At 67.7% G+C, this 55,786-nt stretch carries 53 protein-coding genes and 4 pseudogenes (2 of these 57 only partly in view); 28 read left to right on the top strand and 29 right to left on the bottom strand.

From position 1 onward, the window contains the following. Positions 1-674 (top strand): IS5 family transposase gene (locus OHA58_RS00510; RefSeq protein ID WP_405475107.1). Its coding sequence is split into 2 segments (ribosomal slippage): positions 1-205 and positions 205-674, totalling 810 coding nucleotides; it begins 135 nt to the left of the window's first position; the frame shifts between segments, so codons are not numbered across the junction. A 118-nt stretch (positions 675-792) separates the two neighbouring features. Here OHA58_RS00510 and OHA58_RS00505 read toward each other — a convergent pair. From OHA58_RS00505 to OHA58_RS00490, 4 genes and pseudogenes are all read right to left on the bottom strand, one after another. Next, a pseudogene (locus tag OHA58_RS00505) lies at positions 793-916 on the bottom strand (transposase); the annotation flags it as partial. A 131-nt stretch (positions 917-1,047) separates the two neighbouring features. Further along, positions 1,048-1,839: an ABC transporter permease gene (locus tag OHA58_RS00500; RefSeq protein WP_405475104.1), complete on the bottom strand. Its 792-nt coding sequence runs from the start codon at positions 1,837-1,839 to the stop codon at positions 1,048-1,050. Continuing rightward, on the bottom strand, positions 1,836-2,807 hold the full coding sequence (locus OHA58_RS00495; RefSeq protein ID WP_405475101.1) for an ATP-binding cassette domain-containing protein: 972 nt from the start codon (positions 2,805-2,807) through the stop codon (positions 1,836-1,838). The genes OHA58_RS00500 and OHA58_RS00495 overlap by 4 nt, the downstream gene beginning before the upstream one ends. Before the next feature lie 31 nt (positions 2,808-2,838). Further along, positions 2,839-3,510, bottom strand: coding sequence for a DUF4097 family beta strand repeat-containing protein (locus OHA58_RS00490; RefSeq protein WP_405475099.1), 672 nt, complete (start codon positions 3,508-3,510; stop codon positions 2,839-2,841). Between the two features lie 286 nt (positions 3,511-3,796). Here OHA58_RS00490 and OHA58_RS00485 point away from each other — a divergent pair, with 286 nt between their 5' ends. Continuing rightward, positions 3,797-4,537, top strand: coding sequence for a helix-turn-helix domain-containing protein (locus OHA58_RS00485; protein WP_405475097.1), 741 nt, complete (start codon positions 3,797-3,799; stop codon positions 4,535-4,537). Between the two features lie 397 nt (positions 4,538-4,934). Here the strand turns inward: OHA58_RS00485 and OHA58_RS00480 are convergent, their stop codons facing one another. Both OHA58_RS00480 and OHA58_RS00475 read right to left on the bottom strand, forming a co-directional pair. Next, entirely contained in the window at positions 4,935-5,273 is a 339-nt protein-coding gene (locus OHA58_RS00480; protein ID WP_405475094.1) for a thioredoxin family protein, read from the bottom strand. A gap of 554 nt (positions 5,274-5,827) precedes the next feature. Then, complete coding sequence (locus OHA58_RS00475; protein ID WP_405475092.1) at positions 5,828-6,967, bottom strand: PucR family transcriptional regulator; 1,140 nt, start codon at positions 6,965-6,967, stop codon at positions 5,828-5,830. An 86-nt stretch (positions 6,968-7,053) separates the two neighbouring features. Here OHA58_RS00475 and OHA58_RS00470 point away from each other — a divergent pair, with 86 nt between their 5' ends. Together OHA58_RS00470 and OHA58_RS00465 are read left to right on the top strand one after the other, a co-directional pair. Next, positions 7,054-8,109, top strand: a complete 1,056-nt coding sequence (locus tag OHA58_RS00470) for a ferredoxin reductase (RefSeq protein ID WP_405475090.1) — start codon at positions 7,054-7,056, stop codon at positions 8,107-8,109. 7 nt (positions 8,110-8,116) lie between these two features. Then, positions 8,117-9,235, top strand: a complete 1,119-nt coding sequence (locus tag OHA58_RS00465) for a fatty acid desaturase family protein (protein WP_405475088.1) — start codon at positions 8,117-8,119, stop codon at positions 9,233-9,235. 607 nt (positions 9,236-9,842) lie between these two features. Here OHA58_RS00465 and OHA58_RS00460 read toward each other — a convergent pair. After that, positions 9,843-10,463 (bottom strand): aldo/keto reductase, encoded by a 621-nt coding sequence (locus OHA58_RS00460; protein ID WP_405475086.1) that lies wholly within the window; start codon positions 10,461-10,463, stop codon positions 9,843-9,845. Positions 10,464-10,578: 115 nt separating this feature from the next. On the opposite strand from OHA58_RS00460, the pseudogene OHA58_RS00455 reads away from it, so the two are divergent. After that, positions 10,579-10,809: pseudogene (locus tag OHA58_RS00455) on the top strand (DNA helicase); the annotation flags it as partial. A gap of 735 nt (positions 10,810-11,544) precedes the next feature. Here OHA58_RS00455 and OHA58_RS00450 read toward each other — a convergent pair. After that, positions 11,545-11,661, bottom strand: a complete 117-nt coding sequence (locus tag OHA58_RS00450) for a hypothetical protein (protein ID WP_405475083.1) — start codon at positions 11,659-11,661, stop codon at positions 11,545-11,547. Between OHA58_RS00450 and OHA58_RS00445 the strand changes: the two genes are divergently transcribed. Then, positions 11,638-12,876, top strand: coding sequence for a hypothetical protein (locus OHA58_RS00445; RefSeq protein ID WP_405475081.1), 1,239 nt, complete (start codon positions 11,638-11,640; stop codon positions 12,874-12,876). The genes OHA58_RS00450 and OHA58_RS00445 overlap by 24 nt on opposite strands. 79 nt (positions 12,877-12,955) lie before the next feature. Here OHA58_RS00445 and OHA58_RS00440 read toward each other — a convergent pair whose 3' ends face one another. Beyond that, positions 12,956-13,873: an NADP-dependent oxidoreductase gene (locus tag OHA58_RS00440; RefSeq protein WP_405475079.1), complete on the bottom strand. Its 918-nt coding sequence runs from the start codon at positions 13,871-13,873 to the stop codon at positions 12,956-12,958. Positions 13,874-14,033: 160 nt separating this feature from the next. Between OHA58_RS00440 and OHA58_RS00435 the strand changes: the two genes are divergently transcribed. Both OHA58_RS00435 and OHA58_RS00430 read left to right on the top strand, forming a co-directional pair. Continuing rightward, entirely contained in the window at positions 14,034-14,171 is a 138-nt protein-coding gene (locus tag OHA58_RS00435; protein WP_405485411.1) for a hypothetical protein, read from the top strand. Positions 14,172-14,370: 199 nt separating this feature from the next. Further along, positions 14,371-15,300, top strand: a complete 930-nt coding sequence (locus OHA58_RS00430) for an ADP-ribosylglycohydrolase family protein (RefSeq protein ID WP_405475077.1) — start codon at positions 14,371-14,373, stop codon at positions 15,298-15,300. A 297-nt stretch (positions 15,301-15,597) separates the two neighbouring features. Here OHA58_RS00430 and OHA58_RS00425 read toward each other — a convergent pair whose 3' ends face one another. The 8 genes from OHA58_RS00425 to OHA58_RS00390 form a co-directional block, all read right to left on the bottom strand. Beyond that, positions 15,598-16,065, bottom strand: coding sequence for a hypothetical protein (locus OHA58_RS00425; protein ID WP_405475074.1), 468 nt, complete (start codon positions 16,063-16,065; stop codon positions 15,598-15,600). 275 nt (positions 16,066-16,340) lie between these two features. Next, a complete protein-coding gene (locus tag OHA58_RS00420; protein ID WP_405475072.1) occupies positions 16,341-17,075 on the bottom strand; it encodes an NADPH-dependent F420 reductase in 735 nt (244 codons plus the stop codon). Positions 17,076-17,173: 98 nt separating this feature from the next. Further along, entirely contained in the window at positions 17,174-17,767 is a 594-nt protein-coding gene (locus tag OHA58_RS00415; protein ID WP_405475069.1) for a TetR/AcrR family transcriptional regulator, read from the bottom strand. Positions 17,768-17,989: 222 nt separating this feature from the next. Beyond that, positions 17,990-18,301, bottom strand: coding sequence for a hypothetical protein (locus OHA58_RS00410; RefSeq protein WP_405475067.1), 312 nt, complete (start codon positions 18,299-18,301; stop codon positions 17,990-17,992). Between the two features lie 56 nt (positions 18,302-18,357). Next, positions 18,358-19,224, bottom strand: coding sequence for an alpha/beta fold hydrolase (locus tag OHA58_RS00405; protein ID WP_405475065.1), 867 nt, complete (start codon positions 19,222-19,224; stop codon positions 18,358-18,360). 174 nt (positions 19,225-19,398) lie between these two features. Next, positions 19,399-20,403, bottom strand: a complete 1,005-nt coding sequence (locus OHA58_RS00400; protein WP_405475062.1) for an NADP-dependent oxidoreductase — start codon at positions 20,401-20,403, stop codon at positions 19,399-19,401. Positions 20,404-20,539: 136 nt separating this feature from the next. Next, positions 20,540-21,595, bottom strand: coding sequence for an aldo/keto reductase (locus OHA58_RS00395; protein WP_405475060.1), 1,056 nt, complete (start codon positions 21,593-21,595; stop codon positions 20,540-20,542). 56 nt (positions 21,596-21,651) lie between these two features. Next, positions 21,652-22,344, bottom strand: coding sequence for an SDR family oxidoreductase (locus tag OHA58_RS00390; protein WP_405475058.1), 693 nt, complete (start codon positions 22,342-22,344; stop codon positions 21,652-21,654). Between the two features lie 117 nt (positions 22,345-22,461). Here OHA58_RS00390 and OHA58_RS00385 point away from each other — a divergent pair, with 117 nt between their 5' ends. Together OHA58_RS00385 and OHA58_RS00380 are read left to right on the top strand one after the other, a co-directional pair. Further along, the gene (locus tag OHA58_RS00385) at positions 22,462-23,031 is read left to right on the top strand and encodes a TetR/AcrR family transcriptional regulator (protein ID WP_405475055.1); all 570 of its coding nucleotides are present in this window, start codon (positions 22,462-22,464) and stop codon (positions 23,029-23,031) included. Between the two features lie 78 nt (positions 23,032-23,109). Further along, positions 23,110-23,505 carry a hypothetical protein gene (locus OHA58_RS00380; RefSeq protein ID WP_405475052.1) on the top strand — a complete coding sequence of 132 codons (396 nt, stop codon included), beginning with the start codon at positions 23,110-23,112 and terminating at the stop codon, positions 23,503-23,505. Between the two features lie 152 nt (positions 23,506-23,657). On the opposite strand, the gene OHA58_RS00375 is transcribed toward OHA58_RS00380, so the two are convergent. The 4 genes and pseudogenes from OHA58_RS00375 to OHA58_RS00360 all read right to left on the bottom strand — a co-directional run bounded on the left by OHA58_RS00375 (position 23,658) and on the right by OHA58_RS00360 (position 27,472). Continuing rightward, a complete protein-coding gene (locus OHA58_RS00375) occupies positions 23,658-23,981 on the bottom strand; it encodes a transposase (RefSeq protein WP_405475050.1) in 324 nt (107 codons plus the stop codon). A gap of 10 nt (positions 23,982-23,991) precedes the next feature. Continuing rightward, positions 23,992-25,365 carry an IS30 family transposase gene (locus OHA58_RS00370; protein ID WP_405475047.1) on the bottom strand — a complete coding sequence of 458 codons (1,374 nt, stop codon included), beginning with the start codon at positions 25,363-25,365 and terminating at the stop codon, positions 23,992-23,994. Between the two features lie 48 nt (positions 25,366-25,413). Beyond that, positions 25,414-26,318: pseudogene (locus tag OHA58_RS00365) on the bottom strand (IS3 family transposase); the annotation flags it as partial. Positions 26,319-26,776: 458 nt separating this feature from the next. Continuing rightward, the gene (locus OHA58_RS00360; RefSeq protein WP_405475045.1) at positions 26,777-27,472 is read right to left on the bottom strand and encodes a TetR/AcrR family transcriptional regulator; all 696 of its coding nucleotides are present in this window, start codon (positions 27,470-27,472) and stop codon (positions 26,777-26,779) included. A gap of 261 nt (positions 27,473-27,733) precedes the next feature. Here OHA58_RS00360 and OHA58_RS00355 point away from each other — a divergent pair, with 261 nt between their 5' ends. Both OHA58_RS00355 and OHA58_RS00350 read left to right on the top strand, forming a co-directional pair. Then, on the top strand, positions 27,734-28,162 hold the full coding sequence (locus tag OHA58_RS00355) for a hypothetical protein (protein ID WP_405475042.1): 429 nt from the start codon (positions 27,734-27,736) through the stop codon (positions 28,160-28,162). A 22-nt stretch (positions 28,163-28,184) separates the two neighbouring features. After that, positions 28,185-28,427 (top strand): annotated as a pseudogene (locus OHA58_RS00350) (transcriptional regulator); the annotation flags it as partial. A 103-nt stretch (positions 28,428-28,530) separates the two neighbouring features. Here the strand turns inward: OHA58_RS00350 and OHA58_RS00345 are convergent. Further along, positions 28,531-29,097: a dihydrofolate reductase family protein gene (locus tag OHA58_RS00345; protein ID WP_405475040.1), complete on the bottom strand. Its 567-nt coding sequence runs from the start codon at positions 29,095-29,097 to the stop codon at positions 28,531-28,533. Positions 29,098-29,484: 387 nt separating this feature from the next. Beyond that, on the bottom strand, positions 29,485-29,841 hold the full coding sequence (locus OHA58_RS00340) for a hypothetical protein (RefSeq protein ID WP_405475037.1): 357 nt from the start codon (positions 29,839-29,841) through the stop codon (positions 29,485-29,487). Between the two features lie 73 nt (positions 29,842-29,914). On the opposite strand from OHA58_RS00340, the gene OHA58_RS00335 reads away from it, so the two are divergent. Further along, entirely contained in the window at positions 29,915-30,310 is a 396-nt protein-coding gene (locus tag OHA58_RS00335) for a hypothetical protein (RefSeq protein WP_405475035.1), read from the top strand. A gap of 253 nt (positions 30,311-30,563) precedes the next feature. On the opposite strand, the gene OHA58_RS00330 is transcribed toward OHA58_RS00335, so the two are convergent. Further along, a complete protein-coding gene (locus OHA58_RS00330; RefSeq protein WP_405475034.1) occupies positions 30,564-31,562 on the bottom strand; it encodes an RNA-binding protein in 999 nt (332 codons plus the stop codon). A gap of 178 nt (positions 31,563-31,740) precedes the next feature. Next, positions 31,741-32,193, bottom strand: a complete 453-nt coding sequence (locus tag OHA58_RS00325; protein ID WP_405475033.1) for a winged helix-turn-helix transcriptional regulator — start codon at positions 32,191-32,193, stop codon at positions 31,741-31,743. A 92-nt stretch (positions 32,194-32,285) separates the two neighbouring features. Between OHA58_RS00325 and OHA58_RS00320 the strand changes: the two genes are divergently transcribed. Together OHA58_RS00320 and OHA58_RS00315 are read left to right on the top strand one after the other, a co-directional pair. Then, positions 32,286-33,125 (top strand): SDR family oxidoreductase, encoded by an 840-nt coding sequence (locus OHA58_RS00320; RefSeq protein ID WP_405475030.1) that lies wholly within the window; start codon positions 32,286-32,288, stop codon positions 33,123-33,125. An 875-nt stretch (positions 33,126-34,000) separates the two neighbouring features. Further along, on the top strand, positions 34,001-34,894 hold the full coding sequence (locus tag OHA58_RS00315; RefSeq protein WP_405475027.1) for a helix-turn-helix transcriptional regulator: 894 nt from the start codon (positions 34,001-34,003) through the stop codon (positions 34,892-34,894). A 371-nt stretch (positions 34,895-35,265) separates the two neighbouring features. Here OHA58_RS00315 and OHA58_RS00310 read toward each other — a convergent pair whose 3' ends face one another. Next, positions 35,266-35,997, bottom strand: coding sequence for a transposase (locus OHA58_RS00310; RefSeq protein ID WP_405475024.1), 732 nt, complete (start codon positions 35,995-35,997; stop codon positions 35,266-35,268). A 574-nt stretch (positions 35,998-36,571) separates the two neighbouring features. On the opposite strand from OHA58_RS00310, the gene OHA58_RS00305 reads away from it, so the two are divergent. The 7 genes from OHA58_RS00305 to OHA58_RS00275 all read left to right on the top strand — a co-directional run bounded on the left by OHA58_RS00305 (position 36,572) and on the right by OHA58_RS00275 (position 43,963). Next, on the top strand, positions 36,572-37,234 hold the full coding sequence (locus OHA58_RS00305) for a ScbR family autoregulator-binding transcription factor (protein WP_405475021.1): 663 nt from the start codon (positions 36,572-36,574) through the stop codon (positions 37,232-37,234). A gap of 361 nt (positions 37,235-37,595) precedes the next feature. Next, complete coding sequence (locus OHA58_RS00300; RefSeq protein ID WP_405475018.1) at positions 37,596-39,053, top strand: MFS transporter; 1,458 nt, start codon at positions 37,596-37,598, stop codon at positions 39,051-39,053. A 260-nt stretch (positions 39,054-39,313) separates the two neighbouring features. After that, the gene (locus tag OHA58_RS00295; protein WP_405475015.1) at positions 39,314-40,447 is read left to right on the top strand and encodes an acyltransferase family protein; all 1,134 of its coding nucleotides are present in this window, start codon (positions 39,314-39,316) and stop codon (positions 40,445-40,447) included. A 39-nt stretch (positions 40,448-40,486) separates the two neighbouring features. Further along, positions 40,487-40,906 carry a nuclear transport factor 2 family protein gene (locus OHA58_RS00290; RefSeq protein ID WP_405475012.1) on the top strand — a complete coding sequence of 140 codons (420 nt, stop codon included), beginning with the start codon at positions 40,487-40,489 and terminating at the stop codon, positions 40,904-40,906. Between the two features lie 26 nt (positions 40,907-40,932). Beyond that, the gene (locus tag OHA58_RS00285) at positions 40,933-41,370 is read left to right on the top strand and encodes a nuclear transport factor 2 family protein (RefSeq protein WP_405475009.1); all 438 of its coding nucleotides are present in this window, start codon (positions 40,933-40,935) and stop codon (positions 41,368-41,370) included. Between the two features lie 10 nt (positions 41,371-41,380). Continuing rightward, the gene (locus OHA58_RS00280; RefSeq protein WP_405475007.1) at positions 41,381-42,322 is read left to right on the top strand and encodes an NADP-dependent oxidoreductase; all 942 of its coding nucleotides are present in this window, start codon (positions 41,381-41,383) and stop codon (positions 42,320-42,322) included. A gap of 378 nt (positions 42,323-42,700) precedes the next feature. Beyond that, entirely contained in the window at positions 42,701-43,963 is a 1,263-nt protein-coding gene (locus OHA58_RS00275; protein WP_405475004.1) for a metallophosphoesterase, read from the top strand. A 772-nt stretch (positions 43,964-44,735) separates the two neighbouring features. Here OHA58_RS00275 and OHA58_RS00270 read toward each other — a convergent pair. Genes OHA58_RS00270 through OHA58_RS00260 form a run of 3 tightly spaced genes read right to left on the bottom strand, consistent with a single transcriptional unit; the run spans position 44,736 to position 49,820 of the window. Beyond that, on the bottom strand, positions 44,736-46,127 hold the full coding sequence (locus OHA58_RS00270) for a maltokinase N-terminal cap-like domain-containing protein (protein WP_405475001.1): 1,392 nt from the start codon (positions 46,125-46,127) through the stop codon (positions 44,736-44,738). Continuing rightward, a complete protein-coding gene (gene treS / locus OHA58_RS00265) occupies positions 46,124-47,854 on the bottom strand; it encodes a maltose alpha-D-glucosyltransferase (protein WP_405474998.1) in 1,731 nt (576 codons plus the stop codon). The genes OHA58_RS00270 and treS overlap by 4 nt, the downstream gene beginning before the upstream one ends. 4 nt (positions 47,855-47,858) lie before the next feature. After that, positions 47,859-49,820 (bottom strand): alpha-1,4-glucan--maltose-1-phosphate maltosyltransferase, encoded by a 1,962-nt coding sequence (locus OHA58_RS00260; RefSeq protein ID WP_405474996.1) that lies wholly within the window; start codon positions 49,818-49,820, stop codon positions 47,859-47,861. Between the two features lie 403 nt (positions 49,821-50,223). Between OHA58_RS00260 and OHA58_RS00255 the strand changes: the two genes are divergently transcribed. The 6 genes from OHA58_RS00255 to OHA58_RS00230 all read left to right on the top strand — a co-directional run. Then, complete coding sequence (locus tag OHA58_RS00255; RefSeq protein ID WP_405474994.1) at positions 50,224-51,051, top strand: type 1 glutamine amidotransferase domain-containing protein; 828 nt, start codon at positions 50,224-50,226, stop codon at positions 51,049-51,051. Positions 51,052-51,096: 45 nt separating this feature from the next. After that, on the top strand, positions 51,097-52,689 hold the full coding sequence (locus OHA58_RS00250; RefSeq protein WP_405474992.1) for a thiamine pyrophosphate-binding protein: 1,593 nt from the start codon (positions 51,097-51,099) through the stop codon (positions 52,687-52,689). 32 nt (positions 52,690-52,721) lie between these two features. Then, positions 52,722-53,150 carry a hypothetical protein gene (locus OHA58_RS00245; RefSeq protein ID WP_405474991.1) on the top strand — a complete coding sequence of 143 codons (429 nt, stop codon included), beginning with the start codon at positions 52,722-52,724 and terminating at the stop codon, positions 53,148-53,150. A gap of 86 nt (positions 53,151-53,236) precedes the next feature. Then, positions 53,237-53,848, top strand: coding sequence for a DJ-1/PfpI family protein (locus OHA58_RS00240; RefSeq protein ID WP_405474989.1), 612 nt, complete (start codon positions 53,237-53,239; stop codon positions 53,846-53,848). Between the two features lie 33 nt (positions 53,849-53,881). Continuing rightward, a complete protein-coding gene (locus tag OHA58_RS00235) occupies positions 53,882-55,693 on the top strand; it encodes an AGE family epimerase/isomerase (RefSeq protein ID WP_405474986.1) in 1,812 nt (603 codons plus the stop codon). Positions 55,694-55,698: 5 nt separating this feature from the next. Continuing rightward, positions 55,699-55,786: the 5' portion of a glycogen debranching protein gene (locus OHA58_RS00230; RefSeq protein ID WP_405474983.1), read on the top strand. Its footprint extends 1,970 nt past the window's final position; 88 of the gene's 2,058 nt are visible here — the first part of the coding sequence; it begins with the start codon at positions 55,699-55,701; its stop codon lies beyond the right edge, outside the window.

Raw genomic sequence — 55,786 nt, 5'->3', positions numbered from 1 at the left:
GTGCTGTGCAAGGGCGTGAGCTGGCGGGACGTTCCCGCGGAGCAGGTCGGCTGCAGCGGGGTGACGGCCTGGCGGCGTCTGCGGGACTGGACCGAGGCGGGTGTCTGGCCCCGGCTGCACGAGGTGCTGCTGGCCGAGTTACGGGCTGCCGGGTTGCTCGAGATGGACGACGCGGCGATCGACGGATCGCACGTGCGTGCCCTCAAAGGGGGGCTCACACCGGACCTTCGCCGGTCGACCGGGCCCGGCCCGGAAGCAAGCACCACCTGATCGTCGACCGGCAGGGCACCCCGCTCGCCGTCTCTTTGACCAGTGGAAACCGTCACGATGTCACCCAGCTCATGCCGCTGCTGGACGCCGTACCCCGCATCCGTGGCCTACGTGGCCGACCCCGCCACCGGCCCCGGCGGCTCTTCGCCGACCGCGGCTACGACTACGACAAGTACCGGCGTCTCGTCCGCGCCCGTGGGATCACACCCAAGATCGCCCGCCGCGGAGTCCCGCACGGTTCCGGCCTGGGCAAGACCCGCTGGGTCGTCGAGCGCACCTTTGCCTGGCTCCACCAGTTCAAGCGGCTTCGGATTCGCTACGAGATACGTGCCGACCTCCACCTGGGCCTGCTTCAGTTCGCCTGCAGCATCATCTGCTTGAGACGACTCCGAACCTCATTCTGAAACCATCAGTTAGTGACTGTTTGAGAGCCTGGTCGTAGGGCGTATGCGGCTGGACTATGGAGTTCGTGGTATCTGGCGGGGTGGCTCGGCGGCAGCGGTCTTCTGTTCGGGGCGGCGCCTGCTGCAGGTTCTGCTCGTTGCCGTCCGGCAGTCGCTCTGCCATCGGTTGGATCGACTTACGCCGCCCGTCCAGCATCAGTCCCCGCAGATAGGCAGTCACCCTTCGCCCGCTGATCCTTGCGCGTACGGGTGTGGCGGCGTACTCCGACGTGGTGTCGGGGTGCGCCGCCACGAGGTGGTGCGGTAGGGGTTGTGTTGCCGTCACGGGGTGGTGCGTGCGGGTTTTGCGTGGTGGTCCGCCTGGTCATACGGGCTACTTCGGGTCGTCGTTGAACTTCGCCTTGGACCAGTAGTAGCCGAGGACGGTTAGGCCGAGGCTCCAGGCGATGGTGAGCCAGCCGTTGTTGCCGATCTCGCTGCCGAGGAGGAGACCGCGCAGGGTTTCGATGGCGGGGGTGAAGGGCTGGTATTGGGCGATGGGCTGGAACCAGCCGGGCATGGTGTCGGTGGGGATGAAGGCGCTGGACAGGAGGGGCAGCAGGATCAGGGGCATGGCGTTGTTGCTGGCAGCCTCGGCGTTCGGGCTGATCAACCCCATACCGACCGCGATCCAGGTGAGCGCTGTTGCGAACAGCACGAGAAGCCCGAACGCAGCCAGCCATTCAAGGGCGGTGGCGTCCGTGGACCGGAACCCGATCGCCACGGCGACGGCCCCGACTAGCACCACGCTCGTGATGCATTGCAGGACGCTGCCGATGACGTGTCCGATGAGGACGGAGCCGCGGTGGATGGCCATGGTGCGGAAGCGGGCGATGATGCCCTCGGTCATGTCGTTGGAGACGGAGACGGCGGTTCCGATGGTGGTGGAGCCGATCGTCATCAGGAGCAGGCCGGGGACGATGTAGGCGATGTAGACGGAGCGGTCGGCGCCGTGGCCGCCGATGCCGGCGCTCATGACATCGCCGAAGATGTAGACGAACAGCAACAGCAGCATGATCGGCGTGAGCAGCAGGTTCAGGGTGAGCGACGGATAGCGGCGGGCGTGCAGGAGGTTGCGGCGCAGCATCGTGGAAGAGTCGCGCACGGCGAGGGACAGGGAGCTCATCGGGCTTCCTCCTTGGGCTGGTTGGGCTGGTTGGGGACGGTGGCGCTGCCGGTGAGGGCGAAGAACACGTCGTCGAGGTCGGGGGTGTGCACGGTCAGCTCGTCCGCCTCGATGCCGACCGAGTCCAGCCAGTCGAGGATGGAGCGCAGCTCGCGCTGGCTGCCGTCGCTGGGGATCTGCAGCGCGAGCGCCTCGTCGTCGCGGTGGGCCTCGCGCAGTGAGAGGGCGGCGGACCGGTAGGCGTCCGGGTCGGTGAACCGGAGCCGGATGTGTCCGCCGGGGATGAGCCGCTTGAGTTCCTCGGCGGTGCCCTCGGCGGCGATCCTGCCGTCGTTGAGCACGGCGATACGGTCGGCGAGTTCGTCGGCCTCGTCGAGGTACTGCGTGGTGAGGAAGACGGTGACACCGTCGGAGACCAGCTCGCGGATGATGCCCCACATGTTGTGCCGGGCGCGGGGGTCGAGGCCGGTGGTCGGCTCGTCGAGGAAGATGATCCGCGGGTTGCCGACCAGCGTCATGGCGATGTCGAGGCGGCGCTTCATACCGCCGGAGTAGGTGGAGGCGGGCTTCTTCGCTGCGTCGGTGAGGTCGAAGCGCGCGAGGAGTTCGGCGGCGACGCGCCGCCCCTCGGACTTGGGGAGGTGGTGCAGGTCGGCCATGAGGAGCATGTTCTCCTCGCCGGTGATCAGGCCGTCGACGGCGGAGAACTGCCCGGTGACACCGATCGCAGCCCGCACCGCCTGCGCCTTGGTCGCGAGGTCGTGCCCGCCGACGCGGATCTCGCCAGAGGCGGGATCGGGGGAGAGGAGGGTGGAAAGGATCTTGACCGCGGTGGTCTTGCCGGCGCCGTTCGGCCCGAGCAGGGAGAACACCGTTCCCTCAGGGACGGCCAGGTCGATGCCGTCAAGGACGGTCTTGTCGCCGTAGGACTTGCGCAGCCCGTTCGCCGCGATGGCCAAAGTACTCATGAAAGGCGCTCCTTCGAGACCTGTGGGTGGCTTAGAGGCTGCGGGCGGTGATGTCGCCGTGGGCGGTGGTGGCGTGGATGGTGAGTGCGGCGGTGGCGCCGTCGGTGTTCTTGAGGGTGTTGTGGATGCGGCCGTAGGTGGTGCCGGCGTCCAGAGCGGCAGACACGCCGCGGGCGGCGCCGATGGTGATGTCACCGAACTCGGTGCGCAGTTCGACCGTCCCGCTCGTGGCCTCGGCGATGTTCAGGTCGCCCTTTTGCGTGCTGATCTGCGCGGGGCCGTTCAGGCGGCCGACCAGGATGTCTCCGGCCTGGAGGGTGAGGCGGGCGCCGGTGGTCTCGTCGAGCTTGACCGTGCCCTGCGCGCCCTCGAAGGTGACGTCGCCGAGACGTCCCACACCGCGCAGTTCGGCGGCGGCAGTCTTCGCCTCGACGCGGGAGCCGGCGGGCAGCTGGACGGTCACTTCGACGGAACCGGAGTTGCCCAGGATCCGGTTCTTCGAAGCTGCCGCCTCGATGCGCAGAACACCGTCGGCGTAGGTGACCGTGGTCTGTTCGGCGGCCTTGAGGTCGCGGCTCTTGGACTTGTCGGCGGGCAGGATCTCGACGCATGTGTCGGCGCGGTCGGCGGCGATGAACCGGATGCGGCCCGCGGGGATGTCCAGGACGGCGGTGACGGGGGAGGGGGTGTCGAACTTCTGCATGGTGTGCTCCTTGAATCCGTTGTTTCTGATGGGCGAAACGCTACGTTGCATTCAAGGATCGAGCAACAGTCTTGTTGCGCAAGAACCCTATAACTGCAGGTAGTTGCAGGGATTTCATTGCAATGGTCTGGGCTCTAATGCAACAGGTCCACTGCCCGTCGTTGCAATGAAATGAGAGTGAACGCTATAGTCGGCCGGGCGGACCTCAGTTGCGGACGTCGGACACTGGGCGCGAGACAGGTATGCCAGGCACTGGCGCATGGTTGCGAAGAAGAGGGAGACAGCAATGCCAGGAGGCAGACTCACCCAACAGGAACGCCAGCAGATCACCCTGGGGCTGGCCGACGGCCTCGCCTATGCCGAGATCGCCAGAAACCTGGAGCGTCCAACGTCGACAATCACGCGCGAGGTGCTGCGCAACGGCGGCCCGACCGCCTACCGCGCGGACCTCGCGCACCGGGCCACGGAACAGCGTGCCCGCCGTAAGCAGGCCGCGCCCCGGGACGAGGGCGCGGGTGGCACGTCTTCGCAGGCTTATGGGCGTGATGCGGAGGCGGTGCGCGCGTACGAGGAGACGTTCACGACCGTTCTCATACAGTCGGGCACGCCGAAGATGATGGCGCGGGTGATGTCCTGCCTGACCCTCACCGACACGGGCAGTCTCACCGCGGCCGAGCTCGTCCAGCGTCTGCAGGTGAGCCCTGCGTCCGTCTCGAAGGCGGTCGCGTTTTTGGAGAGTCAGGGCATGGTCCGCCGGGAGCGTGATGAACGGCGCCGGGAGCGCTATGTCGTGGACAACGACATCATGTACCAGTCGATGATGGCGTCCGCCCGCTCCACCGCCCACATGGTCGACGTCGCGCGGCAGGGTGTCGGTGTTCTCGGGTCGGGCACTCCGGCGGCGACCCGTCTGGAGAACATCGCCCGTTTCCTCGACTTCGTCTCCGAAAGCATTGCGCGCGCGGCCGAGCAGGCCCGGGACATCCTCCATACCCAGCCCGAACCGCCGAAGGACAGCACCACCTGACCGTCCCTCAGGGCCCAAGCCGCCCGGATATGGGGAGGTTATCCGGGATCCAGACGTGAAGCGGGGCGCGTTCGCCGGACCTCAGCCCGCCGGCCGTGGTGGCCTGTCGTCTCCAGGGTGGGACGGCTACCGGGCACTCGTGGGCCGGTGGCCCGGCGATCGCGTGCTGACCCGGTCCCGCTCCGGCGGTGATCTGACGGGGGCATTTCCCGAGATCGTTGCCGCAGCCGCAGCCGCAGCCGCAGCCGCAGCCCGCAGCCGCCGACTTGCCCGACAACACCGCGCTCGACGGCGTTATGTGACCTGTGGGGGTGTCTCAGCCCCCAGGTGTCTCAGACGGCGCAGCTCCCATAGACGAGACGTGACGGGCGTCGCGGCCATGTGCCGCAGCGGCCGCTCAGAGGTGGCCGTCCAGGAAGTTCCGTACCTCGGCGATGGTCATAGGCCCCGTGCTGTGCGCCACCGCCTCTCCCTCCTTCAGCAGGACGCAGGACGGGGCTCCGGTGATCCCGTATCGCTCGGTTGCGGCCGGACAACGCGTGATGTCGGCGCGGACGACCGTCAGGCGGCCCGTGTAGTCGTCGGCGATGCCACCCACAACGAGGTCCATCACCCGGCAGGGCTCGATTGCCTTGGGCCACGTCCCGGTGAAGTATGCGAGGACCGGAACTCCGCTCATCCCGAGGATGAAATTGAACTCCGCGTCCTCACGGGGTCGGTGAACCTGCTTCGCCATGGAAGCTCCTGACCTTACGTTCCGTCATTCCATCCCCATCTTCCCTCGCGCGGTGTGCCAGGCCGGCCCGGTCGGTCGTACGGTTGACCTGCCGGAAGGGGGGCACGGGGCCGTCGCAGAACCACGGTGGTCCCCGGCGCGAGCGGCCCGCCCCTGGTGACCCGGCCTGGCCGCCCCGCCGGTCACCCAGCTGCAGCCCGCCGCGCGCCCGTGGGTCAGCTCGTGCCAGGACAGCGCCCTCCACGACGACATGAAAGCCGTTTTCCAGGGCCAAGCGGCCCAGATCACCGACCAGATGCTCGATGAGCGCGTCGACGAGCGGGCCGGTGCGCATCGTCCACCGGATCCAGTCGAGCCGTATCCGCCACCGCGCTTCTCAGAGACAGCGTCCCCGACGGGCTTACCGAGGCCTTGTCTGGTCTTCACATCAACCCCCGGTCTCAGCTGGCTAATACCGCTCTTCCCGGGGCCGCATGAGCCAGCTGATGGCACCGAGAACGAGGCACGATTCCTGGACCGCTCGCGGCCGCGGGCGTGGACGGTCGAAGTTCGCGTCAGCTGACCCGAAGACCGACCGCCAGCGTCAGTTCAAGGACCCGTTGTGGCGATGCGAGATCCGGAAACAGCTCCCGCAGCTGCGACATCCGGTAGCGGACCGTCTGGGGATGGACGAACAGTGCCGCCGCCACCTCGTCCCGTCTGCCCTGGTGCAGCAGCCACGCCCGCAACGTCTCCTCCAGCCGCTGTGCGGTCGCGGCGGGCAAGGTCCGCAGCGGTGCGAGGGCTCGGGCCCGCAGGTCTGCGAACGCGTCCGCGTCGGCGCTCAGCACCAGCTCGGGCAGGTGGTCCTCGGTGTCGCGGATATCGGAGGAGAGGGAGCGCGCGCGAACCGCTCGTGCGTACGAGGCGGACGCACGGGTCCATGGCCGGGCCGGGCCGACCACGGCGGTGCGGTCGGTCAGCTGCCGCAAGAGATGTGCTCGGTCGGCATCGGGGACGAGCAGCACACCGGTGGCGTCCGGCAGATCGTCGAGGACGAGGGTGCTCGGGTCGAGCGCGCGGTAGGCAGGCCGGGCCTGGGCGGCGGGCAGCAGGACCGCGGTCAGCGAAACCGGAGGCTGCCACCCGGCCCGTTGAACAGAGGCCAGCAGCACGTCCGGGCTCGCGCCGGCGAGGAGGTCGCGGGCCAGGTGTTCCAGGTGGCGCTCGTGGGCCCTGCCCCGGGCGGCCAGTTCGTCGGCGTGGCCCGCGGCGCTCGCGGCGGAGAGCTCGTCGATGTAGGCGAAGGTCAGCTCGGCGAACTTGGCGACCTCGGCGGCGGGCAGACCTGCGGGTACGGCACCCGCTGCCAGGCATCGCCAGGCCACGCGGGCGCCGACGCGGTAGGCGCTGAGCAGGGCGTCCATCGAACGGCCGTCGCGCACCTCGCCGCGGCCCAGCTCGTAGGCTGCGTCACCGGCGTCGCCGCCCGTGGCGTTCCCGCTCGCGAGGTCCAGGTAGTGCCCCAGGGCAGTGCGGACGGCTCGGCGGATGGTGGCGCCCATGCGGCCCGAAAGAGCGCCTGCGTAGGGAGGGACCTCGTCGATGATCGCCTGGACGACCTCGTCGGCGGTGCTCTTCAGCGCGGCCCGAAGTGCGGTGACCGTCGTCTCATCCAAGGCCAGTTCGCTGGCCCTCCGGACTGCATGGCTCATGTTTTGTTCCCTACGAACAATTCAGCCGACCAGATTTACGTCCTGTGGTCAGGACTTTACGCCCTGAGGCGCAGCAAGCTGGAGTCATGACGAGTACAGCCCTCCGCAGCAGGGCGTGGAAACTGCTGGAGATGGTCACGACGCCGCTGCTGCCGTCGGACTACCTCGACCTGGTCAGCCCCCTGCGTGCGGGCGCTGACCTGCGTGGGCGCATCGAGGCCGTGCACCCCGAAACGGGTGACGCCGCGACCATCGTGATCAGGCCGGGACGGGGCTGGCGCGGCCACACAGCCGGTCAGTACGTGCGGATCGGGGTCGACGTCGACGGGGTGCGCCTGTGGCGTGCCTACTCGGTCACCTCGCCGACAAACCGCCAGGACGGCCGCGTCACGATCACCGTGAAGGCGATCCCGGACGGCAAGGTCAGCAACCACCTGGTCCGCAGGGCGAAACCGGGCACGCTGATCCAGCTCGACCAGCCGACCGGTGACTTCGTGCTGCCGCAGGCCAAGCCCGCCAAGGTGCTCTACCTGACGGCCGGCAGCGGCATCACGCCCGTGATGGGCATGCTGCGTGACATCGAGTTCGACGACGTCGTCATGGTCCACTGCGCGCCACAGCCGCAAGACGTGATCTTCCGCAACGAACTGCACGACCTGGTCGCGGACAAGAAGCTGCGGCTCACCGAGGTGCACACCGACACAGACGGCATGCTCGACATCGCCCGTCTCGACGAACTCGTGCCCGACTGGGCCGAGCGCGAGACCTGGGCCTGCGGGCCCGCGGGCCTGCTCGACGCCGCCGAAGAGCACTGGACCGAGCACGGCGTACAAGAGCGCCTGCACACCGAACGCTTCCGCCCCGGCATCGTCGTCGCCGGCGACGGCGGCGAGGTCACGTTCAGCGCCACCGGCAGGACCGTCGACGCGGACGGCGCCACGCCGTTGCTGGACATCGGCGAGGAGGCCGGGGTGCTCATGCCCTCCGGGTGCCGCATGGGCATCTGCTTCGGCTGCGTCACGCCGCTCAAGGCGGGCGCCGTCCGCGACCTGCGCACCGGTGAGATCACCGAGGCCGAGCCGGGCGTCCTCATCCAGACCTGCGTGTCCGCCGCGGCGGGCCCCTGCGACATCGAACGGTAGGAGCACCTTGACCGCCATCGACCCCACCGCCCACCTGACCGCGGAGCAGATCGAGGAGCTCGGCCGCGAGCTGGACGCGATCCGCGACGAGGTGATCGCTGGCCGCGGCGAGAAAGACGCCGCCTACATCCGCAAGGTCATCTCGGCGCAGCGCAAACTCGAACTGGTCAGCAGGGGCGTGCTGCTGTTCTCGTTCTTCCCGCCCGCGTGGCTGCTCGGCACCGCCGGTCTGTCCGTGGCGAAGATCATGGACAACATGGAGATCGGCCACAACATCCTGCACGGCCAGTGGGACTGGATGCGGGACCCGAAGATCCACTCCACCACCTGGGAGTGGGATCACGTCTCGCCGTCCGAGCAGTGGAAGCACTCGCACAACGAGCTGCACCACACGTACACCAACGTGATCGGCAAGGACAACGACCTCGGCTACGGCATCATGCGCGTCGACGAGGACCAGAAGTGGCACCCGTTCCACCTCGGCCAGCCGCTGTGGAACTTCCTCAACGCCTGCTTCTTCGAGTACGGCATCGCGGCGTACGACCTGGAGCTCGGCAAGAACCTGCACATGCGCCGCCGCAAGAACCCGGAGTTCCGCGCGCGGGCCAAGGCCGTGGGCCGCAAGATCCGCAAGCAGGTGCTCAAGGACTACGTGATCCACCCGCTGCTGTCGGGCCCGTCGTTCCTCACCACGCTCGCCGCCACGTTCACCGCGAACCTGGTCCGCAACATCTGGTCCCACTCGGTGATCATGTGCGGGCACTTCCCCGAGGGCGTGCAGGTCTTCGAGCGCCGGTCGATCAAGGGCGAGACGCGCGGCCAGTGGTACCTGCGCCAGATGATGGGCTCGGCGAACATCAGCGGCAGCAGGGCCATGCACTTCATGACCGGCAACCTGTCGCACCAGATCGAGCACCACCTGTTCCCGGACCTGCCGAGCAACCGGTACGCCGAGGTCGCGGTGAAGGTGCGCGCGCTGTTCGAAAAGTACGAGCTGGAGTACGTCACCGGGCCGCTGCCCAAGCAGGTGTTCTCCGCGTGGCGCAAGGTCTTCCGGCTCTCGCTGCCGAACAAGAAGCCCATGGTCAAGACGCCGGACCGCGAGCAGGAGCTCGTCGCGGTCTGATTCCCGGTATTGGTTCAGATCTTTCGGCCGTACCGGCGGCACCGCCGGGGTTCGGTGAGATCCGTTGCGGACGGTGGGCGGCCGTGACATCAGACCGTACGACACGGGATCCGGGCAGCCCGGTGTCCGGCTGCGCTGCCTGGACGTGCGCCAGGAGCTCAGCACACAGCCCTCGGCGAGGTGTTGTAGTGCGCTGACCTGCTGTGGTCGGGCCGGTAGTCGGGTGCGTACGCGCACTCGGTTTGCCGACGGGCGGGCTGGGTGGAAGGCATGGGCTGTGAGGTGGACACTGCCCAAACCGATGCTCGCCGCCCCTGTGTCCGCCCCTGCGCTGCTGCCGGGGTGGGCGGGTGAGCCGAAGTGGGACGGGTGGCGGGCCCTGGTCTCCGTCGACGTGGGCCGGGTAGTGCTGCACTCACGGCGGGGCACGAGCCTGGCGGCTTCGTTCCTGGAGATCGAATCCGGGAGCAGCCAGCTGCCGGACGCGACGGCACTGGACGGTGTTATGTCGTGTGGGCGAATGACCGGCTCGCCTTCGAACGGCTTCAGCAACGCCAGCACCGCAGGTCAGCAGCCGCCGGCCCACTTCGTCGCCGGCGGACCGCCGTCAGCGGTGGCGGGCGGGCCTGCGGCGCTGTTCGGAGTCGGTCAGGGCCGGCCGCCTGTAGTCGCTGTCCGCGGGGTTGAGCGTGGCGCCGGGGGCGACGATCTCGTCGATGCGGTCGAGGATCTCGTCGTCGAGCCGGACCTCGGCGGCGGCGAGCTGGTCGGTGAGTTGCTCGACCGTGCGGGCGCCGAGGATCACCGAGGTGACGCCCGGGTGGGTCGTCGCGAAGGCGAGCGCCAGGTGCGTCAGGGAGATTCCCGCTTCGGCCGCCAAGGCTGACAGGTGCTCGACGGCGTCGAGTTTGCGCTGGTTGCCCGGCAGGTCGAGGTTGAACTTGTGGGCGACCGCCTGCCGGAACATGTTCATCTCGATCGGCTCGCCGCGGCGGAATCGCCCGGTCAGCCAGCCGCTGTTGAGCGGACTCCAGGTCAGCACGCCGAGCCCGTACTTCTGCGCGGTGGGCAGCACGTCCGCCTCGATGCCGCGCACGAAGACGGAGTACGGGGGCTGCTCGGTGCGGAAGGGGATGTGGCCCCGGCGGTCGGCGCCGCACAGGCGTGCCAACTCGTCCATGTCCGTGGTGCCCGACTCGGTTTCTGTACTCGTGGCCAGAGCCAGCATGATCAGCTGGATGGCTGAGAGCGGGCCCGGGGGACCTGTCAAAGGCGTGGAGCGCAGGCTCAGTGAGCGGCTCTGGCCCCGGCACGCCGCCCCGCGGCTTGGTCCATCACTGCCCGACGTGGCCAGGCGAGACCTGCAGCCACTGATCGACCTCGTTGACCGCCACGGCACGGACGCCATCCTCGCAGCCCTCGCCCAACTGGCCCCTGAACAGCAGGCCGAAGTGGCCGTCTCGACAGCGCACAAGGCCAAGGGCCGCGAATGGCCACGCGTGAAGGTCGCCGACGACTTCGCCCCGCCCAAAGACTCCGACCAGCAAGACGCCCCAGGACGCCCAGTGCCGGGCTCGACACAGCTGCCCCGTACCGAGCATGCAGCGGGCACCGCCGGGACCCTTGGAGACCAGGGCCTGCCGGCCACCCGAAGCCAGCGCCCGCCGCCAGCGGTTCGCCGACATCATCCGAGTCACCCGGAACCGCCGAGCCACCTCCCGGTCACTGGCCCCCTGCCTCGATCAGATCAGCGGCTGCCAACTGGACCTGCTCACGCCGAGCCCGCTCCTCAGCCGTCAGCCCTCCGCCATCGGGATACCTCATCCCTTCGGCATAGCGGGCCCCCGACAAGTGTCACGACCCCACGTAACCCACACCCTTAAGAATCTCTATCGTGCCGCGCTTGATCCCGAACCTCTACGGACAACACCTCAGAGGTTTCCATTTCACGGAGAAGCCCTCGAACGACGTCTTGATCGAAATCATCTCGGCGAGACATTTCAATAGCCCACGGAGCGGCCAGTTGCATCCAGTACGAACGGCCAGACTTCCATGCCGACTCGACCGTCAACTCAATTAGCCTCTCGGGAGTTGATATGTCCCCCTGGCCAAGTTTCACCCACGAGCGGGAAAATTCAGCCAAGGATTCAGGAAGATCGCGCTCCAAGTAGGGCCACATGGGAACGAACCCAGACCTCGCAAGCGCAGCCCGCCCCTCCGATTCCACCCCGACCCCAATACGGCCGTCAGGCATGATACCAATCCATGCCCCGTCCCCTCGGTACACCACCGGAGTCCAATTGCTCATCTCAACCCCAGGGCCTGTAGTCGAAGTCAATGCCTTGATCTCTCATGAATGTCTGGAACTGCTGGCGTGTGGAGTCCGTCCACCTGTGCCCATAGTGACCGCTATTTTCCGTGAACACCAGGCGTCCGTTATCCCGGAAGAGCGTGCCGCCCAGACCTTCAAGGGCAGGGCCGGGTTCGAGTCGGCGACCTTCGAGGACGACGCCTGGTTCGGGGCGGCGACCTTCCAGAGTCCGGTTGACCTTGGACCGTTTGTGTGTGCCGGAAGGGTGTCGTTGGCTGGTGCGGTGTTCGACGGTCCGATGACCTTGTCCTGCGTGGCACGCCGGGTGGAGTGCCGGCGAACCCGTTGGATGTCGACGGCCGAACTACGGCTGCGCTACACAACGGTGGACTTCTCCCATGCCGTCTTCGAGTACCCCCTCACGATCGCCGCGGAGGCCGCCCCCTTCGTGCTCTCCGACGGGCGGCCAGTGACAGAACAGGCTCTTGCTGGCGCGCCTGACGAGACGGTGCGGATGGCCTCGATGCGTGGGGTGGACGCGGCCCATCTGGTCCTCGCCGACGTCGATCTGTCGGGATGCCTGTTCACCGGGACCGTGCACCTGGACCAGATACGGCTGGAGGGCGCATGCGTCTTCGACACGGTCCCGCCCGCAATGCATTGGCGGGGCTGGCGTCCGATCCGGTTCACCCAACGCCGCACCCTCGCCGAAGAACACCACTGGCGCGCGAGCCGACCGGGGGCTGTCCCGGGCTGGAACGTGGCCGTGTTCGGCGCCGGGCGCGTCGGGCCGTTGCAACTGGCGCCGGTGTACCGCGCGCTTCGCAAAGCGTTCGAGGATGGCAAGCACGAGCCTGGGGCCGCCGACTTCTATTACGGGGAGATGGAGATGCGCCGCCACGCCGACGACATACCCCGAAGCGAGCGGGGTCTTCTGACTGCCTACTGGGCGCTGTCTGGCTACGGCATGCGCGCTTCCCGGGCGCTGGCGTGGCGCGGCGCCGCCATGCTCGTCACCATCGTGCTGCTGATGGGCCTCGGTCTCCCGAAGGACGCCTCGAAGCAGGCAGCGACCGGCACCGTCCCGGCCGGCGGAGGCAAAGTCACTTTGGAGATCGACAAGGCAGATCCCCAGAACCCCACCGGGGAAAGGTTCACCGGCGAGCGCTTCGAACAGGCCCTGAACGTCACCCTCAACTCAGTGGTGTTTCGCTCCGCCGACCAAGACCTGACCACTTCCGGCACCTACATCGAGATGGCGTCCCGTGTGACCGAGCCCGTCCTTCTGGGCCTGGCGATCCTGGCTGTCCGCAACCGGGTCAAACGCTGACTCGCTGGAGGCCGCTCCATGTATGGCCTTTGTGGCGCCGAGGGTGACGACCACGCCGTCGGACTGTGGCCATCACTCCCTACGGGCGTACGCGGATGACTGTCTTCCCGCTGCGTCGCGTGGTCGGGTTAAGGGCACCAACGGCATCATCCAAGCTCGCGACGTCACCGATGTTTGTCCGCAGCCGTCCGTCCCGCACCCGCTGCACGATCTCACCCAGTTCGGCACGATCGGCCTCGACAACGAAGTCCACCGCCAGACCGTCAGCGGGTCGCGCCTCGACCGGGCCGACGATGGACACCAGCGTTCCTCCAGCCTTGATCAGGGCAGCGGACCGCTTCTGAACGTCGCCACCGATGACATCGAAGACCAGATCGACGCCGCCGACGTCTTTCAGCGCGTCATTCTCGAGGTCGACGAACTCATGCGCGCCGAAGTCGAGTGCCTTCTCACGGTCGGCGGCGCGTCCGGTGCCGATGACGTAAGCGCCGGCCTCACGTGCGAGCTGGGTCACCATCGTCCCGACCGCCCCGGCCGCGCCATGGGCGAGGACGGTCTGGCCAGACTGAACGCGGCCGTGCTGGAACAGCCCCTGCCACGCGGTCAGACCTGAGATGGGCAGGGACGCGCCTACCGTGAAGTCGACGTCGCCTGGCAGCGGTGCGAGGTTGCGTGCTTCGATCGCCACGTACTCCGCCAGGGTGCCGTCACGGTGCCAGTCGGCGAGGCCGAACACCCGCTGCCCGACCGACAGCCCCGTCGTGCCGTAGCCGAGGGCGGTGACCACTCCGGCCAGCTCGTGGCCGGGGATCGACGGTGTCTTGTCACGGCCGGCGCGATCGGTCCAGGTCGATGGCCACTCCATCTCAGTCGGGACGAAGCCCGATGCATGAATCCGAACGATGACGTCGTTGATCGATGCGGACGGCTCAGGCCGCTCTGTCAGCGTCATCCCGGCCGTTCCCGCGGCCTGGTCGGTTACCACAATGGCTTTCATTGAGATTGTCCTCTTCCTCGTATGTGTTGTGGGTTTCGGTTCCCGGGTGGGTGCTTAGACGAAGGTGAACAGCTGGTCGGCGTCGAGTCCAGCTCCGACACCCGCGCCCCCGGCGGCACAGTCAGCAGGGAATCGAGGACCGCCCGCTGACCGGTGCGCCTTGGCGCATCTGAAGGGGGACATGGTCGAGGCGCTGCTACGCGAGGCCGGATTCGAGGCGCTGTCCAGCAACGACCTGCGCCCCGCAATGCGTTGCACCTTCGGGGTCAAGTCCGCGCAGGAGCCGGAGTCGCTCTGAGCGCCTGAGTGCTGTCGGGTTCTTCCAGCGATGTCCTCGGGAGGTCGCCATCCCCGGCTATCCGCGGGCGGTGATGCCACCGGAACCGACGCTGATATCGCTCGCGCCGGAGACGAGACGCTTCGCGCCGAAGGTTCGGGTGACCGAAGAAGGAAAATGTGCCGCGCGGCCGCCGGCGCGGCACAGATAACCTGCGCGGATGGAGCGGATTCAGCGGGCCGCTGGCGCGGTCGTCGGCTCAGCAGTGGGTGACGCCCTGGGCGGCCCCTTCGAGTTTGGTCCCCAGGAAGCGTTCTCCGCGCGGTTTCCCGCGCCTGGTGCCGGTGGCGAGATGTGCGGAGGCGGCGGCTGGGACCCCGGCGAGGCCACTGACGACACGCAGATGGCCGTCCTGGTCGCGGAGTCGCTGCTGGAGCGGGGCGGACTGGATCTGCCGGACATCTTCGCCCGCTTCCAGCGGTGGGCAGCATCAGAACCGAAGGACATCGGCTTGCAGACCGAAGACGTCCTGACCAACGGCATGCCCTGGGACCTCGCCGCCGCGATCCATTTCCAGGTCAACCAACGAGCAGCGGGAAACGGCTCCTTGATGCGGGCGTCGACCTCTGCGGTCTACTTCGCGGCCGCCGGCCAAGAAGCCACCATGGAAGCGGCCCGCCGCATCGCTGCGCTGACCCACGGTGACCGCGCGGCGTGGGAAGGCACGGCGATCTTCCACGAACTCATCCGTGTCACGTTCGAGGACACCGACCCCCTCACCGCGCTCCCGGACATCCTGGCTCTTGTCCATCCCGACCACCGGGGCCGCTACGCCACAGTCCTCGCGCCCGGTTGGCACCCCGATCAGGCAACCGAGTTCAACGGTGCCGTCTGGCCCTGCCTGGGCTCCGCCGTCTGGGCCCTGCGCACCACCAACAGCTTCGAAGGCGCGATTCGCGCGGCGATCGACCTCGGCGGCGACACGGACACCGTCGCCGCGGTGACCGGAGGTCTTGCGGGGGCGCGCTACGGTCTGGATGCAATCCCTGCCCACTGGGCCCAGCCGCTCCATGTCCCCCTCCCAGGATTCGACGGACGGGTGCTGCGCCTGGCAGATCTGCTCCACCTTGCGCGCCGCCTCGGAAGCTGAACCGGGTGCTGCCCCTCGCGGAGACCTACACGGTCCAGGACAGCCATCGGGCCAGCAGTACCCAGGCAGCTCTCCTGCGTCCACTGTAGGGAGCGCGGCTTGGTGAGCACGGGATCCTGCGGGAACGTCGGATTCCGCGAGCGATGAGCACTGCTTGAGTCGGGTTGATCATGAGCAGGGCGCGCCACCGGGACCTTCTCGGTAGTCACTGTAAGTAGCTGACGGGTGGCGACCAGCCCGGGGTGGATGGATCGATTGCTCAGTAGGTCCGTCGGACCTGCTCCACGCTCTGGCCGTTCACTCCTGGTAGCGAGGGAGGATGTCGCCGTTCTTGACGAAGGTCAAGGCGGCGGCGACGTCGTATGCATGGATCGCGGAGGCGAGCGGTGCCAGTTGGTTGGTCAGGCCCTCGATCGCGTTGCCGGTGAAGAATGCGTCCCGTGCTGCGCTGTCGCTGAACCCGAGGACGAGGGAGGCGTGGAATCGCTGGTTGTGGGGGTTGTCGTGGGCGACGTTCGGGGTGTCCCAGAGCTTTTCGCTCCAGGGCAGGAATGTCTGCGTGCGCAGTTCCTTCAACGCTGCAGTGTCGGCGAGTGCGGGAACGAGCTGCCGGTTGACGAACTTCCGGAACTCGCCTGCGTCGACCCCGTCTTTGCGGCGCAGGTAGATCAGGGTGCGGGCACCGACCGTCTCGTCGGGGCCGGCGACGTCGTACCAGCGGGAGGAGTTCGGTGGGCCGGCGTAGAGCAGGGTGCGGCGGAACACGTTGATCTCGTCGGCGTGGGCCAGCTTCGTCTGCTTACGCCCTTTCAGAAACCGTCTTTGAACCTCTGCTGATCTCGCGCGGAAGACGCGCGAGATCAGCAGAGGTTCAAAGACGGTTTGTCACAGGTTCGAGGTGCCGTGACATCAAGCGCGACACCGGCCCGCGGCGTGAGCCGGGCACTGGCTAGGTCGCCTGGGAGTCGCCGCCGGTGGGCAGTCTTGCTCGATCTCCCGGGCGGTGCGCATCACGGTGAACCCGTGCCGGTTGCGGGGGGTCAGCGGTGGGCGGCGCGGTTCATCTCGACCACATCGTCCAGCGTGAAGTCGGCCGGGAGGGCGGCGAGGCGCTCTGGCACACTGTCGCGGACAGCTGCGTCCTTGACGCGATCGGCTGCGGCCAGGGCCGCTGGCAATTCGTCGAGAGTCAGCTCGGTGCAGTAGGCGGGGCTGTTGGGCTGCTGACGCCAGGAGTCGGCCAGCACGCCAGCGTCGTAGGGGTCGAAGCCGGTGTCGTCCACGAGCTGCATGGCCACGCGCCGCGCCTGCTCGGAGTCGGCGGCGACGGGGATGGCAATGCGGCCGGGGGTTCCGGCCGGCAGGCCCCGGGTGCGCTGGGTCTCGGCCAGGGCGGCGTTCCACGCCTTGACCACGGGCCGCCGAAGCTGCTCGGCGTTCCACACGCTCTCCACCTCGCCGCTGTCCACGGCCTCAATCTGCCCGCTGAGGTGCGGGTAGTAGTTCGCGGTATCGATGACTACCGTCTCGTCGGGAACCGCGGCGAACAGGTCGGCCAGCTTTCCCGCCGCACCGAAGGGGATGGCCAGAATGATGACGTCCCGGCCCTGGACGGCGTCGGTCAGCTCCACCGCGCGGGCCCCGGACTCAAGCACCTCGGCCCGGATGCCCTCGAGGCCGCGGGCGTCGGCCACCTGGACGTCGTGACCGGCCATGCAGAGCTTGACGGCGAGGTTCCCGCCGATGGCACCTGCACCTATGACAGTAATTTTCATTGATTTGTCCCTTGGGTGGTTGTGCTGCCCTCAAGGGGGCAGCGCGATGTGGTGGCTGTATGACGGGCCGCCAGGCCGTGACCGGGGCGTGTGGCGGATTACGCCTGGGTGTCCCGCTCGCGGTAGCCGCTGGCGATGAACGTGCGGAGACGGTCGAGTGACTTCTCCTCGGTGCCGGTGCCCTTGATCCAGGCAACAGAACACGCCGCGAGGAACAGGTCGTACCCCTGCACCGAGGCGCGCACGCGCCCTGCGCGCTGCGCGGCGCGCACGTACTGATCGGTGGCGGTGATGAGGATGTCGCATGGAATCGTGAGGGGGTTGTCCGGATCCTGGGCCCGCGCCGCGGCCATGAGCGGGTCCGGCAGCCCACTGAAAGCGCTGAGATATTCCTCCATCGCCCGCAGCCACCGCTCCAGCGCCTCGGCGGCGTCGCCGAGCTGCTCGATGCTGGCCCGGCGTGCCACGAACTCCTCGGAGCGCCTCTGCAACACGGCCGCGAGCAGCGCTTCGCGGGTGGGGAAGTGCCGGTACAGCGTGGCAGGTCCGACGCCCGCCTCCTTGGCCACCGCCTCCAGAGAGGTGCCGACCCCGTGCTGCAGGAAGTGACGCTGGGCCGTCTCCAGGAGGGCCGCACGGTTGCGTTGGACGTCGGCGCGAGGCCTGCGTTCCTGCTGCCCGCTGGCGTTCATGCGCGCTCCGGCCTCCTGCGATCCTCCGGCAGCACCCAAAACGGATGCTGCCTCCGTATACGGAAGAGCATAAAACGGAGGCAGCATCCGGTCAAACCGACACGTCCTTGTGCGCACGTCCCGGTGGACGGCTCGAAACGCCGAGGGCCCGCGGGACGCTCCCTGGGGCCCCGTGCGTACCCAAGTCCTCCACCGAGGCGCGTGTACGAGATCAGCGGAAGTTCAAAGATGGGTTCTCAGGGGCGCAAGCGCCGATTGGAAAGTGACCTCGGCGACGCCGTCGATCTTCTGGTCCGCGGGGATCGAGGTCTGCACCCCGTCGGTCGCCGGCCAGCGGCTCGGGTTGTGCTCGGCAAGGTGGATCTGCCGGTGCTCCTCCAGACCCGGGGTGGCGGAGATGATCCCTGAGTGAGGTCCCTTCCAGTGGTCCATGCCGGTCTGGCGGGTCTGGTCGGTGCGCACCCACAGCAGGATCGAGGAAGTGAGGCGCTTCTTCTCCACGCCCAGCTGAGCGGCGGACGGTGAGGTGCTCATGGTGCTGCTTCTCTCTTCCTGGTCGCCGAACGCGTAGTTGTGGTGTTCGCCGGTGGTCAACGGGCGAGGAACTCGACCGCGAGGGGGGCGAACTGCTGGTGGTACTGGAAGATGCCGCCGTGACCGGAGTCGGGGTAGATGATCAGCTCGCTGTCCTTGATGCGTCGGTGCAGGTCCTCGGAGAGGACCGAGGGCACCATGCGGTCGTTGTCGCCGTTGGCGATGAGGGTGGGCTGGGCGAGCTGCGACAGGTCGTCGGGGGTGGAGCGCCCCCACTTCTTGATCGCCTTCAGCTGCGCCTGGAATGCCTTGACCTTGATCTTCGCGTCGCGGTCGGCAGTGCGCTCCTTGAGCCGGTTGACGAACGCGCGCGCGGCGGGCTTGCCGGTGGTGTTGCGGTTGAAGAACAGGAATTCCTTGGGGTCCGACCGGGTCAGGGTGGCGCGCAGCATGTCCCAGTACGTGGTGCCGGCGACCTTGTCGATGTCCTTACCGCCCTTGGGCCCGGTGCCGGTGAGGACGAGTTTGCGGACGAGCTCGGGGTGCTTCACCACCAGGGCCTGGGCGATGAAGCCACCGAGGGAGAAGGAGAAGACGTCGATCTTGTCGAAGCCGAGCGCCGTGATGAAGGTGTAGGCGTCATCAGCCATCGCCTCGATACTGTCCGGCACCTGGCCCGTGGACGCCCCGACACCGCGCTGATCGAAGGCGATGACGTGACGGCCCTTCGCGATGGGGTCGATGATGCGCGGGTCCCAGTTGTCCAGGGTGGCGGCGAGGTGCACGAAGAACACGACGGGCACGCCGCCCTTGGGCCCTAGCTCGCGAAAAGCGTAGGTGACGCCGCCGGCGGTGACGGTGCGGTCCGGGGCGTGGGCGCACGAGGTGATGACGGGCTCGTTCGGGGTGCCGGTGCTGCTCATGATGGTTTCTCCTGGTGTGTTTCTGGTCGCCCGCCGCGGGGTGGTGGCGGGTCTGCTGGGGCAGATGATGACGGCCCTGCCGAAGCCGGGCGCCCTGCCCGTGACCGAACACATCACGCCCAGCTCGACGTGGGTGGTGCTCTGGTGGAGCTGGCCGATGTCGGCGTGCCCGCCCTACGTCATGGAGACGACGACCTTGCCGGCCTTCGCCCGGCCCTTTTCGACGTACTCCATGGCCTGAAGGGTTTCGTCGAACGGGAAGACGCCGTCGACGACGGGGCGGATCTTCCCGGAGTCGAGGAGCGGTGCGAGTTCGCGCAGTTGGTCGCCGCTGGCCTTCATGAACAGGAACGAGTACGTCACGCCGAGGCGCTTGGCGTTGCGCCGGGTTTTGAAGCTGAGCACGGTCATGGCCAGGCGGAGGACCGGGTTCACGCCGAGTTCACGGGCGAAGGCGGGGTCGGGCGGGCCCGCGACGCTGATGGCCATGCCGCCGGGCTTGAGAACGCGCAGGGATTTGGCGAGGTTCTCGCCGCCGAGGCTGTCGAGGACGACGTCGTAGCCGTCGAGGATCTCCTCGAAGTTCTGCGTGCGGTAGTCGACGACGACGTCCGCGCCGAGGTCCTTGGCCAGGTCGACCTTGGCGGTGCTCACGGTGGTGGCCACGTGCGCGCCCAGCGCCTTGGCCAGCTGGACGGCGATGGAGCCGAGGCCGCCGGCGCCCGCGTGGATGAGGACCTTCTGACCCGGTTGCACGTGTGCCCGCTCAACCAGCGCCTGCCATGCGGTCAGGGCGACCAGGGGGAGGGAGGCGGCCTCGGCCATGGTGAGCGTGGCGGGTTTGGGCGCCAGGTCGTCCTGGTGGACAGCGATGAGTTCGGCGAAGGTGCCGATTCGGTCCTTGTCGGGCCGGGCGTAGACCTCGTCGCCCACCGCGAAGCGGGTGACGGACGGGCCGACCCGGACGACCGTCCCTGCGAGGTCGTTGCCCAGGACGAGCGGGAGACGGTAAGGAAGGAACGCCTTGAAGTCCCCGTCGCGGAGCTTGATGTCCAGCGGGTTGACGCTCGCCGCCCGGATCTCGACCAGGACGTCCTCGGCGCCCACTTGCGGGTCGGGTACCTCGGCGGCGCGCATCCCGGCCGGGCCGCCGTACTTCTCGACCAGGAAAGCCTTCATCGTCGTCTCCGTTCCGATTCCCGTCCGTGGGAGGACGGGGTCTTCGTTCGTCCCGGGCTTCTCCCAGTACGAGACAGTTTTGTGTTGCTCTCCTGGCTGCGGCGCGGGGCGCCGCTCCCTCAGCCGCGCTGGCTCTTCAGGCCACTGGCACGACCGGGCCGTCGACGCGGTCGGCGGCACCGCCCTGGAGGCGGTCCAGGGCGGCGGCAATCCCCTCGTGGGGCATGCCGAGCGGCACCGCGCTGACCTCGGCCAGGCGGGTGTACTGCTTGTCGGTCAGCTGAACGTCGAGGGCGCCGAGGTAGCTGTCGAGCTGGGCGAGGTTGCGCGGGCCGATGATCGGGACGAGCGTCGCCACGGACCGGGCGGCGCGCTCGCGCACCCAGGCGACCGCCACCTGGGCGGGCGTCACCCCGGTCTCCTGGGCGATGGCCAGGACGGTGTCGACGACGGCCGTCTTCTGGTCGGTGCTCTCGGTGTGGATGACCACGCCCAGGTCGCTCAGGCGCCCCTCGGCGGAGCCGCGGTACTTGCCGGTGAGTAGTCCGCCGCCGAGCGGGGACCACAGGGCGGCGCCGAGCCCGAAGCTCTCGGCCATGGGTAGCAGTTCGCGGTCGGCGGTGCGCTCGACGAGGCTGTACTCGTGCTGGATGCCCACGATCGGGGCCCAGTTCTTCAGGTCCGCGAGGGTTACCGCGCGCGAGACGCGCCAGGCGGGGAAGTTGGACAGTGCGGCGTGGTGGATCTTGCCGGCGCTCACCAGGTCGTCGAGTCCGCGCAGGAGTTCCTCCATCGGAGTGAGCTCGTCGGGGAAGTGCACCCACAGCAGGTCGATGTAGTCGGTGCCCAGGCGCTTCAGGCTGGCCTCGACCGAGGCGACCATGTTTTTGCGGCTGTTGCCGGTCCTGGAGATGTCCGGCTGCGGCGCGGCCCCGAGGGAGAACTTGGTGGCCAGCACGAAGTGCTCGCGGTCGGCGGAGATCAGCTTTCCGGTCAGCTCTTCAGACTCGCCGAACTGGTAGCCGTCCGCGCTGTCGAGGAAGGTGCCGCCGGCCTCGGCGAACCGGTCGAAGATCCGGCGTGCCTCGTCCGGCTCGGCGCCTGCGCCCCAGCCGGTGCCGAAGTTCGCGGTGCCGAGCGCGTACTCGGACACGCGCAGTCCGGTCCGGTGTCCGAAGGTTGTGTAACGCATGAGATGTCCTTGCTTGAAGGCGGGAAGGCGGTCGCGTCGGGGTGGAGGGGTGAGCGTCAGCCTGCGTTCGGCTGGGGTGCCGCGGCCAGGCTCTGCTTGACGTACCGGCTGGTCTCGTCGGCGAGGATCTCGGGCAGGCCGGTCTCGATGCCGTACAGGGCCTGGGCCGCGACGTCGGCGGCGGCGACCTTCTGGTCGGCGGGCACGCCGGCGGCCATGTCGGTGTCCATGTAGCCGACGTGCAGCGCCGAGACGGTGATCCCGCGCGGTGCCAGCTCCTCACGGGTCGCGTCGCTCAGCGCCCAAGCGGCGGCCTTGGACGCGGCGTAGGAGCCGAGTCCTGCCGGGTGGAACCAGGACAGGGCGGACAGGACGTTGAGCACGGCGCCGCCGCCGTTGCCCTCGATGACGGGGGCGAAGGCGCGGGTCGCGGCGAGCGGGCCGAAGAAGTTGGTCTCCATCTCCCGGCGCACCGCAGCGACGTCGCCTCCCATCAGCGTCGCGCCGGTGGAGATGCCCGCGTTGTTGATCAGCAGGGTCGCATCCGAGGCGATGCGGGTGGCCTCCTGTATCGATGCCTCGTCCGTCACGTCGAGGCGCAGCGGGATGACACCCGGCACATCGACGGTCTCGGGGCGGCGGGCGGCCGCGTACACCTTCGCGCCGCGCTCCACGAGCTGGGCGGCGAGGTGCCGCCCGAGGCCCCGGTTGGCGCCGGTGACGACCGCGACCGCATTCTTCAGTTCCATGCCCGCTCCTGGTCTACGGCGGGTGCCGTCGGGTCACCCGCACGATTTAGATTATGGAACCAATCTAAACACGGGTCTACGATAGATGCCAGTCGACATCCAAATGAGAGGGTGATCATGGGCCGCGTATCGCAGACGCAGGCGGAGGAGAACCGCAGGCGGGTGGTGGACACCGCCTCGCGGCTGTTCCGGGAGCAGGGAACTCAGGTGAGCGTCGCCGACCTGATGAAGGCGGCCGGCCTGACCCACGGCGCCTTCTACAAGCAGTTCGCTTCCAAGGAAGCGCTCGTCGACGAGGCCACCGCCCACGCCTTCGACGAGCTCGCCCGGGGTCACACCGCCGGGCTCGCGCAGTACGAAGGGCGGCGCGACGCCGCCCAGCGAGCGCTGATCGACGCCTACCTCTCCGTCGAACACCGCGACGACCCGGCGGACGGCTGCCCGGTCGCCGCGCTCGCCACGGACATCGCACGCGAAGGTGGGGGTCGAGAGGCCCGTCGTGTCTACACCGAGGGGGTGGCCGACTTCGCCGACTTCCTCGGCGGTGACGACCAGGACGGCATCGTCCGCCTCTGCACCCTGTTCGGTGCGCTGGTCCTGTCCCGGGCCACCAAGGGCTCTCCACTCTCGGAGGAGATCCTTGCCGCCGCGCACGCAGCCCTGATCAGGGGCGCGGCGGTCGAGTAGGCGATGCGGGTGATCCAGCGAACACGGGGGCCGAGCTGACACTATCTGCGGCACCTGGCCCTGTGCTCACTGTGGATCGTGCCGGATTGGTTCGGCGTCGTCTGCGATGTGCAGGATCTGCTGTGCTTCTCGGAGGAAGTCGCGCCCGCGGGGCGTTGGCGCGAGGGGGCGGGTGTCCCGGTCGATGATCCGGAGGCCGGCCCTGTGCCGCAGGAAGGCGTTGACGCAGTGGTGCACTCATCGAGGCTCTCCGGCTGCATCGGCGGTGCGGAGGATTCCGGCCGCTTCGTGCAGGAACTCTTGCCCCTGCTCGGTCGGTGCGAGAGGTCTGCTGATTCGGTCGATGATGGTGAAGCCGGCGGCCCTTTCGATGCCTGTCATGCGTTGTCGCAGGGCGCCGCTCCGCCCGTTGTAGAAGATGCGGGCGGCGGCAGCGACGGTCTCGTGGCCTGGGATTTGCGTGATGACGCGTAAGCGATCAAGGGCGAACGGCGTCATCACCACGGCGCGCATTGCGGCGGAGAGAGGCCGTGGGATCTCCAGGTGCCCGATGGCGTTGTAGCGGCCGGAAGCCAAGCGGATGGGGAAACCCCAGTTGGGCCTTGACCCGGAATCTTGGACACGGGCTATGCGGCTTGGGCCAGGCTAGTTGATGTTGTGTCGAGTGCTGTCTCGTAAGCGATGGGACTGCGGTGTCCGAGGCGGGAGTGACGGCGTCGGGTGTTGTAGCGGTTGAGCCAGCGGAACGCGTCGAGGCGGGCCTCGCGTTCGCTGGACCAGGTCTTGCGGCTCTGAAGCGTCTCGCGTTTGAAGGTCGCGTTGAAGGACTCGGCAAGCGCGTTGTCCGCGCTGGAGCCGATCGCGCTCATGGACTGGCGGAGGCCGGCCTGGCGGCAGGCGTCGGCGAAGGCCCGGCTGGTGTATTGCCCTGACTCAATCGGTCGTCGCAACACCGGTCTTTTAGATCAAGAGTAGGTGCTGGTTGAGGACTTCGGCGGGTGTCTTCCAGTCGAGGGTTTTGCGGGGCCTGTTATTGAGTGCGAGGGCAACAGCCTCGAGCTCGTTGGCGTCCCATCGCGACAGGTCCGTGCCTTTCGGGAAGTACTGGCGAAGGAGTCCGTTCGTGTTCTCGTTGGTGCCCCGCTGCCAGGGACTGTGCGGGTCGGCGAAGTAGACCTTCAGGCCGGTGTCGATGCGGAGTTGAGCATGCTGGGCCAGCTCCGTGCCGCGGTCCCAGGTCAGTGACCGACGCAGGTGTTCGGGCAGCGCGGTGATCGTGTCGGCGATCGCGTCCTTCACGGCCTCGGCGCCACGGCCGGCCAGTGCCGGGCCGTTCTTCACCCGTGGTTCGAGGCCGTAGCCGTCCATTCGGGGCAGGTGCAGCAGCATCGTGAACCTGCTCGTGCGCTCGACGAGCGTGCCGATCGCCGAGCGGTTCAGGCCGATGATGAGGTCGCCTTCCCAGTGGCCCGGGACCGCTCGGTCCTCGGCCTCAGCCGGCCGTTCACTGATCATCACCTCGGACGTGACGTGGCCACCGGGCCTGCGCTGCGCTCGAGCGCGCGGGACGCGCAACGCACGACCGGTACGCAGACAGGCGACCAGTTCGCGCTTGAGCGCGCCGCGGCCCTGGACATAGAGGGCCTGGTAGATCGCCTCGTGCGAGATGCGCATGGACTCATCATCGGGGAAGTCGGCCTTGAGTCGGTTCGAGATCTGCTGCGGACTCCACGACGTCGCCCACCGTCGGTCCTGCCGCCGGGGCTTGTTGCGGCCCTTCCACTGGGGCGTCTTGGGCCCCGTCACTGGCATTCCGTCTGCCGCCCGGATCACCCCGGCGAGCCTGTCCTGCACGTATTCACACAGCCGCTCGTTGCCGGCCAGCTTCGCGGTCCTCGGCCGCTGTGCTCTGCGCTCGGCATGCCACTGCGCGGTGGTCGCCCGATACTCCAAACGGTAGGTACGCGTGGACGCATTCCGGCGCAGCTCCCGGGAGATGGTCGAAGGTGAGCGGCACAGCCGACGCGCGATCTCGCGGACCCCGATGTCCTGAGCCCGCCACACGGCGATGTCCTCACGCTCCGCGAACGACAGATAGCGTCCCGACACCGTCGGGGAGAGATTCGGTCCCACGCCGCCAGCGTGGCGAAACCACCGCGTCCCGACCGCGGGCGACACCCCGGCCTCGACTCCCGCTTCCTCCGATCGGAGCCCCCGGGCGATCGCAGCCCAGAACCGCATGCGGTCCTCCCGCCATGCGACCGTCGGCCGGCCCGGCGATGGCATCTGCCCCCGATACTCACGAGCCTTGCGTTGCTGCGGACCAACACCCATCACTCCACCTCTGACTACGAGGTGTTGCGACGATCAGTTGAATCCGCCTTGGGCCCCGTGGTCGGTGTGTATGACCGCCCCGGCGAGGCTTCCGCGGGTGCGTTCGGCGGCGGTCAGAGCGTCGGTGACGAGGTCGGTGCGCATGTGGTTCGCGATCGCCCAGCCGGCCAGGCGGCGTGAGGCGAGGTCGATGACGGTACCCAAATACAGGAACTTCCCGCCGTCCAGCGGGAGATAGGTGATGTCGCCGACGTACTTCGTGTTCGGCTCGCTTGCTGTGAAGTCGCGGCCGACGAGGTCCGGGGCCTTCGCCGCGGCCGGGTCCGCAACAGTGGTGCGATGTCTGCGGCGCAGGCGAACGCCCGCCAGACCGGCACCCCGCATCACCCGCGCGATCCGCTTGTGGTTGACGCGTTCACCCGCCTCGCGGAGCTCGGCGGTGATCCTCGGAACGCCATAGGTGCCGTCCGACTCGCGGTGCACGGCCCGTATCCGGGCGGCGAGGCGGGTGTCGGCCGCCTGCCGGGCGGCCCGGTCTGCGGCCGTCCGACGCCAGTAGTAGAAGCTGGAGCGGGCGATGTTGAGGATGGTGCACAGCCGCTTCACGCCGTAGCGGCGGTGGTGGTCGGCAACGAACTGGAAGCGGTTCACCAGCGCGTCTCCCCGGCAAAATACTTCGCCGCCTTGCGCAGGATCTCGCGTTCCTCCTCCAGCTCACGGACCTTCTTGCGCAGAGCGGCGTTCTCCGCCTCCAACGGCGTCGGCGGCTCGGTCGGCACCTCCGCCCGGCGTCCCCGCGGCCGGCTCACGCCGGCTGCCCGCACCCAGTTCCGCAAGGTCTCGGGGTTGATTCCCAGATCGGCAGCGACCTGCCGGATCGTCGCCTCGGGCCGCGACTGGTACAGCGCGACCGCGTCCGCCTTGAACTGCGGCGGATAGTTCTTCATGACCACGAGATGTCCGTCCTCAGATCCTCAGGATCCAGTGTCTCGTGTGTCCAGGATCAAGGGTCAAGGCCCGTGGGGCAGGTCAACCTGTCACCCAACCCTGCACCAGACCCCTTCGGATACGTCGAGGCAGACGAACAACGCTTCACGTGAGCCACCGGTACATACGCCGACTCCCAGATCAACTTGGTCCCAGGTCGACGCATCCGCGACCAGCGCATCGCTGATCCCATGAACGGTGAAGGCGCCCGCAGCCACCGGCGTCTGTGGATGCCCTGTGAGATGCGGGCGGCGTGTGACAGCACGGGCCGGGGCAGCCGGAGACGGCGGTCGGACGGGCCGTGGTCCTGCCGCCCGGAGTGCTGTCCGGGGTCTTCCCGGCCGGTCGGCCGAGGTGCCGGTCCGGTGTGGCGCCGGTCCGGTGTGATGCGCAGCTGTTGTCGGCGGCCTCGTCTCTCGTGTGGTCAGGACTGCTCGCGGCAGCCCTCTTCGGTGCACTCGAGAGTGACGAGGGTCTGGTCGACCTGCTGGCTGGTCAGAGGAGGTTCGGGCAGTTCGTGGGAGCCCTCGGTGCGGAAGGCGTCGAGCATCAGGTGGAGGTGGCGGCGCCAGGCTTGGGGGGCGATGGTGCGTGTGGCCTGGATGATCCCGGCTTGGGACCAGATCACGAAGGCGATGTCCTGCGCGGTGACGTCGCCGCGCAGGACGCCCTGTTCCTGGGCGTTGCGCATGATCTGGACGCAGAGTTCCTTGGTGCGTTCGTACATCTCGCGGCCGGCCACGTGAAGGGGCAGCCGTGCCGAGACCAGGTCGTTGAAGGCGCGGTCGCAGGCCTGCAGCTTGCAGAGCTTCTCCAGGTAGCGGCAGAACCCCTCCCAGGCATCGTCCATGGCTGCGGCTTCTTCCGCGGCGGTGAGCAGTTCCGTGTACTTCGCGTTGAAGAGTGTTTCGACCAGGTCGAGCCGGGTGGGGAAGTGGCGGTAGAGCGTGCCGATCGCGACGCCGGCCTCGCGGGCGACGCCCTCCAGGGACGCCCCGAGGCCCTGCTCGGAGAAGGCCGTGCGGGCGGCGGCCACGATCGCGTCCCTGTTGCGCTGTGCGTCACGGCGCAGGGGTTTCGTCGGCGTCTCCCTCGCGGACGGGGCGTGGTGGTGGCTCATGGTTCGAGCGTAACATGAGGCCCCCCTCGAATTCGGTTGTTGTCATGTTTCCGATCGCAATCTCGCCCCTCCGACGTGCTGTGATGAGCCTCACCGCAAACATGAGGCACCCCTCGGGTACGGTGGCAGAGCCGAATGTGAGGCACCCCTCCGGATGACCTTGCGGCAAGCCGACTGACCCGGGATTTCCGGATCTCGGTTCACATAGAGCGGCGGCCGCCAGTTCGGCGAAACCGCGGCAGTCTCGCAAGGGAAATGACCATGAACAGCATGACCAAGCGCGTCTCGATCGCACTCGCCTCCACGGCACTGGCCGGCGGAGCCCTTCTCGGAGCCGGCGGCTCGGCGTCGGCAGCCGCGACTTCGGTGCCCGTGCAGCACACGCAGTACGTGTCCGCCACCTCCGCGACCAACAGCGAGCAAGCCGGCCACCACACGGATGACGACCACCGTGGGCAGGACACTGTGCGCCACGTACGGGCTGCGGACCACGAGGGCGAAGCGGCCTCGTGGCGCGGCGTCAGCGCCGCCCGCTGGTACGAGGACCAGGTCGACGCAGCGGCCTCGTGGCACGGTGTCAGCGCCGCCCGCTGGTACGAGGACCAGGTCGACGCAGCGGCCTCGTGGCACGGTGTCAGCGCCGCCCGCTGGTACGAGGACCAGGTCGCGTGGTCCCTGAACCACAGCTGACGCGGCCCGAGCCGCCCCACTCCGGCAAGGCCGGGGCACCCGCGTCGAGTTCCATCCCCTCAACCAGTCCCAGGTCCCCCGACCACTCCAGCGTGACGTTTCCTTCCGCACCCTCAATGTGCGGCACTGGGACCGGATGGTGCAGGCATGGGCAGCCGATGACGACGAGGCCATGGACGAGGCATGGTTCGACGGCATCACCGTCGACCTCGGATCCGACTACGGCGCCTACGTGTACGTCATGAACATCGGCTTCGCTGCCTGACGGCTGCTGTAGGGTCTCGCGGCTGATGTCGTAATCTCACGGGTCGTGTCGTACCGATGTCGTATACGACATCACCGTGAGACGAGCGCGTGGGTGCTGCTGCTCAGCGCCTCGTCTCGTACCTGGTCAGGACCACGCCGCCGGGAAACGTCCGCGTCTCCACCAGGTTCAGGTTCACCCAGCTGTCCAGCGCGGTGAAGAACGGCGTGCCGCTGCCCACCAGGACCGGATAGGCGGCGATCGCGTACTCGTCGATCAGCCCGGCGCGCATGGCCGCCCCGGCGAGCGTTGCGCCGCCGATGTTCATTGGGCCGCCGTCCTCGGCCTTGAGCCGGGTGATCTCGGCGATCGCGTCGCCGGTGACCAGGCGGGTGTTCCAGTCGACCTTGTCGATCGTCGAGGAGAACACCACCTTCGGCGTGTCCCGCCAGTTCCGCGCGAACTCGATCTCCGCCGGGGTGGCGCCCGGCTGCTGGTCGCCGGTCGGCCAGTAGGAGCTCATCGTCTGCCACAGCTTGCGCCCATACAGCGACAGGCCACTCGCCTGCTCGTGGTCGAGCCACCACTGGAACAGCTCGTCGCTCGGCGGTCCGCTCCAGCCGATGTCGTCGCCGGCCGCGGCGATGTAGCCGTCCAGGGTCAGGTTCATGCCGTAGATCAGTTTCCGCATGGCGCAGCCTTCCGTCCGTGGGTGTCCGGCGTATAGACCAGCGCGGCGCGGGAAACTCGTCGGTGCGCGATCTGGGCTCGCCGGTAGTCCTCGTGCTCGGGGCTCAGCGTGGTGTACTCGGCCGACTCGGACAAGCCGCCTGATCTCGACCTCGCCCTCGCGAGGAAATGCCACGGATTTGAGACTGATCATGGGTGACAAGGCCGTGAGACAGCCAAGAACGCCCAGGTCACGCAAGATCGACATGTCACGAGCGGCGAGACCCTACACCAGGCTTGTAGGGTCTCCAATTTCGCTGCACAGTCTCACGGCTGACTGCATATCGCTTGCACATAGCCGCTGTTCAAAGTGGTGACTCATGACGCAAAGTGCGAGGTCAAGGTCGTGTCAGCCCTGGTGCTGGGCGTCATCGGCCCCGAGCTGCGAGCCGATGTTGTTCCACATGAAGCAGTCCTTCCAGTCCGGCTTACCGGCCGCCCAGCCGAGCATGGCGGTCAGGATCTTCTCCTGAGAGAGGGTCCGCGTCTGATAGTGCTCGGCCGCTACACCGTCCCGGAATTCGAGTTGGTACGTGTTGTCGTCACGCAGCAGCACTTGGACATACCAGCTGCCCTCCAGGTCCTCCTCCACGCGCTCCAGGACTAGATGCGCGTTTCCGCGCTGGAGGTTGGCCAGCATCCTGCCTATCGCCGGCTTCGAGGGCTTCTTCACCACGCGCCCTGCCTCATCAGTTGCAATCAGCATGGCTTGATCCTCCAGCACGACTCTGACACCGCCCCGGTGATCTCATGATGCGGCTCCTTGGCATCCTCTCGGCATGGGCCCAGCTCTTCCTCGCACCGTCCGAGCCGTCGACACCAGCCAGCTCCTCGACCTGGCCCAGGACGCCGCCATGCACGGCTTCAGCCAGCGACTCCCCGTCGACTGGCTCCAAGCGCACCTCGCCGCAGAGGCGACGCACTACCTGTTCCCAACGCTCGTGCAGCGGCTCACACACCGTCCCGAGATGCCGCTGCAGTGGAGGTGCCAGCAACTGCTGACCGTCTACACCGGCGAACAGACCTGGGGTCTGCTCGACGTCCTTCCCGACACCTTCGACAAGATCCCGCAGACTCTGGACACGGCGTCCAAGAAGGACATCGTCAACCGCATCGCGCGAGCAGTGACCGTGCGCAATTGGATGGAACGGATAGCTGCCGATGCAGGTTCGTGACGCCCTCGGGCAGTGGCGCAGCCTGGTGGACAGTCTGAGGAAATGACATCGCTCTGAGACAGCCGCCGGCCGACCCGTCGTGAGACTGAAGGGAAACGTCCAAGTCGCAGCGTCGGCGCATGACACCGAAAGTGAGAACCTACAGCCTGTGTGGGATCTCAGATTCCGTGGCCGAATCTCACGAGCGATGGTCACTCGATGGCCGGTCGGCCGCCAATCTGAGACAGGCCGGTCGAAGCGCTCACCCTTGGGGCTAACGAAGTGCCCAGTCGCGGTCGCTCGGCGTCGGCTCGGTTCGCCAACGAGCCCGTAGGACTCCGTCGTTGTCGGGCATGACAGCAGTGCACAGAGGCATAGATTCACCCGCATATACAGACAGAAGCGCGGCGGCATGGGCACGGGATATCCGGGCGGTCAGTTCGGGGAACCCGTCCTCGCCGGCGACGGCGCTGTGGATGCTGCCGTCGTCGTCCTGCCACACGCCTTCGACGAGGCCATCAGCGGGCAGGGCTCCCAGGACGACGTCGATGTCGGTGGACAGGGACGGCCAGACGGCGAGACGGGCCCGGGGAGCCAGTCCAACGCGAACGGGGTCGATGGTGTCGCTGGTGAGGTGGTGCCATCGTGAGGCACCTTCGAGATATGTCTCTTCCAGGATTCCTGCACGGCCGGTGGCGACTGCCCTGTGCAGGTCGGCCCAGAAGTCGTCATCGCCGGGCCGCTGGATGCCCTGCTCTTCCTCCTCGGCCCCGAAGGCGTACGGGGAGGCGTCCAGGCGTTCCGGGAACAGTCCGAGCTCCCGGGCGTGGGCCAACGCTTCCTCGCAAGGCCGGCTGCTGCTGATGTAGAGGTATTGGTCCCATCCCACATGGACCGCGAACGCGCCTTCCGCCTCCAGCCGGCACCAGGCGCCGTTGTCGCGCAGCATGGCGCGCACCAGCTGCAGCCCGATTTCGAGCGGTACTTCTGCCCCGTCGTGAAAACCGGTAGGGCCGGCAGGGAAGAGCCCGTCCAACCCAAAGCCGTCCACCGGAGGCTCCACACCGAAGTGCACGTAGGACGGAATCTGTGGTTCACGTACGGCCAGGTGATCGACGCCGGTGTCCCTGGCGAAGGCCGCGACCGCCTGAAGGTAAGACGCCTCGACCTCGCCGTGATCGCTGACGATGTCCTCACTGCCGGTGTAACACCCGTGTTCGTCACGGTCGGCGGGGTCGTACTTGGTGACGCGGTAGACGTAGGGGAACTGCACCGCCCCATCATCCAGCACGCTCGTGTCGCCCCGCGAGGAAATGCCATGGGAGGTGAGACAGAGGCGTAGGGCAACGTCTTGAGACAGATCAGGAAAATGCTGGTCAGCGCAATGCTCTATGGCACGAGCCGCGAGATCCTACATCCAGGTGTGGGATCTCGGATTGGCTGGCCGAATCTCACGGCCGGTGGCTATTCCGTGGCCGATCGGCCACGGAACTGAGACTGGCTGGGCGGCCTGTTGCGCTCAGCCGCTCCGTGGCGGACGCCCCGTCGGCTGCCAGCCGCTGCGTGATCCGGTCGAACAAGTCCGTCAGTGGCTCACCGACGTCCTGGCCAAACTCAGTCAGCCCGTAGGTGACTTGGGGTGGCGTCGTCGGCTCGACCTTCCGCCAGACCAGGTCGTCCTGGACCAGCGCGCGCAGTGTCTGAGCGAGCATCTTCTCACTGATGCCCTGGATGCTGTCGCGCAGCTCGTAAAACCGAAGGTCGTTGCTCCGCAAGGAGATCAGCACCCAGATACCCCACCTGCTGGTCACGTGGTCGACCACGTCGCGCGCAGGGCAGTCGGTGTGAAACACCTCATACCGATTGCTCGCCTCGGCCTGCGTCAGCTGCGCGCCTTCCCTCATGTCCGGAGCTTACCTCTGGGTATGTTCTTACAAAAAGTAAGCCTGCCTCCTAGCGTCAATTGCCGCAGTGCACAACGGACTAGGAGCTGAACATGATCGTGGTGACCGGGGCTACCGGAAATGTGGGCCGGCCCTTGACGCAGGCCCTGGCCGAGGCGGGCGAGCAGGTGACGGCGGTGTCACGGCACGCGGCGGCAATGCCGGACGGGGTCCGGCACGTACCGGCTGACTTGGCCGAGCCACAGGGCCTCACTCCCGCTTTGGACGGGGCGAAGGCGCTGTTCCTCCTGCTGTCCGGCGACCTGCACGCCCCCGAAGCCAGGCCGACCGACCTTATCGACCTGGCCGCTGCCAGAGGGGTCCGCCGGGTCGTCCTGCTGTCTTCGCAGGGCGTGGCGACCAGGCCGCTCGGCCCGTCGCGGATCGCGATGCGCGCGGTGGAGGACGCGTTGAGAGAGACCGGCCTGGAATGGGCCATCCTGCGACCGGGCGGCTTCGCCTCCAACGCCTTGGCGTGGGCGGAGTCCGTCCGCACGCAAGGGACGGTCGCCGCACCCTTCGGCGATGTCGGGGTTCCGATCGTCGACCCGGCGGACATCGCCGAGGTCGCGGCGGCCTGCCTACTGGACGACCGTCACACCGGCGGAATCTTCGAGCTGACCGGGCCCGAGGTGATCACGCCCCGTCAGCAGACGGAGGTCATCGCCGCCGTGCTCGGCTCGCCGGTGCAGTTCCACGAACTCACCCGGGAGGAGGCCAAGGCCGCGATGACCCAGTTCGTGCCGCCGGAGCTCGCCGACGACACCCTGGACATCATCTCCGCCCCGAACCCCGCCGAACGGCGGATCAGCTCAGACGTGGAACGAGTCCTCGGCCGCGCCCCGCGTCCTTTCAACGACTGGGCCGCCCGTCGCATCGCCGCTTTTCGCTGAGGCACAACTCAGCTGAAGTGCCCGGGCAGCCTCGTGCGACTACGGCCGCACGGGGCGGCCCCGTCACCGCCCACCACCAGCCAGAGCTCAAGAGCGCCTTGCAGCGGGGGCGGTCGATCCAGCCCCAGCCCAGGCAGTCCCGGCAGCTGCGGGTGGCCCAGGGCCGTGATCGCCGGACGGCCGGACTCACTTCCAGCAGAGTGTCAGGCGCCGTATGGAGATTGGCGGCCAGCGCCTGCCAGACGAACGGGTACGGACATCGCGCGAGTCGATCCCATAAGATCTTGAGCCCAGGCCAGGGATGTCGGAGGGCGACGATGGAACAGCCGCGGATACGCCTCGGCAACGATGATGTATGGCTGGAACTGGCTCGGATCGGTGGGGCAGCTGGCAGATCACCGCAGATTGGTGCTCGTCCTTCGCCGTGAACGCAGTGCTGCCGCAGTTGAACGAGCTGCTGTTTTCCTCGGTCGAGGGCGTGTTGGTGGAATCGGTCGAGGTGATCGACACGGTTGTCCGGGTCGAGGCCCGTACGACCGCAGGGCGGGCGGCCTGTCCGGGGTGCGGGTGCTGGTCGGGGTGAATGCACAGCTCCTGCCTGCGATTTCCTCGTGATCTGCCGACGGCGGGCAAGTTCGTCGTGGTGTCGTTGCGGTGATGCCGCTACGTGTGCCGGAGCGGGGTCGGGTTCGGCATTCGCGGCAAAGGTGTGAACCTGACGGTTTGTTTTCTATGGTGGATTCAACTGGTATCACCGGATTCGGCGGGTGGTCGTGGTTTCAGTGTTGCTGGAGCGGGCGGGTTGTGATGTGTGCCATGGTGCCTGCAACTGCCAGGTGCAGGCACGATGGCGGGGAGCGGGTCATGCTGGGGTCATGGGGCAACGATCCGAACTTGGAAGGTTCCTGCGCTCGCGTCGGGCTCGGCTGCGTCCTGAAGATGTGGGCCTGGTGGATTACGGAGGGCGTCGGCGTGTGCCGGGATTGCGCAGGGAGGAGCTGGCGCAGCTGGCGGGGGTCAGTGCGGGCTACTACACGCGGCTGGAGCAGGGGCAGAGTCCGAACGCGTCGGATGCTGTGCTTGATGCGATTGCCCGTGTTCTGCAGCTCGACGACACGGAACGCTCGCACCTGCACAGTCTGGCCCGTACCCGGCCGCGGGCGCCAAGGCGCTCCCGGGCTGAACGGGTGCGGCCCGGTGTCCAGTTGATGGTCGATTCGCTGGGCGGTGTGCCTGGTCTGGTCATGGGCCGCTATGGTGACGTCCTGTACTGGAATCGGGCCGCTCACGCGCTTGTGGCAGGACACCTCGACTTCGAGGCGCCGGGCCGGCGTGTGGAACGGCCCAATGCCGCACGGCTTGTCTTTCTGGACAGTCATACCCGAGAGCTTTATGCGGACTGGAAGGAAAAGGCCCGTGACACGGTGGCGGATCTGCGTCTGACGGCGGGGCGTTTTCCCGACGCCCCGAAGCTGGCGGAACTCATCGGTGAACTCACTCTGCGCAGCCCGGAGTTCGCTGCGCTGTGGGCCGCGCATCCCGTCCAGCCGTGTGCCCGCCTCACGCGGGATTTCCAGCACCCGCTGGTGGGTCCGATGACGCTGGCCAACGAACTGATGGACCTGCCTTTTGATCAGGGGCAGCGTGTGTCCGTCTTCAACGCCGAGCCCGGCTCGCCTTCGGACGCCGCCCTGCGGCTTCTGATCGGCATGAGCGCACCGGCCGAGAGTGTGCGCCGGCCGGTGCACGCGGTGGACGAGGGCGACTGACCCTCGCGGTCGCGTTTGTCGTCCCGCAAGACTCCCGGCCTGGCGGCACACATCCCCCGCTGTCGCCAGGCCGGGCCTGGTATTCCCGCCGGACTTCTTCGTTACTGCTGGTCAACGGCTTGGGTGGGGGAGTGTGGCGGGGGTCGGGCGGGTGCGGGGCGGTCGTGGCGGACCGTCCCGCGAACGTGTGCCCATGCCGCATGTGGCGGCAGTGTCGGGCGCGTGCTGGGTGGCGGCGTCTTGAGTGCGAGAACCTCACCGTGTGCTCGCGTCGTGGAGGGCGTCGTGGAGGGCGGCGGTGGGGTTCAACTGCCGGCGGACGGCGGGTTTCTGCCGGGGTGAGATCCACGAGGTCGGGTGTGTCGGCCGCGTCACCCCCCCTTTTTCGCGTTCCTGGACAGCCATCGCGGCGAGGAAGGTGTGCGCGAGCATGACGAGTGTGATGTGCCGGTTCCAGCCGGCGTGGCGGCGGAGTTCGTACGGGTGCGGGCCGCACTCGTTGTTCGCGCCCTGGAAGCACTCCTCGGTCTTTCAGCGGCATCCCGCGATGCGGGCCCGGTTCGCGGGCGGTGGCGTCCGGTGGTGCACTGGCCAGGTAGGAGGCGATCTCGTCGGGTCTGGTGGTGCTGCGGCGGGCGGGCATCCAGCGTTGCCGGGTGGGTATTTCGCCGTCGAACTCCCGGACGGCGGGCGGCCGGGCGGCGCATGCGTAGCGCCGCTCTTTCTTGGCGCCGTCGCCGCAGGACAGGGGTTGCCATGCCTCGGGTGGGGCCTGGGCGATGAGGTGGTCGATGCGCGGGCCGTGGACCTGCTGCGAGGTGGGCACCGCGACGACGTGGGACAGACCGGCGTCTTCCGGTCCGGCCCGCCGTTGCGGCATATGGTTGTTGCACCCCGGCCGAGGTGGTGCCCTTCTTGACGAAGCCGGTGTCATCGATGATCAACACACCGTCTGATGCGCCGAGTTGCTCTGCCGCAGAGGACTGCAGGTCATCGCGGAGACGGCCGGCGTCCCCATGGCTGCGGGCCGGCACGTGCTGAAGTCCGTCCAAGGTGGCATGGCCGGCGTGCTCGGCGAGCTGCCGGCCGTTCTTGCGGCCCACCGGGCCCACCGGGCCCAACAGTCCGCCAGTTCGCGCACATAATCCCGCATCCGGCGTCGTGGCTCTGCCCGGACGAACCAGGCTCCGGCCCGCAGGAACAGATTCTCGAGTTCCTGGCCCCGCACGCTCGTGGGCGCATCATTGATCACGCCTGTGGGCTGCTCGGTCCGTTGTCACTGCATGCGGCGTGGGCACACGTTCGCGGGGCGGTCCGCCAAGACCGCCCCGACTCAAACCCACCCCGCTGCACTCCCCGCACCCAAGCCGTTGACCAGCAGTGATGAAGAAGTCCGGCTGGAGTACTCATCCCCACCGCATTACTGCCATTGGCATATGAGAAGGCTTGGAGTTTCCGCACTACTTGCCAAGGTCGGCCGGCGCACCTGCCTGGGTAGCGGCAGGTCCCTTGCCCAAAGGAAGCCGGGTACAGCAATGTCGGTGCGTGCCATTTGAGACGCCGGGACGGCTGGTGCAGGCCTCATCCGCAAAGATACCGCATGGTAGGTTTTTATGCGGGAAAGGCGGGGGGAGGGGGTCGGTAGATGCGTGGGATCAGGGCGAGAGGAGTGGCGACGTGGCCAGGCAGGAAAGAGCCGAGCAGACAAGACGGTCACTGATGGAAGCCGCCGCTCATGTCTTCGACGACGTCGGATACGAAGCGGCCGCCCTGAACGCCATCAGCTCCACGGCGGGCGTCTCCAAAGGAGCCCTCACCTTCCATTTCGCTTCCAAGGCGGAACTCGCGGACGCGGTCCAGGCCCTGTCCTGCCGGCGTGCCCGGCACGCGATCGCCAAGGTCGCACATGCTCAACTGCCCGCCCTGCAGGCAGTGATCGACGTGACCCACACCCTCGCCGACATTCTGCAGCAAGACCGGGTCACCCGCGCCGGCCTGAGGCTCAGCCGCGAACGGGGCCCGGTTGCAGGAGCCGCCATGGATTGGGACCGGACATGGACCAAGCCCGTCAGGACATGGCTTCTTGAGGCGCGCTCGGACCGCAGCCTGCCCGGCGATGCCGACGTACACGCGGTGGCGGCCTTCGTTGCGCACCTCATTGCCGGACTGGAAATCACCACCAGGCATCGGGGGATCCTCGCCGAAGTCATTCCCGCATGCGCGTCCGGGACGACCAGTGACTCGCGGGCCTGGCTCACACGCGTCTGGAAATTGGTACTGCCCGATATCGCCATCGAGCCCGCCGACTTCCAGCCGCAGGCGAGCAGTTCACTTCTCTGAGCCCGTACGGACGGGACCTGACACCCCCATCCACATCTGAACTGTGGTGGGGGAGGGCGATGTAGAGGATCGCGATCTGAACTGCGGTGGGGGAGGGCGATGCAGAGGTTCGCGTGAGCCACCGCACCATGCGGCCCCGGACGGCAACGACTTCGGCAACTTCGGTAAATGCGCAGGCCGTGGTTGTGGATCGGATTGCCTGCCCCTTCACTTGACCCGATGGTCTGAAGAGTCGCAGAACCTGCACCTGCCAGTGGTAGGCACCGCAGGCCTATCCATCGCAGAGCCCTGGGCAGCGGACAACGCACGCCACAGGCTTATCCGTACCTACCCGCTGATCGCTTGTGAGAGGCAAACCACCATGGTGGTAACCGATACCCCCACCCAGCAGTCCACAGCACCTGAGAGCCTCGGCGTCCGGGGCTGGCTGACACTGATCACCCTGTGCAGTGCAACATTCCTCATCGCCCTGGACTTCTCGATCGTGACCGTGGCACTGCCCGAGATCGGCCGGGACCTGAACTTCGCTACCACGGGTGACCTCCAGTGGGTCGCCACCGCCTGCCTGCTGCCCACCGCCAGCCTCCTGCTTCTGTTCGGCAAGGTTTCCGACCTCGTCGGCCGGCGCCGGCTGTTCATCCTCGGAGTCGCCCTGTTCACGCTGCTCTCGCTCGTCGCGGGAACGGCCGCCAACCCCGGCATCCTGATCGCGGCCCGCGCAGGCCAGGGCATCGCTGCCGCCATGATCGGCCCCACCGCCATCGCCCTGATGACCGCCTCCTTCAAGGAAGGCCCCCAGCGCACCAAGGCCCTCGCGGTCAACGGCGCCCTGCTGTCGCTGGGCTTCGTCGTCGGCACCATCGGCGGCGGCCTCATCACCAGCGGGCTCAGCTGGCGCTGGACCATGCTCATCATGGTCATCATCGGTGCCGTGATCCTGGTGGGTGCCTCCACCCTCCTGCCCAAGGACGGAGCACGGGTCGCCACCCGCCTCGACGTGCCCGGCGCCATCCTGGCCAGCGCCGGCCTCTTCGCCCTCGTCTACGGCATCTCCACGGGCACCGACGCCGGCTGGACCAGCGGCTCCACCCTCGGTGCGCTCATCGCCGCCGTCGTCCTGATCGGCGTCTTCCTCGCCGTCGAGGCCCGTCACCCCGCCCCCCTGGTCTCCGTCGAGATGCTCAAGCGCCCCACCGTGAAGTGGTCGTTCGTCGTCGGATTCTTCACCTTCGGCATGTGCGGCGGAACCACCGTCCTGCTCAGCCTCTACATGCAGGACGTGCTCGGCTACTCCGCCCTGAGCACCGGACTCGGCTTCCTCGCCGAGGGCGTCACCGCCATGATCGCCGGAAGCCTCGCCTCCCGCCTCATCGGATCCTGGGGCACCCGCCAGACTATGATCGCCGGTCTGCTCGTGCAGGGCCTGGGCACCGCAGCCATGGTGTGGCTGCCCGCCGACGGCAACCTCGCGCTGCTCCTGGTGACCTCGGGCGCCATGGGCTTCGGCCACGTCCTGTCGGTGGTCGCCTTCATCACCACCCTCACCTCGGGACTGCGTGACGACGAACAGGGCATCGCCGGGGCGCTGTCGCAGATGCCGCAGTTCGTCGGCGCCATCGGCGTCGCCGGGCTGGCCGCCATCGTGACGGCCCGCTCCTCTGCGCTCGCCTCCACCACCACCGCGAAACTGGCCACCCTCGGTGGCCTGCACGCGGCCGTGGTCGTCGCCGGAATCGCCTGCCTCGTGGCGCTCCTGGTCGCCGCTACGCTGCTGCGCATCCCGGCCGCCGGCAAGCAGGAACCCGCCCACGCCGCCTAAACGCCAAGACGCCTACCCGCCCGGTTCCACACAGACGTGGAACCGGGCACAGGCATGTGCCGAAAACCGCTGCCGCCAGACGCAATTGCGTGTACTCCCCTTAATGCGGTCGGACATTTTGAAAACCGTTGTGGCCGACAATGCCAAACAGTTCACTGTCAGTTGATGACCCCACCCTGACAGGAGCTTTGATGCCCTCCGCCCGAGAAGCCTCAGCAAGACCCGGGCTGCCACTGAACAAACTTCCCTCGCTCACCGGGATGCGCGTCGTCGCTGCGCTGATGGTCTTCTTTTTCCACATCGGACAGAACTCACCCTTTCAGTCACAGCAAATTTCGGACGCGTACGAAACCGTCTTCGGCCAAGGAGGATGGGTCGGAGTCAGCTTCTTCTTCATACTCAGCGGATTCGTCCTCACCTGGTCGGCCAAGCCGGGAGACACCGCCCGCCGTTTCTGGCGCCGCCGCGCCGCGAAAGTTTTCCCGAACCACCTGGTCACCACACTTGCGGCCCTGCTCCTTCTGGCCATCGCAGGCCAGAGCCTCGGAGGCTGGAAGATCCTTCCCGCCGCATTCCTCCTGCAGTCGTGGTTCCCGCAACTCGACATCTCAGGAGCGGCCAACTCGGTCTCCTGGTCGCTGTCTTGCGAACTCCTCTTCTACGCATCCTTCCCGCTGATCATCCGCTTCGTGGACCGCGTCCGGCCCTCCCGCCTCTGGTACGGGGCAGGCGCCACCTGGGCAGCCATCCTGGCCGCACCACTGATCGCCCAGCTTCTGCCCAGCCGGCCCGGCGTGGGATTCGCCCCCGCCTCCGAAGCCGAGTTCTGGTTCGTCTACGTCCTGCCGCCCGTGCGCACCCTCGACTTCCTCCTGGGTATCTTCCTCGCCCGGATCCTGCAGCGCGGCCGATGGATCCACTTCAACCTGGGGGCCGGGATCCTCATCGCCGTGGCCTCCTACATTCTCTGCGCACACGTCGGCTTCACCTATGGCCTGGCCGCCGTGACCGCGATGCCACTGGCGCTGGTCATCACGGCCGCCGCCCACGCCGACCTCCACGGTGGATGGTCCCCGTTCCGCAGCGCAGCAATGGTCTGGCTCGGGAACGTCTCCTTCGCCTTCTACCTGTGGCACAAGATGATCCTCATCGAAGTGCGGCGCCGGCTCGGAGGACCGCTCACCACCTGGGACACCGCCGCGGGCCTCAGCTACATCGCCCTGGCCGGCACCCTCACCATGCTTGTGGCCTGGGCCACCTACCGCTACGTGGAAATACCCGCCATGCGCCGTTGGAGCACGCCACGCACCCCGCGCGCGCGGCACGCGACACCTGCCCAGCCCCTCGTTCGGGTGGACGGCGACGAAGGCGCGGACCCCAGCCCCTTCGCCTGACCACCCAGTACCCCAACCCACCCACCACGGAGGCGATCCATGGCTCCCCACCACGCCATACAGCAGCGCACCCGCAACCAGGACACCCTCACCCGCTACTTCCAGCTGCTCACCGCCCTGGACATCGACGCCTGGATCCAGCTCTGGGCCGAGAACTGCACCGTCCTCACCCCCTTCGCCCCGCGCGCTCCCCACCGCATCGACGGACGCGAGGCCCTGCACGCCTTCTACGCCGCCCAAGCCGCCACCTACACACAGCTCGCCTACCCCGGCACCGAAATACACCCCCTGCAGGACCCCGCCAAGCTGCTGGCCCGCTGGTACCCGAAGGGCGAACTCGCCGCGGGCGGCAGCTACGCCAACGAGAACGTCGGGCTCTTCGAGTTCGACCAGCAAGGCCGCATCCGGCACTTCACCGAGTACTTCAACCCGCTGCCCGTCACGCAGGACGCGGCCTGACCCGCCGGCCAGAACGAAGGAGAACCATGCCCACCACCACGCTGACCCCCGATCAGCGCCGCATCAGGAACATGGCAGCTCTCAACGCCTACTTCTACCTGCTCGAAGAGGGCGACCTCGACTCCTGGATCGACCTCTGGGCGGACAACTGCACCCAGATCGTCCCGTACGCGGCCGGTGAACTGCCCCGCCGGCTCACCGGCAAGGACGAGATCCACACCCTCTACAAGAGCATCGCCGGCGGGTTCACCAAGCTCACCTTCCAGCTCACCGAACTCCACCCCCTTCAAGACCCCGACAAGATCTTCGCCCGCTGGCAGCCCTACATCGAACTGCTCGACGGCAGCTTCTACAGCAACGAAAGCGTCGGGCTCTTCGAGTTCGACGAGGAAGGCCGCATCCGGCACTTCAGCGAGTACTTCAACCCGTCCGGCTTCGTCGAGAACTACGACACCTTCTCCTAAGGAATCCCTCATGCGCGCAGTCCTGAGCCGTCAGTACGGTGGCCCCGACGTACTGGAACCGGCAGACGTACCCACGCCGTCCATCGCCGACAACGACGTCCTGGTCAAGGTCGTCGCAGCCGGCACCAACCCCGTCGACCGGGAGTGCCGCGAAGGCCAGGCAGCTCCGTGGTTCGACGACGGCCCCTGGATCTGGGGCTGGGACGTCGCCGGCGTCGTCGAGGCCGTCGGCGCGGGCGTCACCAGGTTCGCCCCTGGCGACGACGTCTTCGGCATGCCCCGCTTCCCCAGCCTCGCCGGCGGCTACGCCGAATACGTCAGCGCACCCGCACAGGACCTCGCGGCAAAACCCGCCGGCAGCACGTACGCCCAGGCTGCCGCACTCCCGCTGTGCTCCCTCACCGCGCTGCAGGTCCTCGACCTCACCGAGACCGTGTCCGGCCAGCACGTACTGATCAATGGAGCCGCCGGCGGAGTCGGCCACATCGCCGTCCAACTCGCCAAGGCCCGCGGCGCACACGTCACCGCCATCGCCCGCAAGACCAACCACGACTTCCTCTGTGCTCTGGGCGCCGATGAGGTGGTCGACTACACCACCACCTCCGTGCCCGACACCGTCAGCGACATCGACGTCGTCGTCGACCTCGTCGGCATCGACGCCCTCGTCCGCACGGTGCGCCCGGGCGGCATCATCGCCCCGGTCCCCGGCGCGGCACGGGGCGCCGGCCCGCTGGAGGAGGCCGCCCAGGAACGCGGCGTGCGCGTGCTGCGCCACGTAGTGCATCCCGACGGGGACTCGCTCACCTACATCGCGCGCCTCGTCGACCAAGGCCTCCTCAACGCCGAGATCACCGACCGGCTGCCGCTTGAGCAGGCCGCTGAGGCGCACCGGCGTATGCAGGCCGGGCACGGTCGCGGAAAGATCGTCCTCACGGTGCAGCCCCCGCGCTAGACACGACCGGGCGCCGCCGGGGTGCCGTTGCTCCCGCCAGCAGGCCGCAACGGCTCCCCGGGCCCCAGCAGGCACAAAAAACCTTCCGACGGCCGCCACAGTCACCAGCGATCACCCACCTCAAACACCGACCCAGCGATCCGACCGCTTCGTACGCGACGTACTGGCCTACCCGGCGAACCGCACCGGGCAGCACGCAGGCTGCGCCTCCAACTCGCCGACCACGCCCGGAACCGAGGCCTGCTGCCCACCGCGCAGCGCTGAGCCCTGCCCGCCCCACACCACACGAAAGAGGCCGACCAGGCCTCTCACCGGCTGCCGGCACCGCCGCGAGCGGCACCCGGCGTCGGGCTCCCCCCCAATACCAAGGTGCACCGCATGGAATACCTCGTCCTTGCCGGACTGCTCGCTCTGCTGGTGGGCGTCCACTGGTACCTCTGGCGCCGGCTGGTCGCCGACACCACCTCCACACGGCGCGTACGGCGGGCGGGCGCAGCCGTCCTCCTCCTGCTGGGCGTGCTGATGGTCGCCACGACAGCCCTCGAGGCGGCGCACCTGCTCTTCCCGGTGCAGCAGATCATCGCCTGGCCCGGCTACCTGTGGTCCGCCCTGCTCCTGTACCTGACGCTGCTCCTCATCGTCCGCGACGCGGCCGCCAAGCTCATCGCAGTCCTTCGCCGGCTCACGGCACGCGACAGCGTGGACACGCCCGCACCACAGTCCACTGTTCCCACACAAGGGCGCCGCTCCGGCAGCCTCCTGGTGCAGCGAACCGCCACGGACACCACGAGCGTGCGGGCACCGGCGGCGCCCGCTGCTTCCCGGCGAGTCTTCCTGGCCCGCACCACAGCGCTCGTCGCCACCGTGGCCGCGACCACGACGGTGGGAGCCGGAACCTACGAAGTCTTCAGGGGCCCGCGCCTGAAACACCTCACGGTGCCGATCGCCAAGCTTCCCCGGCAGGCGCACGGCTATCGGATTGCCGTCGTGAGCGACATCCACCTGGGTCCCATCCTGGGACACGATTTCGCACAACAGGTGGTCAAGACGGTGAACTCCGCGCAGGCCGATCTCATCGCGATCGTCGGAGACCTGGTCGACGGCCGCGTCGACGACCTCCGCGGCGCCGTCGCCCCCTTGGCCCAGCTCACCGCACGCGACGGAGTCTTCTTCGTGACCGGCAACCACGAATACGAATCAGGCGCACCGCCATGGATCGAGCACGTACGGGCTCTTGGCCTTCAGCCCTTGGAGAATGCCCGCCGTGAACTGCCCTACTTCGACCTCGCCGGCGTCAACGACGTCTCCGGCCAGGACTACGGGCAGGGGCCCGACTACGACCGCGCGCTGGGGGACCGGGACCGCTCCCGCCCCTCGGTGCTGCTCGCGCATCAGCCCGTCATGGTTGACGAGGCGATGCGTTTCGGAGTCGATCTGCAGCTGTCGGGACATACCCACGGCGGTCAGTTGTGGCCGGGCAACTACCTGGCCGGACTGGCCGGCCCTGCCGCCGCCGGACTCAAGCAGGTGGGGGACACCCAGCTGTACGTCACACGCGGGGCAGGCGCGTGGGGGCCGCCAGTGCGGGTCGGCGCCCCCTCCGACATCACCGTGGTGACCCTTGCGGGACGGCACCCGTAACAGACGCCCACAGCGCGCCGTTGACGGCACCGTCGAGATCAGCTCCCTCGTCAGCGGTTTCTTCCGCACCATGGACGAACGGCGCTTCGAGGACGGTGGGACGGGCGCCTACTTCACGGATGATCTGCGGACGATGACACCGCTCGGTGTGGCCGAGGGCGCCGACGCGGTGCGCCATGCGCAGGCGTCCATCGGCCGGTTCGCTGCCCCCTGCACATCTTCAGACGTCAAGGTGAGGACCCCGCCGGGCGCACCGACTGCCGGTGGGCGGCGTCTGCGAGGCGAAACTCCGGCGCACCGACAGCGGCTGGCGCATGAGCACCATGTCCGTGCGCGCCGTCTGGACCACGGGCGAGCCGCCTGTCCTGGCCGCTGAGCCCCCTTGCGCACCGCGCGGAACTGACCGGCGCCCAGGTATCGAACTGAGCCCGGCGGCTGTCCGGTGGATCGTGTGAGCCGGCGGGTCAGGTCCGTGCCCGGCCCCAGGGCCTTTCGTTTGGATCATGCCGGGCTCGCGGGGTCTGGCACGCACATCTGCGGCGTTGTCGTCACTCGCCGACGCTCCGCGTCGACTCCCTCCTCCGCCTTGCAGCTGCACGCTCCCCCAAGCTCTCGGCTGCGCTCGAGCAGGGGGACCCCCATGACCCCGCTCCCTGTTCCGGCCTGATCCAAACGAAAGGCCCCAGGCAAGACGGTCGCGCCCCGCACCCTGCACACCGGCACGGTGCGGGGCCCCTGCCCCTGACGGACTGCCCCGGCGACCGGGCGACGTCTAGACGCTCACTCCGATGCTCTGCTCGATGGCCCGCAGCGGAATCCACGCCCATGAGGGGCGATGCCGCGTCTCATACAGGACCTCATAGACGGCCTTGTCCAGCTCGTAGGCCCTGAGCAGTTCCTGGTCCCCGCTCGTGTACTCGCCACGATGAGCCCCATAGCCATCCAAAAATGCCCGCCGGCTGAGCTCGACCCACTCGCGCGCGCGGCCCAAGGCTTGCACACAGTCCACGGTGCCGGTCAGTTCGTGGTGGGCGGCGTAGTCGAACGAGCGCAGCATCGCGGCCACATCACGCAGCGGGGAGTGGTGCCGGCTCCGCTCGGTGTGATCGGCAAGCGGTTCTCCCTCGAAGTCGAGCAGGATCCAGCCCTCGCTCGTGTGCAGAGTCTGCCCCAGGTGCAAGTCGCCGTGGCTGAGCTGGGCGCTGCGGTGCGCCGACGGCGCAAGGCGCGCCACCGCAGAGAACTGTTCGTGCAGCCGGCCGGCGTACGGGGCGAGTTGGGGCGCCCCGTCCACAGCCGCCGTCAAGCGCCGCAGGAACAGCTGCGACAACTGCCGGTAGTGGCGGGCCTCCAGCTGCTGCTGCCCCGCTGCTCGCGCCAGATCGCCGTGGACCGACGCCAGCGCGCCGCCCAGGCCGCGCGCTCGGGCCGCGAAGTCCTGTGCCGGCCGGGCATCCGCGGGTGCCAGGACGCGGCGGACACTGGCCAGCGCGGCTGCCCATCCGTCCTGGGCCTTGGGCAGAAACTCCTGCACGGTGGCGTAGGTCCCGCCGCTCGCTTCGTCCCAGGCCGCGCCGAGCAGCGGCGGAACGTGTGCCGAGTCCTGGTCGACCAGCATGCGGTGCACCACCAGGTCAGGGCTGGGAGCCGGTGAGACCCGGCGGAATATCTTCAGAATGAACTGATCACCGATGGTCACTGAGGTGTTGGACTGCTCGGCCCCCAGCGCACGCACCGGCATGGGCTTCTCGGGAGTTGCGAATCCCGGTGGTTCGCTGGAGAACACTGCGCCGTCCCTGCCCTGTCCGTCAGCCATCAGCTGCAGCAGGCACTGGATCAGGAGTGGATCCTGCAGCGCGTCGTAGACCACGCCGCCGCCCTGGCGGGCAATGACTTCCCCGCCAGGGCGGCGCTGCGCCTGACAGGCGCCCACCACCAGCAGATAGGACCCGGCGTCGGCTCCGACGACGTCGCGGGCACGCACCACCACCAAGGCGCCCAAGGCACCGTCCGGGGCGGCAGGGGCAGCAAAGACGTGGCTTCTCACCACCTGTGCTGACGCCAGAGCGCGTCCTGTTCCGTCGAACCACCGTTGCTCGGGAAGCCAGCGCACCAGAGCCTGCTCGACCTCCTGCGATGTCACCAGGGCAAGAAGAGTGCTCATGCGGACCCTTCCTCGCTGCCCAGAAAGAACCAGTAGAAGCCGTAGCCGGCCAGCGCCAGCTGGTACGGCTCCTCGCTGACGGCCGGGAAAGGGACCTGACCGGTCAGTTCGAGGGGCTGGTGCCCGGTGGGGCCCGGCATGGTGAAGGTGACCGGCTGCGGATGCCGGGAGAGGTTGTTGACGCAGATCACCCGATCGACGCCGCCATCGGGGAGTTCGTACTCGCGGACGTAGGCCAGCACACTCTCGTTCGAGGTCGGTATCTCCTCGAAGGTGCCCATGCCGAACGCCGGGTGCTGACGCCGCACGTCCAGCATCATCCGCGTCCAGTGCAGCAGCGACGAGGTGTTCTTCGACTGGGCCTCGACGTTGACGCCTTGATAGCCGTAGACGGAGTCCATGTTCACCGGCAGGCGCAGCCGTCCCGGATCAGCGGTGGAGAAGCCCGCATTGCGATCAGGCGCCCACTGCATCGGGGTGCGCACCGCGTCCCGGTCGCCGAGCCAGATGTTGTCACCCATGCCGATCTCGTCCCCGTAGTACAGCACCGGGGACCCCGGCAGGGACAGCAGCATCGCATTGCACAACTCAAGCTGGTTGTAGTCATTGCCCAGCAACGGGGCCAGGCGCCGCCGGATTCCGATGTTGGCGCGCATCCGCGGATCCTCGGCGTACATGGCGTACATGCATGCGCGTTCCTCTTCGCTGACCATTTCAAGCGTGAGTTCGTCGTGGTTGCGGAGGAAGATGCCCCACTGGCTTCCCGAGGGGATCGCCGGCGTCGTGGCCAGGACGTCCGAGATCGGTGTCTTGGTCCCGCAGCGCACGGCCATGAAGATCCTCGGCATGAGCGGGAAGTGGAAGGCCATGTGCGCCTCGTCGCCACCCTGCTCCGGGTCGCCGAAGTACTCCACAGCGTCTTCGGGCCACTGGTTGGCCTCCGCGAGCAGCACTCGGCCGGGGTACTCGTCGTCGACGACCTTGCGCACGGACTTCAGGAAGTCGTGGGTCTCGGGGAGGTTCTCGCAGTTGGTGCCCTCGCGAGCGAACAGGTACGGCACCGCGTCCATACGAAACCCGTCGACGCCCAGGTCGAGCCAGAACCGCAGCGAGTCGAGCATCGCGTCCTGGACCCGGGGGTTGTCGTAGTTGAGGTCCGGCTGGTGAGAGAAGAAGCGGTGCCAGAAGAACTGCCCACGCACCGGATCGAACGTCCAGTTCGAGGTTTCGGTGTCGACGAAGATGATCCGCGCGTCCGCGAACCCCGAGTCGTCATCCGCCCACATGTAAAAGTCGCCGTAGGGGCCGTCGGGGTCGGTCCGTGACGCCTGGAACCAGGGGTGAGCGTCCGAGGTGTGGTTCATCACCAGGTCGGTGATGACACGGATGCCGCGGGCATGGGCAGCGTCCAGCAGAGCGACGAAGTCGTCGATGGTGCCGAAGTCCGGCAGCACACTGCGGTAGTCACTGATGTCGTAGCCGCCGTCGCGCAGCGGAGAGGCGTAGAAGGGCGGGAGCCATAGGCAGTCCACCCCCAGCCACTGGAGGTAGTCCAGCTTGTCGGCCAGCCCCTTCATGTCGCCTGTGCCGTCACCGTTGCTGTCGTAGAACGAGCGGACCAGTACCTCGTAGAACACGGCTCGTTTGAACCAGTCGCGATCCACCGGCAGGGTGCGCGCGACATCGAAGTCTGCGGCGTTGGCACCGATCAGAACCTCGGGACTCATCCCTTCAGACATGGCTCACCACCAGGATCTGTGCGACCGCCTTACGCGGGTTGATCGAAACATTCATGGCATCGCTCCCTTTGGTGAGCTCGCCACTGATCTCATCGCGCAGAACCAGGTGTCCCTCCGGTTCGCCGAATGCGGCTGCCGCGTTGAGCACGGTGCCCTCCTGCGTTTCGTAGGGGTTGAGGCTGACGACGCACAGCACCGTCTCGCCCGAAGCCGGATCGGTCTTGACGTAGGCGAGGAGCGCGTCGTTGTCGACGTCGAGGAAGCGGATGTCGCGCAGCTGCTGCAGGGCGGGATGCGCTCTGCGGATGTGGTTGAGCCGTGTGATCCACGGCTCCAGGCTGCGTTCCTGTGCGCGGGCTGCGGCGAAGTCCCGCGGCCGCAACTGGTACTTCTCCGAGTCGAGGTACTCCTCGGTGCCGTGGTGCACGGCACGGTGCTCGAAGAGCTCGTATCCCGAGTACACACCCCAGGTCGGTGAAAGGGTCCCCGCGAGTGCGGCCCGCAGAGCGAACATGGCGGGCCCGCCATGCTGCAGCGAGGCAGGCAGGATGTCCGGGGTGTTCACGAACAGATTGGGACGAAGGAAGTGCGCACCGGCGGCCAGTTCGGCCGCGTAGTCGGAGAGTTCCTGCTTCGTCGTGCGCCACGTGAAGTAGGTGTAGGACTGGGTGAAGCCCGCCTTGGCCAGTCCCTGCAGCACAGCCGGCCTGGTGAAGGCCTCGGCGAGGAACAGCACATCGGGATGGGTCTCCTTGACCTTCCAGATCAGGAAGTCCCAGAACGCCAGAGGCTTGGTGTGCGGGTTGTCCACCCGGAAGATCCGCACCCCCTTGTCCGCCCAGAACCGCACGATCCTCAGCAACTCCGCGTAGAGGCTTTCGGGAGCGGTGTCGAAGTTCAGCGGGTAGATGTCCTGGTAGGCCTTGGGCGGGTTCTCGGCGAACGCGATGGAACCGTCGGGCCGCTGGGTGAACCACTGCGGGTGTTCCCGAACCCACGGGTGGTCAGGAGAGCACTGGAACGCCAGGTCGAGAGCGACGTCGAGGCCCAGCTCCGTGGCCTTGGCGACGAACGACTCGAAGTCCGCCAGGGTGCCCAACTGCGGATGGACCGCGTCGTGGCCGCCGTCCTGCGAGCCCACTGCCCAGGGGGAGCCCACGTCGTCAGCGGTCGCACTGAGCGTGTTGTTGCGGCCCTTGCGGTGGGTGAGGCCGATGGGATGCACGGGCGGCACGTACACCACGTCAAATCCCATGGCCGCAATGCGTGGAAGATCCGCCGCTGTCGTCGCGAGGGTGCCGTGGACGGGCGCGCCCGACGCGTCCCAGCCGCCCGTCGAACGAGGAAACACCTCGTACCAGGCGCCGAACAGCGCGCGTTCCCGGTCGGCCCAGATGCGATGGGCAGGCCCGGGAGTCAGGAGATCCCGCAGCGGACTGCGCCGCACCAGCGACGCAATATCCGCGCCCAGCGCCGGCGCCAGCCGCTGTTCAAGAGGCAGATCGGTGCGTCGCAGCCGACCGGCCGCCAGCAACGGCGCCTGAGGCATCCGGCTCTCGGCCGCCAGCCGCTCCAGCAACCGCGCACCGACCTCAAGGTCGGCCTGAAGCTGTGCAGCGCACTGACCGTCCGCGACCTTGGCCTGCACACCGCGCAGCCAGGTGGTCCATGGGTCTGCCCACGCCTGGACGTGATACGACCACATGCCGACCCGGTCCGCGACGACGGAGCTCTCCCAGCGGTCCAGGCCGGCGTCGGCCAGCACCATAGGAACGACCACCGCGGGGGTCCGGCCGTCCTCGTGGCGCCACACCACGTCGGCGGCCACCGCTTCGTGCCCCTCCCGCCACACGGTTGCTGCGATCGGCACGTGCTCACCCACCACGGCCTTCGCGGGGTGTGAACCGGCGCTGACAACCGGCGAAACGTCGGAGATTGCCAGTCTTCCACTCATTGCATTTCTCCCCTCTTCCAAGGCTCTCGGTAATAGTGAGAACGAGGCATCGAATTGCGAAGTGAAAGACCTTGAAAGACGCTCACTGCGTCAACTCGGGCAAGTGGGGGAGGGGTAAGGCAACTCGCCGAACAAGAGCAGCCGGGGCCTTGCGACTGCATCGGGGCGCACACCTGCAGCACGCTGTTTCAGCAGCTCAGAGGGCCTGTTGTGGCAAGGGTGCGCGGTGCCGGCCAGGCCGAAACCCAACTGGGTTAACTTCCACAAGTTGTTCCTGTGCGGGGTCTACTCCTTGCCGCCCGACGAGCCGGCACGCTCTACTCGCCTTGTCTGACCGGGGAATTGAAGAGACACCCCCCGGTGGTGACTCAAAAGACCCGGATAAAAAACGATGGAGGAACTCGTGTCCAAGCGGATACTTGTAGTGCTTTCCGAGTACGGCTACTGGGGAGAGGAACTCGTCGGCCCGGTTGAGGCCTTCGAGAAGCGCGGCTACCAGATCACCTACATCACGCCGACCGGCAAGCGCGCCCAGGCCCTTCCACCGAGCCTCGACGCCGAGTACATCGACCCGCCTCTCGGCCGCTCGGTCACGACCCGTGACATGGCCCGGCGAGCCGCCGACATGGATGCCTCGAGCCGGCTCGACAACCCCCTGAGCCTGCAGGACCTCATCCCCGAGCGCCCCTACTACAGCGCGCTCAACCACCTGCGCGAGGTGGAGGACTACCACCGCCAGCTCGACTCCGCCCTCAACGACCTGGTGTCCGGCTTCGACGCCATGGTCATCGTCGGCGGCAGCGGGCCCATCGTCGACCTCGCCAACAACGAACGGCTGCACGAGGTCGTCCTCGCCTTCGCCGCAGCCGACAAGCCCATCCTCGCCGAGTGCTACGGCGTTGCCGTCCTCGCCTTCGCCCGCGACCTCGAGAGCCGCTCCAGCATCCTGTGGGGCAAGCACGTCACTGGGCACCCCAAGGAGTACGACTACAAGGACGGCACCGGCTTCATCGGCGTCGACTTCAACATGGGCCCGCCGCCGTACCCGCTCGAGTACATCCTGCGCGACGCCACCGGGCCCGAGGGCGCCTTCCACGGCAACGTCGGCAAGGAGACCTCCGTCCTGGTCGACTTCCCCTTCGTCACCGCCCGATCCACCCCGGACTCCGTCCTCGGCGGCGAAAAACTCGTCGAGACCCTGGAGGACGGCCTGCGCCGCTTCGGCTGGTAACCCCACCAACCGCACCCTCTGAACCCTCTGAAAGGACCCGCCGGTATGCCTGCCAGGCCCGGGAAGTCCGCCATCTTCGAGCAGTTCGCGGCGGACGGCATCTCCTACATGTTCGGCAATCCAGGAACAGTGGAACAGGGATTCCTGGACGAGGTCAGCAACCATGGCCTGACCTACGTCCTGGCCCTGCACGAGGGCGCCGCCGTCGGCATGGCCGACGGCTACGCCCGAGCCACACAGCGCCCCGGGCTCGTCCAGCTCCACAGCGGTGTGGGGCTGGGCAACGGCATCGGCATGCTCTACCAGGCCAAGCGCGGAGGATCACCCCTCGTCGTGCTGGTAGGAGAGGCGGGAGTCCGCTACGACGCGATGGACGGACAGATGGCCGCAGACTTGGTGGCCATGGCGGAACCGGTCACCAAGTACGCCACCAGGATCATCGATCCGTCCTCCACCCTGCGCGTCCTGCGACGCGCCATCAAGATCGCGATGACACCGCCCTGTGCACCCGTCGTCGTGGTCCTGCCGGCCGACGTGATGGACGAGCTCACCACGGAACCCGCCGTGCCCACCTCGCTGCCCGACACGCGCACCGCGCCCCCCGCACAGCGCCTCGAAGAGGCGGCCCAGGCGCTTGCCGCCGCCCGCAACCCGCTCATCCTCATGGGCGACGGCGTGGCCACCAGCGGAGCCCAACGGGAACTGACCGCCGTGGCGGAACGGCTGGGCGCCCCCGTGTGGGGCGTCAACTGCTCGGAGGTCAACTTCGACACCACCCACCCGCTCTACGGCGGCCAGAGCGGCCACATGTTCGGCAAGGACAGCGCACGCGTCGTGGCCGACGCGGACGCCGTGCTCGTCGTAGGGACCTACGTGTTCCCCGAAGTCTTCCCGTCGCTGGACAGCCCGTTCAAGGACGACGCCACCATCGTCCACATCGACCTCGATGCCTACGAGATAGCCAAGAACTTCCCCGTCGACATGGGCTTCGTAGCGGACCCCAAACTCACCCTCGCCGGCCTCGCCGAAGCCCTGGGCCCGCAGCCACGCCCCATCCCGGCGCGCCCCACCACACCCACAGCCGACGACGACTCGATGATGGGGATCTTCGCCCGCACGCTCGCCGATGAGTCACCGCAAGGCCTGACCGTGTTCGACGAGGCGCTCACCTCCGGCGGACCGCTGGCACGGTACCTGCCGCCGCGCGAGCCCGGCCACTTCTACCAGACCAGGGGCGGGTCGCTCGGAGTCGGCATTCCCGGCGCCCTCGGCATCAAGCTGGCGCAGCCCGAGCGCCCCGTCATCGCCTTCACCGGAGACGGCGGAAGCATGTACACCATCCAAGCCCTGTGGACCGCGGCGCGCGACGACATCGATGCCAAGTTCGTCATCTGCAACAACCGCCGATACAAGCTCCTCGACCTCAACATCGAGCAGTACTGGCACGAACAGAACATCAGCGCGCACACCCCGCCCGCTGCGTTCGACCTGTCCCGGCCCGACATCGGCTTCACCGAACTCAGCGCTGCTCTGGGGGTTCCCGGCCGGCGGGTGGAAAAGCCCGAGGACGTCCTGCCGGCGATCCAGGAGATGTGGGCCCACCCCGGCCCGTTCCTGATCGACCTCGCCGTCGACTGAAGGCCCGGTCACTGAGAAAGGACCCGAACACCATGACCACCTCCACCCCCGCACTCACCGCAGAGGCCGCTGAGGTCTTCGTCCGAACCTGGCACCAGAAGTTGAGTGACGGAGCGGCGACAGGCGAACTCCTGACGCAGCTCGCGAACGGCATGCGACTGGAACTGCCGGGCCGCATCGTTCGGGGTCTCGAGGAATTCGCCGACTGGCATGCCCAAGGACTCCACACGCCGCTCTGCGACATCCGGGTTCTGGGCGCCTCGTTCCAGGTGACCCTCAGCTCCCCCGTACACGCACAGGTCGTCATCGACCTGCAGGGCGACACCGACAACGCATCCGTCCAGCAGGAGTGGTGGCTCGTGCGCAAGGACGGCGAACTGCACGTGCGGACCATCTGCGTGACCTCCCAGCAGCCCGCGTCCCGCGCGGCCCGGGCCCAGCCGGTCCTCGCCCGCGCCTGACGACGACCCACCAGGTCCGGCGTACGTACCGCCGTACGCCGGACCTCCTTCATGCCCCCGTCCGCCACCACCCAAGGAATGGACCGATGAGCACCACTGTGCAGCTGTCCCCGAGCCGCCTCACCGGCCGACGCATAGGGATCCTGGCCGAGAGCGACTTCGTCGAGGAAGAGATCGCCTACTACCAGCGCCGTTTCGCAGAGGAAGGAGCCGAGGTCACCCTGCTGACCCGGCTGTGGGGACAGCCCTCTCTGACCTTCACCGGCCATGAGCAGCGCGCGCCGCTGACAGTCGACGAGGACCTGGAAAAGCTCGACTACGCCGGACTCTCCCGCCTGTCCGCGCTGATCGTGCCCTCGGGACAGGTCGCGGACCGTCTGCGCTACAGCCCGGATGTGGACCGGCCCGCCCCGGCAGTCGAACTGATGCGGCGCGCCTTCCGCCTGCCGCAGCTCGTCAAGGCCTTCTCCTGCCACGCGCTCATGCTCGTGTCGGCAAGCCCCGAACTGGTCCGTGACCGCGACGTCACGTGCCACAACAACCTCGTGGGCGACGTACGCAATATGGGAGCGCGCTACAACAACCAGGACGTCGTCATCGACAAGGACCTGGTCACCAGCCGCACGGTCGACGAATGCCATCTGCTCGCCCGCACCATCATCGACCTGCTGGACCCCGTCACCGAAGCTGCTGCCTAGCAGACGGCTCTCCCACTCGAGAGGAGGCCGCTCATGGCCACAAAGATCGATTTCCCCTTCTCCGACAGTATCGCCGGATACGTCCAGCAGCGGCAGGGCCGGCGCGTCACACTGCGCACCCTCGACAACCGCACGGTCGACGTCCACCTGACCGACACCACCCACGGCCAGCGACTGCGTAACCTGGGACGCCGCTACGAGGACGTCTCCGCCGACCTGTACGGACAGCTGACGCCAGGCCGCTTCGTCTTCTGCTACGGACCCATCTACCCGAACGCGGACGGCGCGCACTACCAGGCGTCACAGCTGGTGTTCGTCAACGACGAGCACCACCAGTGGCCGTTCGAGCGCCCGGGCTGGTGGAGCGAGCAACTGCGAGAACTCGCCACCTTCTACCGGCAGTCGCAGTTCGCAGGCGGCGCCATCGACTTCGGCGACTACCGCACCGTCATCAGCGGAAGCGGAGGCAAGACCGCCCATCCGATCCAGGAGACGGACACCATCTCCCGCATGGTCTACGGCATGGCCAGCGCCTTCATGCTCACCGGCGACGAAGACGCGCTCGCCGTGGCCAACGCGGGCTCCGCCTATCTCCACGACCACCTGCGCTACGTCGACCCCGACGAGGACGTCGTCTACTGGTACCACGGCCTTGAGAAGTCAGCGGGCCGCGAACACCAACTGTTCGCATCGGAGTTCGGTGACGACTACCGTGCCATCCCGGCCTACGAGCAGATCTACGCCCTGGTCGGCCTCACCCAGACCTACCGACTCACCGGCGCGCCCGATCTGCTGGCCGACATCGAGGGAACGGTCCGCCTCTTCGAGAAGTTCTTCCACGACCCCCGGCTGGGCGGCTACTACTCCCACATCGACCCGGTCACCCTCAGCCCCTACCAGGACAGTCTCGGTCCCAACCGGGCCCGCAAAAACTGGAACTCCGTCGGTGACCACGCCCCGGCCTACCTTTTCAACCTGTACCTGGCCACCGGTGACGAGCGCTACCGCACGATGCTTGAGCACACCTTCGACATGATCGTCACTCATATGCCGGACCGGGACAGCCCGTTCGTCCAGGAACGCTTCCACGCGGACTGGTCGCCCGACAGCGAATGGGGCTGGCAGCAGGACCGAGCCGTCGTCGGGCACAATCTCAAGATTGCCTGGAACCTCATGCGCATGCAGAGCACGCTCCCCAAGCGCGAGTACCGTGCGCTGGCCGAGAAGCTCGGCGCCTCCATGCCGGAGGTCGGCAGGGACGCCCAGCGCGGCGGCTGGTACGACATGCTGCAACGCACAGCCCAGGACGGCCGGCACGCCTTCGTCTGGCATGACCGCAAGACCTGGTGGCAGCAGGAGCAGGCCATCCTGGCCTACCTCATCCTCGCCGGCACGCTCCACAACGACGAGTTCCTGCAGCACGCGCGGGAGTCCTCAGCGTTCTACAACTCCTTCTTCCTCGACCACGACGAGGGCGGTGTCTTCTTCACCGTCCTGGCACAGGGCCTGCCCTACCTGGTCGGAAACGAGCGGCTCAAGGGCAGCCACGCCATGGCCATGTACCACAAGGCCGAACTGTGCTTCCTCGCCGAGACCTACACCCAGCTGCTCATCAACAAGGAGCCTCTCAACCTCCACTTCAACCCGCAGGCCGGCAGCTCGTTCCCCGGCGGACTCCTCAGGGTGGCTCCGGACATCCTGCCTCCTGGGCGCATTTGTCTCGACCGGGTCCTGATCGACGGAGCCCCGTACAGCGACTTCGACGCCTCGGCCATGACGGTCAAGCTGCCCGACACCGACCAGCCCCTTCGCGTCCAGGCCACCCTCAGGCCGCACAAGGAGTAGTGGCGATGTCTGTGACCACCGCACATCCCGCCATCGGCGTCACACAGCCCCGGATTTCCGCAGGCAATGCACAGCCGCTCGGCGCCACGGTCG

Origin of the sequence: Streptomyces sp. NBC_00009 (assembly GCF_045040855.1) — a bacterium.
GTDB classification, from domain to species: Bacteria; Actinomycetota; Actinomycetes; order Streptomycetales; family Streptomycetaceae; genus Streptomyces; species Streptomyces aureus.
This window is presented reverse-complemented; position numbering and strand designations above follow the sequence as displayed.

Bases quoted from the DNA above. Each gene is read 5' to 3' on its own strand.
- OHA58_RS00405 (WP_405475065.1), bottom strand. From the start codon at position 19,224: ATGAGCAGCACCGGCACCCCGAACGAGCCCGTCATCACCTCGTGCGCC.
- OHA58_RS00385 (WP_405475055.1), top strand. From the start codon at position 22,462: ATGGGCCGCGTATCGCAGACGCAGGCGGAGGAGAACCGCAGGCGGGTG.
- OHA58_RS00355 (WP_405475042.1), top strand. From the start codon at position 27,734: ATGAACAGCATGACCAAGCGCGTCTCGATCGCACTCGCCTCCACGGCA.
- OHA58_RS00270 (WP_405475001.1), bottom strand. From the start codon at position 46,127: ATGAGCACTCTTCTTGCCCTGGTGACATCGCAGGAGGTCGAGCAGGCT.
- OHA58_RS00480 (WP_405475094.1), bottom strand. From the start codon at position 5,273: ATGGCGAAGCAGGTTCACCGACCCCGTGAGGACGCGGAGTTCAATTTC.
- OHA58_RS00420 (WP_405475072.1), bottom strand. From the start codon at position 17,075: ATGAAAATTACTGTCATAGGTGCAGGTGCCATCGGCGGGAACCTCGCC.
- OHA58_RS00285 (WP_405475009.1), top strand. From the start codon at position 40,933: ATGCCCACCACCACGCTGACCCCCGATCAGCGCCGCATCAGGAACATG.
- OHA58_RS00460 (WP_405475086.1), bottom strand. From the start codon at position 10,463: ATGCTGGCTCTGGCCACGAGTACAGAAACCGAGTCGGGCACCACGGAC.
- OHA58_RS00315 (WP_405475027.1), top strand. From the start codon at position 34,001: ATGGGGCAACGATCCGAACTTGGAAGGTTCCTGCGCTCGCGTCGGGCT.
- OHA58_RS00345 (WP_405475040.1), bottom strand. From the start codon at position 29,097: ATGCGGAAACTGATCTACGGCATGAACCTGACCCTGGACGGCTACATC.
- OHA58_RS00325 (WP_405475033.1), bottom strand. From the start codon at position 32,193: ATGAGGGAAGGCGCGCAGCTGACGCAGGCCGAGGCGAGCAATCGGTAT.
- OHA58_RS00370 (WP_405475047.1), bottom strand. From the start codon at position 25,365: ATGGGTGTTGGTCCGCAGCAACGCAAGGCTCGTGAGTATCGGGGGCAG.
- OHA58_RS00335 (WP_405475035.1), top strand. From the start codon at position 29,915: ATGGGCCCAGCTCTTCCTCGCACCGTCCGAGCCGTCGACACCAGCCAG.
- OHA58_RS00280 (WP_405475007.1), top strand. From the start codon at position 41,381: ATGCGCGCAGTCCTGAGCCGTCAGTACGGTGGCCCCGACGTACTGGAA.
- OHA58_RS00290 (WP_405475012.1), top strand. From the start codon at position 40,487: ATGGCTCCCCACCACGCCATACAGCAGCGCACCCGCAACCAGGACACC.
- OHA58_RS00300 (WP_405475018.1), top strand. From the start codon at position 37,596: ATGGTGGTAACCGATACCCCCACCCAGCAGTCCACAGCACCTGAGAGC.
- OHA58_RS00395 (WP_405475060.1), bottom strand. From the start codon at position 21,595: ATGCGTTACACAACCTTCGGACACCGGACCGGACTGCGCGTGTCCGAG.
- OHA58_RS00485 (WP_405475097.1), top strand. From the start codon at position 3,797: ATGCCAGGAGGCAGACTCACCCAACAGGAACGCCAGCAGATCACCCTG.
- OHA58_RS00295 (WP_405475015.1), top strand. From the start codon at position 39,314: ATGCGCGTCGTCGCTGCGCTGATGGTCTTCTTTTTCCACATCGGACAG.
- OHA58_RS00340 (WP_405475037.1), bottom strand. From the start codon at position 29,841: ATGCTGATTGCAACTGATGAGGCAGGGCGCGTGGTGAAGAAGCCCTCG.
- OHA58_RS00250 (WP_405474992.1), top strand. From the start codon at position 51,097: ATGCCTGCCAGGCCCGGGAAGTCCGCCATCTTCGAGCAGTTCGCGGCG.
- OHA58_RS00410 (WP_405475067.1), bottom strand. From the start codon at position 18,301: ATGAGCACCTCACCGTCCGCCGCTCAGCTGGGCGTGGAGAAGAAGCGC.
- OHA58_RS00260 (WP_405474996.1), bottom strand. From the start codon at position 49,820: ATGAGTGGAAGACTGGCAATCTCCGACGTTTCGCCGGTTGTCAGCGCC.
- OHA58_RS00390 (WP_405475058.1), bottom strand. From the start codon at position 22,344: ATGGAACTGAAGAATGCGGTCGCGGTCGTCACCGGCGCCAACCGGGGC.
- OHA58_RS00490 (WP_405475099.1), bottom strand. From the start codon at position 3,510: ATGCAGAAGTTCGACACCCCCTCCCCCGTCACCGCCGTCCTGGACATC.
- OHA58_RS00400 (WP_405475062.1), bottom strand. From the start codon at position 20,403: ATGAAGGCTTTCCTGGTCGAGAAGTACGGCGGCCCGGCCGGGATGCGC.
- OHA58_RS00235 (WP_405474986.1), top strand. From the start codon at position 53,882: ATGGCCACAAAGATCGATTTCCCCTTCTCCGACAGTATCGCCGGATAC.
- treS (WP_405474998.1), bottom strand. From the start codon at position 47,854: ATGAGTCCCGAGGTTCTGATCGGTGCCAACGCCGCAGACTTCGATGTC.
- OHA58_RS00320 (WP_405475030.1), top strand. From the start codon at position 32,286: ATGATCGTGGTGACCGGGGCTACCGGAAATGTGGGCCGGCCCTTGACG.
- OHA58_RS00440 (WP_405475079.1), bottom strand. From the start codon at position 13,873: ATGAAAGCCATTGTGGTAACCGACCAGGCCGCGGGAACGGCCGGGATG.
- OHA58_RS00245 (WP_405474991.1), top strand. From the start codon at position 52,722: ATGACCACCTCCACCCCCGCACTCACCGCAGAGGCCGCTGAGGTCTTC.
- OHA58_RS00470 (WP_405475090.1), top strand. From the start codon at position 7,054: ATGACGAGTACAGCCCTCCGCAGCAGGGCGTGGAAACTGCTGGAGATG.
- OHA58_RS00430 (WP_405475077.1), top strand. From the start codon at position 14,371: ATGGAGCGGATTCAGCGGGCCGCTGGCGCGGTCGTCGGCTCAGCAGTG.
- OHA58_RS00275 (WP_405475004.1), top strand. From the start codon at position 42,701: ATGGAATACCTCGTCCTTGCCGGACTGCTCGCTCTGCTGGTGGGCGTC.
- OHA58_RS00495 (WP_405475101.1), bottom strand. From the start codon at position 2,807: ATGAGTACTTTGGCCATCGCGGCGAACGGGCTGCGCAAGTCCTACGGC.
- OHA58_RS00240 (WP_405474989.1), top strand. From the start codon at position 53,237: ATGAGCACCACTGTGCAGCTGTCCCCGAGCCGCCTCACCGGCCGACGC.
- OHA58_RS00415 (WP_405475069.1), bottom strand. From the start codon at position 17,767: ATGAACGCCAGCGGGCAGCAGGAACGCAGGCCTCGCGCCGACGTCCAA.
- OHA58_RS00500 (WP_405475104.1), bottom strand. From the start codon at position 1,839: ATGAGCTCCCTGTCCCTCGCCGTGCGCGACTCTTCCACGATGCTGCGC.
- OHA58_RS00360 (WP_405475045.1), bottom strand. From the start codon at position 27,472: ATGAGCCACCACCACGCCCCGTCCGCGAGGGAGACGCCGACGAAACCC.
- OHA58_RS00475 (WP_405475092.1), bottom strand. From the start codon at position 6,967: ATGAGCCATGCAGTCCGGAGGGCCAGCGAACTGGCCTTGGATGAGACG.